Raw genomic sequence first — 57,671 nt, forward strand, 5'->3', positions numbered from 1 at the left:
TATTATTACCATGACGGTGCAGAGTGCCAACCGTGACCAGTTAGAGCTCAGCGACTATGCCGAGAACGTGATTTCGCAGCGTTTACAAACTATACCGGGCGTAAGCAGCGTGCAGATTTGGGGACAAAAGCGCTATGCCATGCGCCTCTGGCTAGACCCAATGAAACTGGCTTCTTATGGTTTAACGGTGAGCGATGTGCGTACTGCCCTGAGCCGTGAGAACGTGGAATTACCATCTGGCAAAATAAGTGGCGAGAATACCGAACTGGTTGTAAAAACCCTCGGTAACATGTCCACTGCCGAGCAGTTCAACAACCTGATCGTAAAGTCAGATGGCAACAAGATCATCCGTTTCAGCGACCTGGGTACAGCAGAGCTTGGCCCGGAAAACCTGGAGACAAAGATGAGCAATTCAGGTCAGCCGATGGTAGGTCTTGCAATCATCCCGCAACCGGGTACCAACTACCTCGATATTTCAGAAAAATTCTACGAGCAGTTCGAGAAGCTGAAAAAAGACCTGCCCGAAGACATGAAACTGGATATTGCGATGGATAACACGATATTCATCAAAAAGTCCGTAACCGAGGTGGCCGAAACTATACTTATCGCGCTGGTACTGGTTATACTTATTATTTACCTGTTCTTCCGCGACTGGAGCATTGCTTTCCGTCCGCTTATCGATATCCCAGTTTCGCTTATCGCCACTTTCTTTATCATGTACCTGTGCGGTTTCTCGGTAAACGTACTAACGCTGCTGGCTATAGTTCTGGCTACAGGTCTGGTAGTGGATGATGGTATTGTGGTAACGGAGAACATCTTTAAGAAAGTAGAAGAAGGCATGTCGCCGATCGAAGCTGCTATTAAAGGTTCTAACGAGATCTTCCTGGCAGTAATTTCGATTTCGATCACGCTGGCTGCGGTGTTTCTTCCTGTTATTTTCCTGGAAGGCTTCGTCGGGCGACTGTTCCGGGAATTTGGTGTCGTGATCGGGGCCGCTGTACTTATATCGGCTTTCGTGTCGCTGACACTTACGCCAATGCTGAACGCCTACCTGATGAAAGGCGGCCACCAGAAAAAGACCAGGTTCTACAACTTTACAGAGCCATACTTCCAGAAAATGAATGCTGGCTACGCCAGTGCGCTGAGCGGCTTTATGAAACGTAAATGGCTAAGTTTCCCGATCATTATTTTCTGTATCGGCCTGATAGGTTTATTCTATACTATACTGCAGAAGGAAACAGCTCCTTACGACGACAGAAGTATGTTACGTGTACAGGTAAGTGCCCCCGAAGGAGCTTCTTACGAATACACCGACCGCTTTATGCAGGAGCTTACCCAATTGGTAAACGACTCTATACCTGAAAAAGCAGTAAACCTTGTGATCACCTCGCCGGGTTGGGGTGGCGCAGGTTCTGTAAACAGCGGTATGATGCGTATCGCCCTGAAGCAGCCAGATGAACGCGAACGCTCCCAGAAGGAAGTAGCAGATTACCTTACCGGCCTGACCCGTAAATATTCTGAAGGCCGAATTATGGTAACGCAGCAGCCAACTATCTCGGTAAACCGCCGTGGTGGCCAACCGATCCAATACATCATTCAGGCACCAAACTTCCAGAAACTAGAGGAAAAGATACCGGAGTTTATGGAAGAGGCCAGTAAAGACCCTACTTTTTCGAACGTAGATGTTAACCTGAAATTCAATAAGCCGGAGATCAACATCTCAATCGACCGCGAAAAAGCACAGAGCTTAGGTGTATCGGTAATTGATGTGGCACAAACCTTACAGTTATCACTAAGCGGCCAGCGCTTCGGGTACTTCCTGATGAACGGACGCCAGTACCAGGTAATGGGCCAGTTTGACCGCCCGGACCGTAACGACCCGCTTGACCTGACCTCGTTGTTTGTTCGCAGCAAAGATGGCAAGTTAATTCAGCTGGATAACCTGGTAACGATGTCTGAGCGCAGCAGTCCGCCACAACTATACCACAACAACCGTTACATGTCGGCTACCGTTTCGGCTGGTCTGGCGCCGGGCAAAAGTATAGGCGATGGCATTGAGGCCATGGACCGTGTAAAGGAAAAAGTACTTGACGAAACATTTACAACTGACCTTGGCGGCGAGTCCAGAGACTTTGTAGAAAGTGGATCGAACACGATGTTTGCTTTTGGTTTGGCCTTGCTCCTGATCTACCTTATACTTGCCGCGCAGTTCGAGAGCTTTGTCGATCCGCTGATAATTATACTTACAGTGCCAATGGCGGTAGCCGGTGCCATGCTTTCGTTGTGGTTGTTTGGCCAGACCTGGAACATCTTCAGCCAGATAGGTACGATCATGCTGATAGGGCTCGTCACGAAGAACGGTATATTGATAGTAGAGTTTGCAAACCAGCTCCGGGAACAGGGCAAACCGAAACACGAAGCTATACTGGAAGCTGCTGAAGCCCGTCTTCGCCCGATCCTGATGACGAGTTTGGCCATTGCGCTAGGTGCTCTGCCAATTGCCTTAGCGTTGGGAGCTGCCGCGCAAAGCCGTATGGGTATGGGTATTGTAATTGTAGGCGGTACCATGTTCTCGCTTATACTTACGCTGTTCGTTATTCCGGCTATTTATGCCATGTGGTCGAGAGAGCGCAAGCACCATCCGGAATTTGATCAGATCGAAGCTTACGAAAAAGCAGCTGTTTAAATAATCTAAAATCATACGCAGATACTCTTTATGAAGTATAAAATTGCTGCCCTGTTTGCATTTGCCTTGTCTGTATTTTCAGTGGGCAAGGCAAATGCACAGGAAGTACTCACCCTGGAAGAAGCCATCCGGATAACACTGGAGCGGAATTACGATATTCTGCTGGTAAAAAATGACCTAGAAATAAGTAAAAACAATGTGAACCGCGCTAATGCGGGTATGTTGCCTGCCGTTGAAGGTAACCTTATTCAGAACAACACCATTCAGAACAGCTCACAGACACGCGAAAGTGGACAGGTAGTTGAACGTAATGGTGCCAAAGGTTCTACCTTGAACTATGGCGTCGGTCTGAACTGGACCGTTTTTGATGGCTTTGGGATGTTTGCCCGCTACGACCAACTGAAAGAACTACAGAAACTGGGCGAAGCCAACCTGCAGCAAACGATACTAACCCGAGTTGCCGACGTAACCAGCACCTACTATAACCTAGTGCAGCAGCAGCAGCAACTAAAAGCTTTAGATACGGCTATGGTAATCTCCAGAGAACGCGTACAGACTGCCCAGAACCGATTTGAGATCGGGAAAGCTGCACGCCTGGAGGTACTGAATGCGCAGGTAGATTTCAACACCGACACCACCAACATGCTGCGCCAGCTCGAACTATACCAGAACACCCAAACGCAACTGAACGAACTGATGGCCCGCGACGTGAACACACGCTTCAGGGTAGCAGAAAATGTAACTATTGATGATAAACTGATCTTATCGGAGTTATCAGAAAAAGCTGTACAACAAAATCCATCGTTACAGGCAGCACTTATTAACAGACGTGTGGCCGAACTGGATCTGAAGCAGGTAAAGGCAAACAGGTTACCTACTATTTCACTGAACTCCGGCTACAACCTGAGCCGCTCCGAATCGGCACTGGGCTTCACGACTTTATCTACAGGTAAAGGTTTTAACTATGGTGTAAGCGCATCTGTTCCTATTTTTAATGGCTTTTTGCAGCGCCGCCAAGAGCAGAATGCGAACATTAACGTGAATAACGCAGAGCTACAGTTCGAACAGATAAACCAAAGTATAAATGCCCAGCTTACCAGCGCTTACAATACTTACCAGACCAGCCTGTCGTTGGTGAAACTGGAAGAAAAGAACCAGCAGATCGCGAAACGTAACCTCGAAATAACGATGGATAAATTCCGTATCGGTAGCATTACCCCTATCGAGTTCCGTGAAGCGCAGCTGAATTATGTAAATGCCACTGTACGTTATAGCAATGCACAGTACCTGGCCAAGCTGGCCGAAGTATCGCTGAAAGAAATAGCGGGCACCATTACCTTCTAAGTATAACCCAGGCCTAGTATTCAAGTATAAAAGTATAGCTTCGGCTATACTTTTATACTTGAATACCTATCTTAAGCCATACTGTCCCGCATCATCTATGCCCAACCTTGAGCTTTTTCAGACACTGGCCATCTCCCTTGGGCTTGGTTTGCTTGTTGGGTTACAACGCCAGCACCAGAATGCACGCATAGCCGGCATTCGTACCTTTCCAATCATTACTGTTTTTGGTACGGTTTGCGCGTGGCTGGCGCAGGATTTTGGCGGATGGATGCTGGCTGCTGGCGCAGTAGGCACAGCGGCTATAGTTGTAGTAGCTAACCTGCTGCAGCGCACCGAAAAGCATATAGATGTTGGCCAAACAACCGAGGCTGCCCTACTGCTTATGTTTGCTGTTGGTGCCTACCTGGTAGTTGGCAACACACCGGTTGCTGTAGCCATTGGCGCCTCCATAGCCGTTTTGCTGCACCTTAAAGAGACTCTGCACAAAGCCATTGCCAAACTTGGCGAAGAAGATCTGCGTGCTATTATGCAGTTCGTGGTCATATCGCTGGTTATACTTCCCGTTTTGCCAAACCGTACTTTCGGGCCTTATAACGTACTTAACCCGTACAATATCTGGCTGATGGTGGTGCTTATAGTTGGTATTGGCCTGGCGGGTTATTTTGCTTACAAAATTTTTGGTGGCAAAGCCGGCACATTGCTAGGTGGTGTATTGGGAGGACTAATATCGAGTACAGCTACTACGGTGAGCTATGCCAAACGCTCAAAAGATACTGACCAGCAAAAGGCCAGCAACAACTTAATAGCACTCGTTATACTTATTGCTTCGGCTGTATCGGTGCTGCGCATTGTAATTGAGGTTTCGGTGGTGGCGCCTGCTACTCTCGGTAAAGTTGCTCCTCCCCTTATCTGTTTATTGCTACTGATGGCTATACTTATCGGGCTCGGATTTTTTATTAAGAAAGAGGGTGCCGGACAAATGCCTGAACAACAAAACCCGGCCCAGCTTAAAACTGCCTTGGTTTTCGGGGCAATTTACGCCATAGTTATACTTGCTACAGCTGCCGCCAAAGACCATTTTGGGGAAAGTGGCTTATACATTGTAGCTGTTATTTCTGGCCTAACAGATGTAGATGCCATTACGCTTTCTACTTCGCGGCTTATGAACAACAGAACTATAGACCTGGATACCGGCTGGCGCGTGATCTTAGTAGCAGCGCTTTCCAACATCGCTTTTAAAGGCGGAATGGTCGCTATACTTGGCAGCAGGGCTTTATTTGGCAGGGTTGCTTTGTTATTCGGAGTTAGCCTTGTAGCAGGTGCGCTTATAGTTTGGCTGTGGCCGGAGGGTTTTGTGCTGGATTGGTTTGGGAAAGGCTAAATTTAATGTGCAACATAACATACTAAATTATCTACTTTGCCCATTCATCAAATAGTCTTTACCAGCTATAATAATAAGTAGAGGTTATTAGATACTGCAAACAATATAAAAGCTCCAAATACAAAGATCCAGGATAAAAATTCAGCCTTCTTATTTCTCAAATAACCCTGCTTATATTCTTCGAAGATCGCCAAATACCTCTTGCCCTTCATAAACCAAAAGCAGTTGATAATAAATACTGTAAATCCATAAATAAAAAAGACGCTTTTATTTAAAGGAGGTTTACTTTCTTGGATGAGGTAGTAATATGAGACATAAAATGATGACAGGTAGAAAAAGCTTACCGCACCCATAATTACAGAGGCTGTTAGCCACGGAACATCATTCTTATATCTCCCATTCTTATAGTATCTTTTAAAAACGTTAAAGAAAACTATATTATACCATTCCATATTAAAAGCTATCAAAATACAGACTATACCATATACCTGAGGCGATCAATGTTGCTACCCCACCAATACTAAGAAGTATAGCAAAGGCCCTACATAAAATTCGCTGTCCACCTTTAATGTGGGCATAACTGTTAACAACGCTCTCATAGTAATCTTCTCTGCCAAAATACTGTGAATGCAAGTATCCATTCAGCACAAATATTGGAAGAAAAAACAGGACAAATAATCTTCCATCACCTGATTGAGGAATACGATTACTCAAGATTGATAAAAGGAAAGAAAGAGAAACTAAATACAGCGAAACAGTAAAACTAAGCAGGAAGCTTGCTCTATTCGGAACATTACCTCCCTCCTCATGGGTCATCGTTACAAAGCAAAAATAGATGAATCGATACATTTAATACTATTTACCAAACAGTTGCTAAAAAGTAAATACTAAAAACCCTATAAAACAAAAAAGCCTGAGCTGGGTAGCCAGGCTTTGCAGAGAGTGAGGGATTCGAACCCCCGGACCTGTTACAGTCAACGGTTTTCAAGACCGCCGCATTCGACCGCTCTGCCAACTCTCTGTAATAATAACGAGCACAAAAGTATAGCACTGCGCTCAATTTTCAAAACTATACGGCAATATTTTTTGCTTGTTTTGCCACCTAAAGTATAAACCCCTGATAAAGAACAAGAAAAATTTCAGACTTACTTACGCGGTTTTACCTGCCAAAGCAGTTTTGCGGCGCACCAGGCGCTTCGTAACCGAATCTATACTTACATTTATCTCAAAGCCTAGTATCAGAATCATCGAAATAAAGTCGAGCCAGATCATCAGACCAATTAAGGCCCCAATAGAGCCGTAGAATTTGTTGTAGGTATCAAACGCACTGATGTACATCGAAAAAATCATCGACACCAAAAAGATTAGCCCTGTTGCTACCACAGCCCCCGCAGAAAAGAAAGGCCACTTGTCTTCGATAGCCGGTACGTAGTAGTAGATAAGCGAAGTAGCCAGCAAAAACAGCAACACGATCGCCACATACTTCAGGATCACGATCAAAGTATAGGTATAGCTCTCTGTTACTACTTCATAAAACACCAGCGCATCCAGTATCCATTGCCCGAAAAAGATAGCTGCCACCGCCGTGAAAAGTATAAGCGATAAGGCCACCGTAAGCAAGGTTGCAATAAGGCGTTTCCGGATGTAAGTGCGTTTGTAAAAGGTATGGTATTTCTTGTCAAAAGCGTCCATCAGCGACATGATGCCATTGGTAGAGAGTACCAACGCAAACAAAAAACCGAATGATAGCAAGCCCCCGCGTGGTTTGTTCACGATATCTTCTATAGTTCCGTACGCCACCGTGTACATTTCGGAGGGCAGGAAATCGGCAATAAAGTTGAGGATACTCTCGCTCAGGTCCAGCGACAAAACACTCGGAATATAAGGTATGAGTGTGAAGAGGAAAATAATGCTTGGAAAAATTGCCAGCGTAAAGTTAAACGCCATGTACGATGCACGTTTGGTGATGGAGTCCAGGCGCAGTTCGCCCAGCAACACATCAGCTACTTCGTACACTGACGACTGCCCGTTGTTAAATCGCCACCTTTTCAGGAAAACGATAAACTTACGGTAAGCCCGGCGGCGCTTCAGATATTGCTGGTTATACTTCATTCGCTAAAATACGAATCCATTTTCTGGTGTATCAGTTCGGGCACTGCGGTTGGGCGGCCAGTCTGCATATCTACAAACACCATCGTGGTTTCCCCTATGTTCAGTAGCGTTTGCTCCTCGTTATACACTTCATACTCAAACTTTATACGTGTGCCATGCGGCTTATGCTTTACAAAAAGCTTTATCGTAAGCAGGTCGTCGTACTTTGCCGGGCGGATATACTTGCATTTGAGCTCCAGTACAGGCATCATGGTTCCGGTGGCTTCCATCTCTTTATAATGGATGCCCAACCTGCGGAACACTTCGGTACGTGCTACCTCATAATAAGCGCCATAGTTGCCATAGTATACATAGCCCATCTGGTCGGTTTCGGCGTAACGCACACGTATCTGTACTTCTGATTCGAACACTGCTTAAATGGTTTAATGGTTAAATTGTTAAATGGCTAAACTGTTAATTATTAATCCGGATTTATACTTTATCTGATCAACAATTTAACAATTCAGCCATTCAACAATTAAATTACTTCATGATCTTACGCTCGTTCAGGGCTTTCTGGTAACGGCGGGCGTTGGCCTGGTGGTCGGCTACGTTGGTCGCGAAACTATGGTAACCAGAGAAGTCTTCCTTGGCGCAGAAATAAATATAGTCGTGCTTTTCAGGATTAAGTACCGCATCTATACTTGAGATATTTGGCAGGTTGATTGGCCCCGGAGGCAAACCTTTATACCGGTAAGTATTGTAAGGCGAATCGTGGCGCAAGTGCACGTTCAGTACACGACGGATCGTAAAATCACCAACGGCAAAAACCACCGTCGGGTCGGCCTGCAATAACATGCCTTTTTCAAGTCTGTTCAGGTATACGCCTGCCACGCGCGGTTTTTCGTCGTTCTTTATAGTTTCGGCCTGCACGATAGATGCCAGTGTAGATACCTGCTGCTGCGTTAAATTCAGTTTTTCAGCTTTCTCCAGGCGCTCTTCGGTCCAGAACTTATCATACTCCGATTTCATTCGTTCCATCAGCTCTTTTGCCGTAATGGTCCAGAATACTTCGTAAGTGTTCGGGATAAACATGCTCACGACGTTGGTGGTATCAAAGTCCAGCGCTTCCAGGTATTGCGGGTCCGTTAACAGGGCATCTATTTCCTCAGCTGATGGCTCAATTTCGGTGGCAAGCTTTTCGGCAAGCTGGCTGCGCAAACGGATATTGGTAAAGGTTAGCTTAACCGGAGTCTGTTCGCCCAGGCGCAGTTTCCCGATCAGTTGGCGGTTGCCCATACCATCTTTCAGTTCGTAGCGTCCTGGCTTTACTAGCTGGTCATAGTCCATCAGCTTGGCCATAAAGCGTAGCGACAGCGGATCGATAATGACACCGGTTGCTTCAATGGAATCCATTGCCTGCTCGTAAGTAGCGCCGGTCGGGATATATACAAAGGTTGCCTGGTCTTTGGTATCGACATTATCGGTATACACGATCTGGTACGCGTAATACGAGAACGACACAAACAGCAGCACAAACAGCACTGACAGCGCAGGTATAACCTTACTTTTTTCTTTTTTCTTTCTTTTGGAGGTAGCCACTTTCTTAGCCATAAAATTCTGGTAGAGGCACGGGTGTAACTATAAATTCCGGCCTTTTTAATTCAACCGACAAAAATAACACTTATGTTCCTAATTGCGAATGCGTAACCCTGCGAATGCATGAATTATCTTTGCAGGAGCGCGTCGGTTTGTTTTAATCAAAGTATAGCCTGTGTTGCAATTGCCTTAGACGCCAGCAAAACGTTTGATGCCCGAAAACAGTATTCACACTTTATACTTTAAACTATAGCCTAACTATAAAACTATGAGTAACGCTACCTTTTTACAGATACACCCCGATAATCCACAAGAAAAAAAGATACGCGAGGCGGCAGAGATTCTGCGTAATGGTGGCGTGATCATTTACCCGACCGATACCATTTACGGCATGGGCTGCGACATACATAATGCCCGCGCCATTGAGCGTGTATGCCAGATAAAAGGGGTAAAGCCTGATAAGGTTAACCTGTCCTTTATTTGCTCCGACCTGACCCACATCTCAGACTATGCCAAAATAGATACGCCTACCTATAAGGTGATGAAGAAAGCGTTGCCGGGACCGTTTACGTTTATACTTAATGCAAATAGCAATGTGCCTAAGTATACCGCTGCTAAAAAGAAAACAGTTGGTATCAGGGTGCCAGACAATGAGATCGCGCTGGCCTTGGTACGCGAACTGGGTAACCCAATCCTTTCCACATCCATACGTGACGAAGATGAAGTGCTGGAGTATAGCACCGACCCCGAACTAATCTATGAGAAATATAGAAACCTGGTGGACATGGTAATTGACGGAGGCCCGGGCAACAACATCGCCTCTACAGTTGTAGACGCCTCCAACGACTTTGAAGTGCTCCGCCAGGGCGCCGGCGATATTGAAGAGTTTTTATAGTTAGAAAGTTAGAAAAGTATAAGTTAGAAAGTTGTGATAACTAAAAGCACTTTCTAACTTCTAAACTTTTTAACTTTCTAACTTGCAACCTGCGGTCGCCTGTGTTTCCAGCGTTTGTGGGTCCAGAGGTAATTGGCGGGGGCACGACGGATGGCGGCTTCCAGCTTTTGGGCAAATATTTCTGTTATCGGCACAGTATCAGATGTGCCATCCGATATCACTTCAAAAGTTAAAGTATAATGTCCGCGTTTGGTGCGTTTTATATCCAGGAACAGGACAGGGTATTTAAATTTTTTAGCCAGCTTTTCGGCTCCTTCATAAAAAGGTGTGTCCTGGTTTAGGAACGTGGTCCAGAAAGTTATTTCGCTCCATAAGGGTGTTTGATCAGATAGCATGGCAATAACGCGGGGTACGTGGCGGTTAGCAGCAAAATCACGGAGCGTATCTTTCATTTTAATAAGCCGAGCACCCAGCCTGCTTCGCGTCCTGAACATAAAATCCTCGAAAAACGGGTTATTTAGTGGCTTATAGATACCTTCAGCCGGAAAACCAAACTGCACTGCCCCGGCCGAAAGTACCCACTCCCAGTTACACGAGTGCGAACCCATCGTTATAACAGGCGTTCCACTTATTACAAAATTATCCAGCAGTTTCTGGTTAGCGAAAACAACACGGCGCTCCATTTCAGTACTCTTCATAGAGCGGAGCTTTAGTATTTCTACCACTATATCAGCAAATTGCCGGTAAAATGCGTTGGCTATACTTTGTATCTCAGCTTCCGGTTTTTCAGGAAATGAATTGCGCAGGTTAGTAAGAACTACCTTTTTGCGGTAACCAACCACATAATAAACTATAAAGTATAGCAGGTCTGACAGCAGGTATAAAACCGGCAACGGCAACAACGATAAGCCTTTGAGTACAAGCTCAAGCGGAAAGTAATAAAAAGGTATTTGCTGATCTTTGGCCATAGGTATTAACTGCGCTGTAAAGGTACGACCTAGCTACTGGATTATGAAATATCAGAATTCATGCTTATTTAGCAGCTATGAAGATATTTCATACAAGATTTTTCAACTCTTACCTCACTAACTTTTTAACTTTCTAACTTTCTATCTATAACTTGATCTTACTCACCGAACTTATGTACAACCCGTCGGTTCAGTATTTCCGGCAGGTGCTTCAGTCTGATGGTTTGCTTATTGAGCAGCATGAGAATTATGTGAAGCAGAGTTACCGCAATCGCTGCCATGTACTGACAGCGCAGGGCGTTGTGCCACTTAGTGTACCTATACTTAAAGGCAACAGCAAAGACAAAACCATAATAACTGAAATTGAAATAGACTATAGCCAGAAATGGTATAATGTGCATTGGCGCACGATACAGGCTGCCTATGGCCGCGCACCGTATTTTGAATTTTACAGCGACTATATTCAGCAAGTATATGAGCGGCAGCCAAAATATTTATTTGACCTTAACTTTGAATTACTAAAGCTTTATCTTAAATTACTTAAGCTAAATAAGCCCTTACTTTTCACAGAAGCATACCAGTCAGAAGTGCCAACAAACGTGCTGGACCTGCGAAACAGGATACATCCTAAAATCATTCCTGACAATTTGCACGTAAACCCCTATACGCAAGTATTTGGCAAACAATTTGTACCAGAGTTGAGTATAATTGACTTATTGTTTACACAAGGGCCGGCATCACTAACTTATCTTACATAAAGCTTGGCCAGAAAGCTGAACATTTAGGCTGTCTGGTGTGTTTAGAAGTAGGCTAATCCTGTCAGCCTCAACCAATTATCTTTTTAGACTTTTTTTTAGATTAATAATTATACATGGAAGCTAAATTCTCAAACCGAGTGAAAGAGGTTATCTCACTCAGCCGTGAGGAAGCTATTCGTCTCGGACACGATTACATCGGCACTGAACACCTGGTGCTGGGTATGATCCGGGAAGGAGAAGGTACTGCCATCGCCCTGCTGAAGAAGTTGGGTGTTTCGATAGATGAACTGAAGTACGCTTTAGAACAGGCTACACGAAATACTGCTTCGCAAAACAGCAACATTACCGGCAGCATCCCGCTTACAAAACAAACTGAGAAGGTACTCAAAATCACTTATTTGGAGGCAAAGATCTTCAAAAGTGATATTATAGGAACAGAGCACCTCCTACTGTCCATCCTTCGGGACGAGGACAATATTTCTTCTCAAATCTTAGCGAAATTTAACGTGAACTACGAAGCAATAAGAGACTCTCTGGATTATCATAGCAATAATCCGCTAGCGTCGTCAGATACGGATGATTCTGACGATTCAGACAAATTATTTGGAAGCTCATCTTCCTCAAGAGCAGGCAGCACCAGCAAAAAACCGGGCGAGAAATCGCGCACGCCGGTATTAGATAACTTTGGCCGCGACTTAACCAAGTTAGCCGAAGACGATAAGCTGGACCCTATAGTTGGCCGTGAGAAAGAGATCGAGCGTGTGGCCCAGGTACTGAGCCGCCGTAAAAAGAATAACCCTATACTTATAGGTGAGCCGGGTGTTGGTAAAACTGCCATTGCCGAAGGTTTAGCCCTGCGCATTATCCAGAAAAAAGTTAGCCGCGTGCTTTTCAATAAGCGTGTGGTAACCTTGGATCTTGCTTCTTTAGTAGCTGGTACCAAGTACCGTGGCCAGTTTGAAGAGCGTATGAAAGCTGTGATGAATGAACTGGAAAAATCTCCGGATGTGATCCTGTTCATTGATGAGCTGCATACTATAGTTGGTGCCGGTGGCGCCTCCGGCTCCCTGGATGCCTCTAACATGTTTAAGCCTGCACTTGCCCGTGGCGAGATTCAATGCATCGGTGCTACTACACTGGATGAGTACCGCCAGTACATCGAGAAAGATGGTGCGTTGGCCCGTCGTTTCCAGGTGGTAATGGTTGACCCAACTACACCGGAAGAAACGGTAGAAATATTGAATAATATCAAAGACAAGTATCAGGATCACCACCACGTAAACTATACCGACAAAGCAATTGAAGCCTGCGTTAAGTTATCAGACCGCTACATGAGCGACCGTTTCTTACCAGACAAAGCAATTGACGTGTTGGATGAAGCTGGTGCGCGCGTGCACATCAACAACATCATCGTACCGGAAGATATCCTGAAGCTGGAAGAGCAGATAGAGAATATCAAAGGCGAGAAAAACCGTGTGGTGAAGAGCCAGAAATACGAAGAGGCTGCACAGCTACGCGACAAGGAGAAAAAACTTATTGACCAGCTCGAATCAGCGAAAAAGAACTGGGAAGAAGAGACCAAGAAAAAGCGCTACACAGTAAAAGAGGAAAATGTGGCAGAAGTTATTGCCATGATGACAGGTATTCCTGTGAAGCGTATCGCCCAGAACGAAGGCCAGAAACTATTGAACATGGCTGATGAACTGAGCGGTAAAGTAATTGGTCAGGAAAAAGCTATCAAGCAATTGGTGAAAGCCATCCAGCGTACACGCGTTGGTCTGAAAGACCCTAAAAAGCCGATTGGTTCGTTCGTATTCCTTGGCCCGACTGGTGTTGGTAAAACCGAGCTTGCCAAAGTGCTGGCTACCTACCTGTTCGATAAAGAAGATTCGCTGGTTAGAATTGACATGAGTGAGTACATGGAGAAATTCAGTGTGTCTCGCTTGGTGGGAGCGCCTCCGGGCTACGTTGGTTACGAAGAAGGTGGCCAGCTTACCGAGAAGATCCGTCGTAAGCCATACTCAGTAGTACTGCTCGACGAGATCGAGAAAGCGCATCCGGATGTGTATAACCTGTTACTGCAGGTGCTGGACGATGGTATATTGACAGATGGATTAGGCCGCAAGGTTGACTTCCGTAACACGATCATCATTATGACATCTAACATTGGTGCCCGCGACTTACAAGACTTCGGAGCCGGTATCGGTTTCATGTCTAAGTCTAAGCAGGACAACGTAGATGATATTATGAAAGGAACTATTGCCAGTGCACTGAAGAAAACCTTCTCGCCTGAGTTCCTGAACCGTCTGGATGACGTGATCGTGTTCAACTCGCTTAACCGTGAGGATATGCACAAGATCATCGATATCTCGCTTAGCAAACTGTTCAAACGCATCGAAACGCTTGGTTACAAGATCGAGCTTACCGATAAAGCGAAAGACTATGTTGCTGAAAAAGGATATGATCCGAAGTATGGTGCCCGTCCGTTGAACCGAGCTATTCAGAAATATATCGAAGATCCGATTGCGGAGGAGATACTGAAAGCCGAAGTAAACCAGGGCGATGTTATCCAGGTTGATCACGAAGAAGGCAAAGAACAGCTTACGTTTACATCTAAAAAAAGCGGCAAAAAAGCGAAAAGCAATTTAGCTTCTGATGAGATAGATGAAAACAAAGAGCCAACTAAGTCTACTGACGGCGACAAGTCGACGAAAGAATAGTTTTCTTAAACTATAGAGAAAGGCCACCCGGTTTGGGTGGCCTTTTTTATTATTGACAACTTCAGTTTTAGTGCTCAGTTTAATCAGAACGTAAAAGGTGAACTGTCCCCTTGAGGGGACTACAGGGGTGTTTAATATTATTGGGTTAATCTTTGAGATGAATAGAAACAGAATTATACCCTATAGAGAAGATCTAAAAGCAAAGGCCAGAGAGCTCAGAAAAAATAGTACGCTCTCTGAAATATTGCTTTGGCAGGAAATCAAAGAAAGAAAATTACTTGGCATCCATTTTCATAGGCAAGTCCCGATGCTGGATTTTATAGTTGACTTTTATTGCCATGAAATTAAGCTTGCCATTGAAATTGATGGAAGCAGTCACGATTACAATATTAACTATGATATTTTCAAACAAGCTAAAATTGAAAAGTACGGTATCACATTTATAAGATTTGATGATTTGGAAGTAAAAAAGAACATGCCAAATGTGTTGAGATCTTTAGAGCAGGAAGTTGAAAGACTTCATAGACAACTCTGCAAAAGTTAACACCCCTATAATCCCCTCAAGGGGATAGTCACAATTACGTATCTCAAATTCTCACCTCATCTAAAAACATATACTCAACCTATATATCCAAAAAAGTATAGAACTATACCTTAATTCGGAGTATAGTTTTTAAATTTGGGGAATATATAGACTGTACATTATAAATTAGTTATACAACAATTTACATGGCTGGAGAAATCAGAGAAGCCCAACTGGCAACACTGGACCGCAAAAACGCGGAAGCATTGCTGGGTGGCGGACAAGACCGAATAGATGCACAACACAAAAAAGGCAAACTAACTGCGCGCGAGCGTATCCATTTACTAATGGACGAAGGCTCTTTTGAAGAGATCGGCAAGTTTGTAATGCACCGCTCGAAGGATTTTGGCCTGGATAAACAGTATTACTTAGGCGATGGTGTGGTAACCGGTTATGGTACTGTGCACGGTCGTTTGGTGTATGTTTTCTCTCAGGATTTTACGGTACTAGGTGGCTCGCTTTCTGAAACACATGCAGAGAAGATCGTGAAGATAATGGAGCTGGCCATGAAAAATGGTGCTCCGGTTATCGGCCTGAACGACTCTGGTGGTGCGCGTATCCAGGAAGGTGTGGTATCACTGGGTGGTTATGCGGATATCTTCTACCGTAATACACTGGCTTCCGGCGTTATCCCTCAGATTTCGGCTATTATGGGGCCATGCGCGGGTGGCGCGGTTTACTCGCCTGCCATCACCGACTTTATCATGATGGTGGAAGACACGTCCTACATGTTCGTGACTGGTCCAAACGTGGTGAAAACAGTAACACATGAAAATGTAACTTCGGAAGAACTGGGCGGCGCGAGCACGCACAGCACCAAGAGCGGCGTTACACATTTCTCTTGTGCCAACGAAGTAGAATGTATCAACCACATCAAAAAATTACTGAGCTATATTCCTCAGAACTGCGAAGAGCTGCCTCCTGCCTTGCCTTACGAAGCCGGACAAGACGAAACCCGTTCTGTGCTTGATACTATAGTTCCGGAAAACCCGAACCAACCTTATGACATCCGTGAAGTAATTGAAGGCATTATTGATGCCGACTCTTTCTTTGAAGTACACAAGAATTTTGGCGATAACATTGTAGTTGGTTTTGCCCGTTTGGGTGGCCGCAGCATTGGTATAGTTGGTAACCAGCCTGCTGTGCTTGCCGGCGTACTGGATATTAACGCCAGCACCAAAGCTGCCCGTTTCGTACGTTTCTGCGATTGCTTTAATGTGCCTCTTTTAGTTCTGGAAGATGTTCCGGGCTTTTTACCAGGCACAGACCAGGAATGGCGTGGCATCATCACCAACGGTGCTAAACTACTTTATGCGTTCTGCGAGGCAACTGTTCCGCGTATCACGGTTATCACCCGCAAGGCCTATGGTGGCGCTTACGACGTTATGAACTCCAAGCACATTGGTGCCGACATGAACTATGCCTGGCCAACTGCCGAGATCGCCGTAATGGGTGCACAGGGAGCCGCTGAGATCATCTTTAAGCGCGAAATTGCCGAAGCTGAAGACCCTGCGGCTAAACTTGCTGAGAAAGTACAGGAGTATAAAGACAAATTTGCAACACCGTACCGTGCCGCGCATCGTGGTTTTATTGATGAGGTTATACTTCCGTCTGAAACCCGTGCTAAATTAATAAAAGCATTTAAGATGCTGGAAAACAAGGCGGTAACGCTACCACGCAAGAAACACGGCAACATTCCGCTTTAATTTAATTAGAAATTAAAAAAACAGAAATTAGAATTGGTGTGTAAAAATCGCTGCAAAACATGGTTTTCTGATTTTTAATTTCTAATTTTTAAACCCTAAAGACCCAAGCATGAGACAAGAATCTTTCGACTTCCTGCAGAAATACCTGAACAACTCCTCTCCTACCGGCTTTGAGTCGGAAGGGCAGAAATTGTGGCTGGACTATATAAAACCATACATTGACGATTACTTTGTAGATACTTACGGCACCGTGGTAGGTGTAATTAACCCCGAGGCAGAGTATAAAGTAGTGATAGAAGCACACGCCGATGAAATCAGCTGGTTTGTGAACTACATTACCCCGGAAGGCTATATTTACCTGAAGCGCAACGGTGGCTCCGATGCCCTGATCGCACCTTCGAAACGCGTAAATATCTACACAGCTAAAGGCATAGTGAAAGCTGTTTTCGGATGGCCGGCCATACACGTGCGCAAAGTAGAGCAGGACAAAGCACCAACTATAGAAACGGTATTTTTAGACTGTGGTGCTGCTAACCGCGAGGAAGTGGAGAAGATGGGCATACACGTTGGCTGCGTAGCTACTTTCGAAGATGAGTTTACCGTGATGAACGATAAATTCTATGTTGGTCGTGCACTGGATAACCGTGTAGGTGGCTTTATGATAGCTGAAGTAGCCCGCCTGATACATGAGCGCAAGCACAACCTGCCATTTGGTTTATACATTGTAAATGCAGTGCAGGAAGAAATTGGTTTACGTGGTGCAGAGATGATCGCACACCGCATTAAGCCGGATGTAGCTATAGTTACTGACGTTACACACGACACGCAGTCACCGATGTATGAGAAGAAAACCAGCGGCGATATCCATTGCGGTAAAGGACCGGTTATAGCTTACGGACCTGCTGTACAAAACAATGTGCGCGACCTGATCATCAATACAGCCCAGGAAAAAGAAATTCCGTTCCAGCGTTCGGCTGTTTCACGTGCAACCGGCACCGACACCGATGCATTTGCTTATTCTAATGCTGGTGTGGCTTCGGCGCTTATTTCGCTTCCGCTGAAGTATATGCACACTACTGTAGAGACCGTGCATAAGGATGATGTGGAGAATGTGATCAAACTGATCTACGAAACGATACTGAAAATTGAAGACAAGCAGGATTTCCGATACCTGAAATAAGACCTTATACTTTTAGCCAAGTATAAAACCCCAAGGCCTCGCGAGAGCTTTGGGGTTTTGTTTTTAGGGATAATACTGTAACTTACTGTTATAAAACCCGCTCCCCATGAAACGTTATCAATTCTGGCTCCTGATCTGGCTCCCGTGGCTGGCGCTTATAGTTACTGTTTTGCTTCGTGATGGTGCTCCCTTTCCGTGGGTATTTGCCATCAACACACTCATCCTAAACCTGATAGCCACCAATGTTCGTCGCCGGCAGCTTGGCATGAACCTGGCATCAACTATAAAAGCGATGGTGCCAGGCGTAGGTTATCATGAATGGAAACGCTTGTATTTTGCTAAACCATAAAGACTACAATTATGAACCGCTACTTTTTCTGGATTTTAATGGTGCTGCCATGGACGGCTTTGACTATCTATATTACTACACGCGAAGATGCTGAGATAACCACGTTTATCTTTCTGTCGCTGTTGATCTACATTGTAACTATAATTGAATTGCGAAGAAGAAAAATAGGAATGACAGGTGTGGATGTTCTGAAATCACTGGTTCCGTTTGTTGGCCTGAAGCAGCGCCAGAAACTATATTTTGCCAAACCGTAAACACTCACAGGTCTGAAAGACACTGTGAGTGTTTCCTGACTATTCATTCATCATTATTCATCAATCATTGCTTTCTTTTACCGACCAAATGGGCCGAAAAGTTATGTTGCTGCAACTTCCGCAGCGTATCATTTCTTTGGTGCCATCACAAACCGAACTGCTTTTTGATTTAGGCTTGGCCGACCGTATAGTTGGTGTTACTAAATTCTGCATTCACCCAACCACCCAGGTAAAAAGCAAAACTATAGTTGGTGGCACCAAGAATTTTAAATTTGATATAATAGCCGAGCTACAACCCGACCTGATCATCGGCAATAAAGAGGAAAACTATAAAGAAGGTATTGAAGCTTTACAGCAGAAGTATAATGTTTGGATGAGCGATATCTATACTTTGGAAGATGCGCTGGAAATGATGCGACAGGTTGGCAAACTTACAGGCACACAAACTATAGCGCAGCAGCTAACCCAAATTATAGTAACCAGATTTGCACAACTACAGCCAGCGCAGCCACCTATAAAAGCAGCTTATTTTATCTGGCGAAAGCCTTATATGGCTGTTGGCGGCAACAATTTTATAGACAATATGCTGCAATTATGCGGTTTCGAAAATATCTTTTCCGACCTGGATCGTTATCCTCAGATTTCACCCGAGCAATTGCAGCAAGCTGATCCTCAACTCATTTTACTATCCTCTGAGCCTTACCCTTTCCAGGAAAAACACATTGCCGAGTTTCAGGAGCTATGCCCAAAAGCAACTATAAAAGTGGTAGATGGCGAGATGTTCAGTTGGTATGGTAGCAGGCTTACTAAAGCTCCGGCGTACCTACAGAGTGTAATTGCTGAAGTATAATTGCAAGTAACCTGCTTAATTACTAGCTCATAACCACCTTAAAACCCGCTTTTTCCAGATCATCCCAGAAACCCGGGTAGGATTTGCGTACTACACTTGGTTCCTGGATTTGTACGGGCTCGAGCAAGGCAATTGGTGCAAAAGCCATGGCCATACGGTGGTCCTGGTATGTTCTGAAAGCAAGTTCGCGTTTGGTAATAATCGCGGGCTCCATCCGGAAAACGCCGGGCGTGATCTCATTTAGTGACGCCCCCATAGTTAGCACTTCTATTTGTAATGCCTGTATTCGGTCGGTTTCTTTAATGCGCAGGCTTTCTACCCCGGTCATTTCTAAGGTAACTCCTAAGGCAGCGCACAGGGCAACTATAGTTTGGGCAAGATCCGGACAATTGGTAAAGTCATAGGCTAAGCGTTTTTGGCAATGCTTTTTAGAAAGCTCAACACCGTTTTCTGTAAATCCGGTATAAACGCCCAGCCGGTTCATGATGTCAACTATAGCGCTGTCGCCTTGGTATGAATTTCGTTTTAAGCCCGGTAAGGTAATTTCAGCTTCCTTTGCCAATGCCACCATACTATACCAGTAGCTCGCCGCCGACCAGTCGGGCTCTACAGTAAAAGTGGCTGGCTTATAGTTTTGGTGTGCTACCGTGATCGTATTTTCTTCAAACGTTGCTGATACGCCAAAGTGCTGCATCAGTGCCAGTGTCATGTCGATGTAAGGACGACTTCCGATCTTGCCTTCCAACTCCAGCACCAATCCGTCGGGTAGCAAAGGTGCTATCATAAGCAACGCAGAAATATACTGGCTGCTGATGTCGCTGCGTACTTTCAGGTGCTTTTTACCATTACCCTTAAAATCGTTGATCTTTAAAGGCGGAAACCCTTCTTCTTTCAGGTAATCTATCGTTGCGCCTAACTCACGCAGGGCATCCACTAAAACTTTAATAGGCCGCTGGCACATGCGCTCGGTTCCAGTCAGGGTTTTCTGCTGGCCTGTAACGGCATAATACGCTGTCAGGAAACGCATCACAGTTCCGGCATCCTCAGCATCTACCGTTTCGGTATCGGTTTGCAGTAAACGGTTTAGCAGTTGGGTATCGTTGGCTTCGGAAAGGTTTTCTATAGTTGCGTTTCCGCCTGCCAAAGCTGCTATAATTAAGGCGCGGTTTGCTTCACTCTTGGATGCAGGCAGGTCTATAGTTGCTTTAAGTATACCCGTAGGATGTGTGAGCGTAGCAGTTTTTATCATATCAAAGAGTAATAGCGTAAAGCCTCCTGAATTTCGGGTAAGGTAACGGGCTGGTCGTACACGGCTTTACCTATACGTTCCAACAAAGTACAGTTTATAGTTGCGCCCGTGTTCTTTTTATCCTGTAGCGCAAAGCGGCTTATAGTTTGGATGTCATCTTCCGAAAGAGGCACTTTCTCATATACGGATACCAGAAAAGTCTCAATCTTATCTAAGGATTTTTTATCAAGCAACCCTTTTTTAACTGACAGGTACGTTTCTGCGATCATGCCGATGGCGATGGCTTCGCCGTGCAGTAGTTCTCGACCGGGTTTTTCAAGCAGGTAACTTTCTACGGCATGGCCAATCGTATGGCCAAAATTCAGCACTTTCCTGTAGCCGCCTTCCAGTGGGTCAGCCTCCACAACCGCAGCTTTTATCCTTACCGAGTGACGTATCAGTTCTTCCCAGTTCTCTGTAAAAAGCCCTACATGCCGTTGTTCCTCAAACATTTCAGCATCCGCAATAAGCCAATGTTTTATAATTTCAGCGTACCCGGATTTTATCTCGCGCTGCGGTAAGGTCTGTAGAAAATCAGGATAGATAAAAACACCCACTGGCTCCTTAAACACACCTAAATGGTTTTTAAGTCCACGGAAATCTACACCTGTTTTGCCGCCTACGCTGGCATCGACCTGCGATAAGAGTGTAGTTGGCACTTGTACAAAGTATAAACCGCGCTTGTAAACAGCTGCACAAAAACCGCCCATATCGCCAATCACGCCGCCACCCAAATTTACCAGCACCGACCATCGGTCCAGGTGCAGGTCCGTCATTTGTTGCCAGATGTTTTCGCAGGTCTGCAAAGATTTATGGACTTCGCCGCTTTGTATTTGAATGAGTTGATGCTCTGGCAAGTATGGCTTTACCAGCGGGTAACAATGGTGCAGTGTATTTTCATCAAAAAGTACAGCCACTTTACTGAACGCACGGTTCTGCAACAATTCTTGTAATTGCTTTAATGCATCAGCGCCTATAGTTATAGTTTCAAACACTTTGAAGTTAGAAAGTTTGGAAGTTAAAAAGTTAGAAAATGAATTTATAGTTAAAGATTTAGGGAGTTAGAGAGGTTCGAAGTATAAAATCAGGAATGAGACATCGGGGAGCAAATCTTTCATCCTAACTTCTCTAACTCATCCTTTTTCAACTCCTAAACTCCCAAACTCTTTAACTATCACCGTTTAAAATTCTGGTTTGTATACGGATAGATTCTGTGTGGATTAAGCGGTAGAGTTCGGCTACAAAGTCGGGGTTCATGCTCAGTTCTGTTGCCCACTCCGGCCTGCTACGGAAGATCTCTTTCCAGCGACTTATTTGCAAAACCTGTACGTTGTTCTGCTTTTTATAGTGCCCGATCTGCTCCACCAGTTCCATACGTCTCGCCAAAGCACGTAAAATCTGCTGGTCGGCTTCGTCAATTTGTAAACGTAACTTCTCGGCACGGTTTATCAGCTCCTGGTCGTCGTAAGTGGTTTTGCGAACCTGTAGTTTGTCAAGTATAGCTGCCAGGCCAGCTGGCGTTACCTGTTGGTCAGGGTCGCTTAGGGCATTGGCCGGATCAGGGTGCGATTCCAACATGATGCCATCATAGCCCAGGTCAAGCGCTTTCTGGGCTACAGGCAAAAGTAGCTCGCGGTTACCGGCAATGTGGCTTGGGTCAACTATAAGCGGCAAGCTTCTGAACTTCGATTTCAGCTCAATAGGTATTTGCCAGAAAGGCACGTTTCTATACTTCGATTTTTCGTAACTCGAGAAGCCACGGTGTATAGCTGCCACATCGGTTATACCTGCATTATACACGCGTTCCAGTGCTCCTATCCATAAAGCCAGGTCTGGGTTTACCGGGTTTTTAACCATTACAGGCACCTTAGCACCTTGCAAAGCATCGGCAATTTCCTGTACAGCAAAGGGATTAACGGTAGTTCTGGCCCCAATCCATAACACATCAATTTCCTGCTTCAGGGCTTCTTCTACGTGGCGGGCAGTGGCAACTTCGGTACTTACGCGCATACCTAGCTCGCGCTTTACACGACCCAGCCATTGCAGGCCCTGCAAACCAATTCCCTCAAAGGTGTTCGGCCTAGAGCGAGGCTTCCAGATGCCAGCCCGGAATATATCCACTTGCTGCTCGCGCAAAGCCAGCGCAGTCTGCATTACCTGCTCTTCACTTTCGGCGCTGCACGGGCCGGCTATCATTATCGGCCTATAGTTTGCTCCGGTCAGTTGCCTGAAAAAATTATCTTCTTCCTTAAACTCCATTTATAAAAACGCTTATCGCAAAGGTAGTGCAATTTAAAAAGCAAAGTATAATTACAAGTTTAAAAGCCGCGTGCTAAGTGGGTTGCAACTATAAATCTTACACAAAAACAAATGGATAACTGTTACTGATACACTATCTTTGCGCTGCAATACAATCCAATTTATGAACCCTGTTACCAACGTATCATTCGACGACACCGCCGTTGCTTTTTCATCTAAATCTGATGCCGAGCTGTACAAAATGTACCTGCTTTTCAAGACGATGAACAACAATACCCTTGTAAAGGTTGGCGGAAAGCTTTTAAATACGGCCATTAACCTGCACCTGCCGGTTAAATTCATTATAAAACCTACCGTGTTCAGCCATTTTTGCGGCGGCGAAACCATCGAAGAATCGGAGCGCGCCATTAAAGAACTGAGTGCCTACAACATAGGAACGATACTGGATTACTCGGTAGAAGGCGAAGGCAACGAGCAGAGTTTTGATGCCACCATGAACGAGCTTTTAAGAACTGTTGAGAAAGCACGCGGCAACAAGGCAATCCCGTTCTCGGTTTTTAAAGTTACCGGCCTGATCGATATTAAACTGCTGGAGAAAGTACAAAGCGGCGCTACCCTAACAGATGCCGAAAAAACTGCTTTTGCCCGTGGCCGCGAGCGTGTAAACACTATCTGTAAACGTTGTTATGATGCCGATGTGCGCGTGTTTGTAGATGCCGAAGAAAGCTGGATTCAGGATACGATTGACAACCTGACCTATGAGATGATGGAGCTTTACAATAAAGAGAAAGCCATTGTTTACAACACCTACCAACTATACCGCCACGACCGCCTGGATGCCATAAAGCGTGACTACGAGAATGCGGTGGCCAAAAATTATTACCTGGGTGGCAAACTGGTGCGCGGTGCCTACATGGAAAAAGAGCGCAAACGTGCCTCAGAAGAAGGTTACCAAAGCCCGATAAACCCAACCAAAAATGCATCAGATGAGTTGTTCGATAACTCTGTAAAGTTTTGTGTGGAGCATATTGATAGAATTTCTATCTGCGCCGGTACACATAACGAACAAAGCTGTTACCTGCTGATGGAACTGATGGACAAATATAACATTGCCCGCAACGACGAGCGCGTATACTTTGCACAGCTGTTTGGCATGAGCGATAACCTGTCGTATAACCTGGCAAATGCGGGTTATAACGTAGCCAAGTATGTACCTTACGGCCCTGTAAGAGAAGTAATGCCTTACCTGTTGCGCCGTGCTAACGAGAACACAGCCATTGCCGGCCAGAGCAGCCGCGAGTTTACGCTCATCAACAAAGAGATGCAGCGCCGCAAAAAAGCCAGATAGTAACTATAACCTAAAAAGCCTGCTATAACCAGCAGGCTTTTATAGTTGCCATAAAAATAAGAAGTCCCCCGCGCCGTGGCACAGGGGACTTCTTACGTGTTTTTAGAACTATAAATGTAAACCTAAAGTTCTGGTGTTAATTACTGAACTACAGTAGCAGAATCAGTAGTAGTAGTTGTAGTTGAAGTAGTGTCTACTGTAGTAGCAGCTGTATCAACTGTAGTTTCTTCGATTGTAGTTTCAGTCTCAGTAGTTTCAGTTTCAGTAGTTGCTTCTTTGTTTTCGCAAGCAGTGAAAGAAACTAGAGCGAAAGCTACAACGGCGAATTTGAATAAATTTTTCATTTTGTGTTTGTAATTAAGTGTTTTGGTTTCGATTTTGAAGTTCATACCAGAAAAGCACAGAGGTAACCCACTTCCGAAAAAAAATTTTAAATTATTTTTTTCATGGGTTACTATAACCCCGAAAGCGTATTAAAACTCAGAGCAGAATGAAGAAAGGTTTGTATGAGACGGACGAGGCGATAATAGCAGGCATCCGATCCGGAGACGATCGGGCACTGGCCTACCTGTACAAACTCCACTTCCCGATGATCTCTCATTTTATACTTAGCAACAGCGGTACCGACGACGAAGCAAAAGATATATACCAGGAAGGTGTTATCGTGTTTTATGAAAAGGTGAAAGCTGATGCCCTGGAACTAACCTGCCAGATAAAGACATACCTGTATTCGGTTTGTCGTAGGCTTTGGCTTAAAAGGTTAGCAGAAAAAGGCCGTTTCGCCAATAAAGTGGATGATGCGGAAAACTACCTGACACTGGAAGATGATATTCCGCAGCAGGAAGAAAATGAGCGACGGTTCGGGATGATGGACGAAGCCCTAAACCAATTGGGAGAACCCTGCAAAACATTGCTCGAGGATTATTACATCCGGATGCATAACATGCAGGACATAACCGACCGGTTTGGTTATACGAACACCGATACTGCCAAAAACCAGAAGTATAAATGCCTGCAGCGCCTGAAGAAATTATTCTTCGCCGCTTACCAGCCGCAAGTATAACCTGGCCAGAATTGAATTAGTACGCCTGTGACAGGCATATAAGTATAGCGCAGAGATGGAATACCTGATGTACGAACAAATAGAGCGGTACCTTGCCGGTAAAATGGTTGCTGATGAAAAAGCAGCTTTTGAGGCCTTGCTGCAAACCGACAGCCGGTTAGCTGAGCGACTGAAAGAACACCGCACCCTGTTAAATGCCATGCAGCAACATGGCCAGCGCCAGGCACTTCGCACCAAACTAAAAGCCATTCACACACAGATGGAAACAGAGCAGGAAACAAAGGTTATACCTATGTGGAATGTTTTCTGGAAGCGCCATGCCCAAACTATGGCCGTAGCCGCCAGTGTTTCTTTATTATCAGTTTTTGGTACACTCTGGAGTGTGCAGCAGATGAAAGCACCGGTACAACAGCAAACTGCCCATTACGTGGAACTGCGCCGCGAGGTAGATAAGCTAAAGAAAGCCCAGACTGCCATTATTAACGATATTAACAGCACTACTAAACCGGTGCCCCGCCCGGCACGTTTTAGCGGTACTGGCTTTGCCCTTAGCACAAACGGGTATGTTGTAACCAGCTCGCACGTAGTGGAGGGGGCCGATTCCATCATGATCGAAAATAAATCCGGGGCAAAGTATAAAGTAAGCGAAGTATACCGCGACCAGACACACGACCTGTCTATCCTTAAAATAGAAGACCCGGCTTTTGCAGGCTTTGGCAAATTGCCTTATACTTTTAAAACTACAGAATCTGACCTGGGCGAGATGGTTTATACCTTAGGTTACCCGCGCGAAGATGTTGTTTTTGGAGAAGGCTCGCTAAGTTCTAAATCCGGTTTCGAAGGCGATACAACTGCTTACCAGGTTTCTATTCCGCTTAACCCGGGCAACAGCGGTGGCCCGTTACTGGATGACAAAGGAAACCTGATCGGGGTTATCAGTGGGAAGCAGGCTGGACAGGAAGGTGCAGCATTCGCTATAAAATCGGCCTACCTGTTGCAGATTATTAACGAGCTGCCAACAGCTACTACGTTATCGCCGCTGGCATTGCCAAAGAAAAACACCCTGGCCGGCATTAGCAGACCACAGCAGCTTAAAAAGTTAAATGATTTTGTTTTTGTAGTGAAGGTGTATAATTAATTAGCCGGACAACAATAATCTTTAGCGAAGGGCCTTTGCAGTTGATACTGCAAAGGCCCTTCGCTTTTTTATTCCTAACAATTTGAGATAAGAGCAGTTAAATATAGAAGAAAGAAATTCATTATCTGGTATAAACCAATATAATATAAGGAGCTATGAAAAACAGAGGATTACTTCAGATGTCAGCCATAGCGATTGTAGCATTTTTTATACATGGCTGTGCAGGTTCGGATAGAGTAAATGGCAACGATACTACCATAAGCCAAACCCAGACGATGGGAGGCGATGCAAAAGAGGAGCCAGCGGAAATAAACTATGACGAAATGTTTGAAAGCATTGGCAACACCAAGCAATTCGATATAGTAGCCCTCGCCAATTCAAACCAGAACCTGACCACCTTTGTAAACCTCATAGAGAAAGCTGATATAACCGATGTCCTGAAATCCAAAGGCCCTTTCACGGTTTTCATTCCAACAAATAAGGCATTCGATCATCTATCCAAAACAGAGTTAGAGCAACTGCTGCAACCGGAAAATAAGGTGCGGCTGATAAAAGTATTGCAGGCACATATACTGCCAAACAAAGTATATGCAACAGATTTTAAAGATGCACAGCGTATTAAAACAGCAGATAATAAACGGATAAACGTACAGGTAAGCCCCGACAAAACCGTGACAATAGGCGGCGCGCGCATCGTAAAACCAAATGTAGAGGTCTCAAATGGCATAGTACATATTGTAGACGATGTAATTATGGCTACCGAGGCCACTCAAAACTAATGGATTCGCTTTCAGATTTCAGATAAAGAACAAATCTTGTACATCCATTCGGTCAGCAGAGCATTCTGAGCTCGACTTTCACCCTTCCAGATATTCTTATGCAGTTTGCCTACTGGGCGATCTGCTAATAACCCCGTCGGCCCTCACTGGCTGGCAATAAATTATTGTTCAATTAAATACAGATTACTATGAAAATGACGAAAGTAAATGGTTTTGCAGCAATGTTATTGGCTTCGGCAACATTCTTTGGTTGTGCCAGTTCCAACGATAGTATGGATGACACAACAGCGAGCGATGTAACAATGAGTGAAACACAAACAATGGGAGGTAATGCAGATGATGCAGAAGCTGTTGTAGTTACAAAAGAAGTTGTTGCTCCTATTGCCGTAATTCCTGTCGCAGCGCTGTCCTTAGAGAACACCGAACCTATAGGCGACATGTTCGATAATGTAAAAGAAACTGAGAACTATAGTGTATTAGATTTGGCCAGACAGAGTCCTAACCTGTCGTCTTTTGTACAGCTTGTTGAAGCAGCTGGTCTTGCCGACGACTTTAAAGCAGGTCAGAAATACACGCTGTTTGCTCCTACAAACGAAGCCTTCTCTAATTTAAAGAAAGCAGACCTTGAAATGCTGCTAATGCCGGAGAACAAAAACAAACTGGCCGAAATCCTGATGGTGCATATACTTCCCAACGAAGTAGCATCATCTTCTTTTAACGAATCGCAGCGCATAACACTGGATAATAACAGGTACATACCAATAAGCACACTAACCGGAAACAAGTTTGCTGTTGGTGGTGCAAACGTTATAGTTCCTGATGTAGAAGCATCAAATGGTGTGATACATGTGGTTGATAATGTTATCATACCGAGCAACGATGCAAGAAAGGAGTAACTCTTTACGTCGTAATCATTCACATTAATAAAAGAACTCTCTTAACCGGGAGTTTTTTTATTTAAACAAACCTTGACCTATAAGACTATGGATACAAATAAATCATACTTCCTCTTAATGTTAATGTTCTGTTCGTTCTCAGTGTTAAGCTGTGCCAGCTCCGATAATCCTACATCAGAGACCACGACCAGCACCTCCGCTGCAGATTCAGCCACCCATAATGCCAACCCAACTTTGCAGGCATCAACAGAAGATGCACACAGAGACTCGACAGACAATAACGTTAGCAGCGCAATGAACCTCTTTGCCCTGATTCGTAAAAATCCAAACCTATCGACATTAACAGAGCTTATAGTTGCTGCTGATATGATTGTAGTACTGGAAAGTCCTGCCAATTATACATTCTTTGCTCCGACCAACGAAGCATTTGCAGCTTTACCCGCCGGCACGCTTGAAGGACTCAAGCAACGCGGTAATAAGTTTGAATTAACCAACCTGCTACAATCCCATATTATACCGAAAAGGGTAGCTTCTTCAGAAATGAAAAATAACATGAAGCTGCAGACAGCACACAACGGCGAAGTTACAGTTGAACGTAATGGTAACGCATTGAAAGTCGGGGGAGCCAATGTAATAACGATGGATGTAGGGGCATCGAACGGAATAGTGCATGTAATTGACAAAGTGCTTCTTCCGCCTAACAAGTAAACATTTTGTTTCGGTTTTATAGCCTGTTCTACTGTATAAATCACCTGGACTATAAGTGCTATAAATGCTATTGGCGTAACTAAAAAGGGATCAACCCGTTATTATAAACCAGCAACATAATGCAAATAGAGCAATTTGTTGATTTTAAAAACTCGAATAAAAACAATAAAAGCTATGATGAACAAAACAGATAAAGCGGGCATGATGACAGCCATGTTCCGTGACAGAGAGAGTGCAGAACGTGCCTTTAACGAACTACGTGCACGTGGTTATGATAAAGATGATATAAACGTAGTAATGTCTGACGAAGCCAGAAAAAGACACTTCAGAGGCGAAGATGCTGACGATACTACAGAATTAGGAAATAAATCGTTGGAAGGTGCCGGTGCTGGTTCTGCCATTGGTGGTACACTGGGTGCTATAGTAGGTGCAATCGCAGCTATCGGTACTTCAGTTGCTATCCCTGGCCTTGGCTTAATTGTAGCTGGTCCGTTGGCGGCTGGTCTGGCTGGTGCCGGAGCAGGTGGCTTAACAGGTGGTTTGATTGGTGCCCTGGTTGGTGCAGGTATACCGGAAGAACGCGCTAAAGTATATGAGACCGGCATTAAAGAAGGTAACATTGTACTTGGCTTCAAACCGCATAGTGTAGAAGATGCCCGTTATTTTGAAGAGCACTTCCAGAAGCATCGCGGAGAGCATATCTATTATTAGTAGTTTGTGTAACTGCAAATACTACAGAAAACGCCCGGTTAACAGCCGGGCGTTTTTTATTTTATGCCTTTAATGTACTAAACCACAGAACGCTATAGTTATACTGCTAACTATAAGATCATATTAAATACTATTTAGCTACACTTTCTGTGGCCCCAGTCTGAAAACTTAACTTGGTAGTCATAATTTTCTGCTTTAAATTGCAATTCCGGAACAGTTTTATCGCTTTACTTCCGGGTTAGTAACCACGCCATGCATAAACTCCAGCACATCCTGATTGTAGATGATGACCAGATCAATAATCTGTTTTCGCAGATCATACTGGAAGATGCAAACGTATGCGACATGGTTTCGGTGTGCCAGAGCACGGTAGAAGCACTGGAACTGCTCCGCAGTATGAGCACCAATACAGAAGCTTCTTTCCCCGACCTTATCCTGCTGGATATAAACATGCCTGAGCTGGACGGCTTTGATTTTCTGGATCGTTACCACCACCTGGGCTATAACGAGCAGTATAGTACGGCCATTTCCATGTTTAGTACCTCCGATGATCCGCAACATGTAGAACGGGTAAAGAACTATAGTTCCGTGATCGGCTTTATTCAGAAACCACTGTCTATGGCCACGCTGCACAACATCCTGGCCATACCTAACTAAACCACAGGTAAACAATTTGTTATAGTTTCGTATGCTAATAGGTAAATCGTATACTTACCTAAAGCACAAACTATGAAACGCATTGCAACTATAGCTACATTGGTAGCCTGTACCATTATCGCATCCTGCACGCCAGATAAAAAGACCGAAGACACTGAAATTGCAGAAGCTGCCGAAACCGCTGAAGAAGAAGCTAACGCTGAAACCGTAGCCGATACCACCTTAACGGACGACAAGAAGGAGTTTATCAAGGAACTGGCGCAGCACAACCTGCTACAGATTGCTATTGGCAGGCTGGCCTCCACAAAGAGCACCAATACCGAGGTTAAGCAAAACGGCCAGCAAATGGTGCAACTCTATACAAACAGTCAAACCAAACTACAGGACCTGGCGCAAGGGTATGGGATGCAACTCGATACCGTGCTACAGGAAGACTACCGTGAACATATTGAAGACCTCACAAAGTTAAATGCGGCAGATTTTGACAAGAAGTACCTGGAGAAAGTTACAGATGTGCAAAAAGATGCTTTAGATACATTTAACGACCTACTGAAAGACGATACTGAAGCAGATGCCAGTGCATTTGGTATTTGGGCCAGAACATCGGAGAAAGAACTGCAGGCACAGTATGAGCAGGCGCTTGCCCTTCAGCAACAAGTAAAGAACAGGTAACTATAGTTGGGGAGGCGCTTTTTGCAACAGCTCTTTTAACACGGCCCAGGTATGTTTTGCCAGCAGCTTCTGCCCTTCCGCATTGGGGTGCACGCCATCTGGCAGGTTTAAATGCCGCATACCGGCCACTCCTTCCAGCAAAAAAGGCACGAAAGCTATGTTGTTTTTAATCGCTAGTACCCGGAATAGTGCCCGGAACTCGGCGGCATAGCGGCCAGGCACAATAGCGGGTATCTCCATCCCCGACAGTATAATTTTGGCGTCGGGCCAGGTTCGCTTCGCTTTGTCCAGCATTTCCTGCAGGTTTATAGTTGTTTCACGGGTGGGTATGCCGCGTAGGCCATCGTTGGCGCCCAGGGCAAGTATAAATACAGCCACTTGCTGGGGCAGCCATTTATCCAGGCGGTGCACACCACTTGCTGTCGTATCGCCACTGAGGCCGGCATTAATTACGTGGTAATCGGGGTAGTCTTCGTCAGTAAGTTTCTGTTGTAGTAAGGCCGGGTATGCCTGCGAGGCGGGTAAACCGTAGCCTGCCGTTAAGCTGTCCCCAAAAATCAGGATATTCTTCATGCTATAGTTATAACAACTGCTTATAAAAAAACGGAGGGTTACCGCAATGGCAACCCTCCGTTCTATAGTTTAAATATGGTTAGCGCGCAGTTTGTTTCATCTGGCGCAGGTGCTCGCATGTTGCCAGCGATGCCTGTTTCTGTTTCTCAACCATCTGCACTACTTCCTGTGGCAATTCGGTTTTGTGCTCCAGTGCATCGTTATATGCTTTCTGTGCCCACTCCTCGCCATACAGGTTCGAATCGATGATCGCTTTTTCGTCTTTACCGGTAATGCCGGCTTTTACGTCCATCCAACCTCTGTAAATCTTACCTTTTATAGTTGTATCGCGCTGAGTTTCGCCACCAACGCGGCTTAACGTGCTGTTCAGTTCGTTCGAGAACTGCTGGCTTTGGTTTACCAGTTCGTTATAATATGCTTTGTGCGATGGATCTCTTGTCTCGCTGGCTGCAGTTTTATAACCTTCAATTCTGTCGTTAACAAACTGCGCTAATTCATTTATTACATCAGCGGTTTTATTATTCATGTTTTGCATAGCTTTATTAAGATTGTTTCTCTACATCAAAACGAAAAAAATGCGTTACGGTTATAAGAAACATTAGCAACTTACGTATGTTACCTATCATGCAGGTGCAAGTTTAAACCCAAACCGGAACTGTTTTGTGAAAAGACGCCTTTTTATAGTACATTACAATCTTTAACCACAAACCTGACAACTATAGGTTACGGCACTACTTTTGTATTGAATTTGAAGTACAACTAACTAAACTAAATGCTATCCTTGACAACCAGACTAAAAATAATGTTATCTGTACTAGCAGTTATACTGCTGACAGCATCATTTATTTTTTATCGCTCTACAACTACACCGGAGGGTAAAAACGAAATTTTGTTGAAAGTACTGATGCAGGGCCTGAATACCGGCCATTTCCAGCCCGAAAAGCTGGATGACAACTTCTCTAAAAAAGCGTTTAAGCTATACTTGGAGCGCCTGGACTATAACAAAAAGTTCTTGCTTAGCTCTGATGTAGCAAAATTACGCAAATACGAAACTGCTATAGACGACCAGCTGCGCCAGGGTAGCTACGAGCTTTTTGACCTTTCTGCTGACCTGATGGAGCAGCGCCTAAAAGAATCGGAGGCCTATTACCAGGAAATACTGGCTAAACCGTTTGATTTTACAAAAGAAGAATCGATAGAACTTGACGGCGAAAAGCTGGCGTTTGCAAAAGACAAAAATGAGCTGAAAGAAGCATGGCGCAAGCAACTGAAGTACCAGACGCTGGTACGCCTTGCCGATATGCAGAAAGAGCAGGACCAGGCACAAGCCAAAGGTGAGAAAAAAGAGGTAAAAACTACGGAGCAGATGGAAGCAGAAGCCCGCAAGAAAATACTTGACCTTTATAAAGACCTATATACACGCCTGAACCGCACCACCCGCGACGACCGCCGTGCTACCTATATTAATGCCATAACCAATGTTTACGACCCGCACAGTGGCTACTTCCCGCCAAAGGCCAAGTCTGATTTTGACATTGAATTTACCGGCCGTTTAGAAGGTATCGGTGCTTCGCTGCAGGAAAAAGACGGACAGATAAAGGTAGCTGAGATTGTTCCGGGTAGCCCGTCTTATCTGCAAGGCGATCTTAAACCTGGCGATGCCATACAAAAAGTAGCACAGGGCAGCAAAGAGCCTGTTATAGTTGAAGGCATGCGCCTGGATGATGCTATTCAATTGATCAGAGGTAAAAAAGGTACAGAAGTACGCCTTACAGTTAAAAAACCAAACGGCTCTATCAAAGTTATTCCTATCATCCGAGACGTAATTGTGTTTGAAGAAACCTATGCACAGTCGGCGATGATTGATGGCAAAGACAAGATCGGTTACATTAAACTACCTGGCTTTTATGCTGATTTTGATGGCAACGGTGGCCCTAACAGTGGCGAAGATGTAAAACGCGAAGTTGAAAAACTGAAAGCTGCCGGCATGCAGGGCCTTGTACTGGACCTGCGTAACAATGGTGGTGGTTCGTTGAGCGATGCTGTTGAAATGGCTGGTTTGTTTATACCGCAAGGCCCTATTGTGCAGGTGAAAGATGCCCGCGGCAAAGCACTTGTGCTGGATGACCGCGACCCACAGGTGCAGTATGGTGGACCGCTGGTTATACTTGTAAATGCCAACAGTGCTTCGGCTTCCGAGATTCTGGCAGCTGCCATGCAGGACTATAAGCGTGCCGTAATTGTAGGTAGCCCAACGTATGGTAAAGGCACCGTGCAGCAGTTCTTTGAACTGGACCAGGCCTTACCTTCGCAGTTTGATGCTTATAAACCATTTGGGGCGCTTAAACTTACAACCCAGAAATTCTACCGTGTAAATGGTGGCACTACGCAGCTGCGTGGCGTAACCCCTGATGTAATTTTGCCAGACGTGTATACTTACCTGGAGTTTGGAGAAAAAGAGCAGGATTACCCGTTACCGTTTGATGAAATAAAGCCAGCCAACTATAAAACCTGGACAAACGGCAAAATAAACCTGAACGAGGTACAAAGCCATAGCCGTGAGCGCATTAGCAACAACAAGAGCTTCGCACTGATAAAAGAAAGTGCAGAACGCCTTAAAAAACAGTCTGACAACACCGTTCGTTCGCTGTCGCTGAAGAAGTATATGGAAGAGGAAAAACAGGCTGAAGCAGAAGCAAAACGTTACGAAGCAGCGCAGAAAGAAGTACCTGTATTAACTGTAAACAGGCTGGCAGAAGACCTCAAAGCACTAGGTACAGATACTGCTAAGGTTGCCCGTAATAAAGAATTCTTAAAGAGCCTTAAGCAGGATATTTACCTGGAAGAAGCAGTAGAGATCATTACGAAAGACCTGAAGTAATTACTTGATTTAAGAACAGTTTAAACGAGCCGGCTATAGTTAGCCGGCTCGTTTTGTTTTATAGTATTCGATGGTCTAACCACTTTAAGTCTCCATAATTTATATAGTAAGTAATCCCTGTAAGCGCCTTTATTATGGTTTTGCCATTCCGAGTGTTGGTCGAGGGATCTTATGTGTCCTATAGTTTAAATTGTCATTTCGAACAGTGTGAGAAATCTATCTCGAACTATAGTTGGTTATAGTTGCTAACTTGAAGAAAGCTATTCTTTCAAACTTCCTTTAATCCTGGGAGCTTTACTTACCTATCGTTTTATTGTTCACTTGGCTCGCTCCAAGCCCGCGAGGGCTCGTCTTTGGGCATCGCGCTGCTGCCTTCTTGCTATCCTCCTGCGTCGGATTGCCTGCGGCACCGCAACAAGTCAAAGGCGCTCAACCCAAAGACTGATATCTTTCTGCTATTGACCTGTATCAATAGTTTGAACTTTTAGGCTTCGATATTGATCGTGGCTATAGTTTCGTAGGGACAGGTCGTGACCTGTCCGTGCTATTTCTGTAACTATAGGCCGATGTAGCAAACTATAGCACAAGCCGAAAAGTCCCCCTTTGAAGGGGGCAGGGGGATGACCAACAATAAAACTTATGACTCTAACTATAACATAAACAGAAACTCCCTCTCTTGTTTTAGGAGAGGGCTGGGGTGAGGTAAAATGAGCTTTGCAAAATCAGACTACCAAACTATAAAACATCATTCCCAATATTATTTCACTTCACAACTAAACCAACAGCTCATAAAACAAAACAGCCTGCCGGAAGAACCGGCAGGCTGTTTAAGTATAAGGTTAAACTATAGTTAGTTCTTCACCATTTTCGTCTGGAAATACTCTTTACCAGTTTCGATCAGGATCATGTAAATACCGGAAGGCAGATTAGCAATACGGCTGTTTAGTTTGTCTTGTACTGCGTCTTGTGTACCTGTAATGTTCATTACTTTTTTACCTTCAGCAGAGTAAACTACCATATTAACTTTAGCAGTAGCAGCTACACGCTCAGGTAATAACAATCTCACGTTCCCACCATTTACCAACGTAGGGTAAACACTGAACTGCCCTTTTGTACCATCTGCAATACCAGTTGGCGCATCATTGGCTTCAATAGTTAACGTGAAAGTTTTGGCAGTTCCTAGTACAAGTCCGCTGCTTGGGTTGCTTATTTCGAATACAACCTGCTCTGCAGCTTCAGTTTCAGTATCATCTGTGATATTGATCTCGAATGTAGCAGTGGTTGCATTTGCCGGTATAGTAACGGTAAGCGCATTGTTGGTAGCACCTGTCAGGGTATAATCAGCAGCTGAAGCTGTGGCGCCTGCAACTGGAGCTATAGTTACAGTTTGTGCCGTAGCTACTGCTTTCGACAAGGTTAACGAAACATTAAATGCGCCTGCATTTTCGGCTTTGCTGATGCTTGCCGTAGTGAAAGTTATAGTTGCAGGAGTTGGTGTGTCATTTGCCTCTATCGTTAACGTAAAGGTTTTGGCACTGCCAATTACTATTCCGCTGCTTGGGTTGCTGATCTCGAAAACAACCTGTTCTGCGCCTTCTATCTCAGTATCATCTGTTATGCCTACTTCAAAAGTTGCAGTAGTAGCATTGGCAGGTATAGTAACTACAACCGCACCATCTGTAGCACCGGTTATGGTATAGTCTGTGGCGGTTGCCGTAGAAGCAGCTGTTGGTGTTATAGTTACAGTTTGTGCTGTAGCTACGGCTTCAGATAACGTTAAAGAAACATTGAACTTACCTGCATCTTCGGTTTTGCTTACACTTGCAGTCGTAAACGATACAGTTGCCGGAACTACAGGATCAGCAGTAAGCATAAATCTTGCTGAAACCGGTAAGTGGTCAGATGTAGTGGTTCTGAAGTTGGCAATGGTGTTAAGTAAGTTCTCTTCTATAGCCGTAGAGTTTGCAACATATTCATCAGCAAGTTCGCTGCTGATAAAGATATGATCCAGGAAGCTCTTTAAAGAACCAGACTCGTATGTGTTTTTACCAGCCAGGCTCAGGTCCATGGTAAGAGTTTTATAGTTTGTCTCGTCAGCTACAAACACATCAAAAGACGATTTCTGTGAATTAACTACAGACACATCCACATCGTCGTTAAAATCACCTAACAGAATCAGGTTTACGTTGGCATACTGTGCATCCAGGGAGTCTTTAAGCACTTTTGCATCGTACTGGCGTCTGCTATAGTCAATGGTGTTGGTCTCGCCGTTTGCTTTAGCGTGCAGGTTTACCACATGCAGCGTTTGTTTTACACCATTTATAGTTGCTTCAAACTGCACCATGTATGGCAGTCGGCCACTAGACCACAGGAAGTCAGATCTGTTCTCAGGGTAGTTATCCAGTGTTTTACCATTGTTCTTGATATCGCTGTATAGTTTAGAAAGCAATACTTTTTCTTTCTTCACCTTAACGTTAGCTGTTTTGTACAGGAAACCAACTTTTTGTTCGTTAGATGCCTGCCAAGGCATTGTTTCAGAAGTATAGGTATAACCTGTTTCAGCGGCAAGCTGCTGTATCTTAGCTTCGTCTACCACTTCCTGCACACCAATAATATCGGCATTCAGTTCGGTAATTACTTTTTTAGCATTCGCATACTGCAGTTCTTCATCAGACGGGCCAGTACCGGTAGCACCAAACCACTCCATGTTCCAGGTTACAACCTCCAGGGTGTTCGCCTTCAGCATAGATGAGCCAGACAGCATACCGCGGGTAATAACTGTTTCGCCGCTTGTAAACGTTACCGGTCCAGAGCTGATAAATGACGTAGATGCAGGTGCAAAACGCACATATACTTTGTTTGATGCCGCAGCTTCTGCAGGAGTATAGGTTAGGGTTGAAGCATAGGTTGTACCATCTTTAGACAGTTCGAAGTTTGCCGGTGCCGACAATACTACATCTGCTTTATAACCAACTGCACTGAAAACAAACTCCTCCGCTGATGTTGTGCTGCCAGAAGCAGTTTCAGGGAAGTTAAAAGTCATATGTGTAGTGCTCAGATAATTTTCAACGTTGCGTAGTGCAAAGTTATCCAGCGTCCAGCGTGCTGCGCTCTTATCTGTTGAAGTATAAACAAATGCCAAATAAGTAGTAGCAGATTTATGATTCTGAAGACCAAGGTTCTCCAGCAATCTCCAAACATCTGCTTCATCAGCAGGCAAAGAAGTTAACTCAGTCCAGGTAGCGGCTAAAGGGTCTCCGGAACCGGTATAGTTTGTAGAAACCATAATTTTAAGGGCATCGCCTGCAAACTTGGTTCTGTAGCTTATACCTACCAGCGGAATATCGTGACCAGTAAGGTCCATCTTTGGTGAGATCAGCCAGTCTTGGTTAGGGTTGTTAGTGTTGTTGCCGTAACCGCTCATCTGCACGCCATTTCCCTGCTGACCAAACGTAGTACAAGCCCAGGTCAGATCACCAGTTACGCTATACTGCATCCAGCCGCCAGGTAAGCCATCTATACAACGGTTAAAATCCTGTGCAAAAGGGCTGGCACCAAAAACTACTAAGCCAACTTTGGCATCTGTTGCCCCAGTAGTTGAGTGTATTATCTCGCCAGTTATTTCGCCGGCAGTTGCAGGAGTAGTCTTAACATAGATAGTTTTAGCGCTGGTAAGGTCAGCTGCAGTAAGTGTTAAAGTGCTTGCAAAAGTACCTGCCTCGGAGGTAGCAATTGTAAATGGCCCAGATGCTGTTAACACTACATTACCACCAGCAGGAATGTTAGCAGATGATAGACTATACGAAGCTATAACTTCTGTACCAATAGCTTTTTCTCCTAAATTTAGCGAACCAGTGCTTGGCGTTAGTGTTGGAGTTGAAGTTGGAGTACCTGATGGGGTTACAGAAGCCCATGTTGTACCTACTCTTACCTCGTCTATCTCTAAGTTACCTGTACCCAGGTTCGTACTATTTGATTGACGTATACCTACACCTGTTATTTGTGTAGGAGCAGCATTTGTTCCAAATGTATTTGCAACAACAGGATTAGTTTCTGTACCACCTGTTAAAGGGTTAACCCAAACACTGGATGTGTTAGTCGCAAAATCATATTTAAAAACAACAAAATAAGTTTGACCTATAGCATGATCTACTGGATTAGTCCCATAAACTACATCATTTGCAGGAGTGCCTCCACTATTATTTATTATGCCTATGTTAAACGTATTAGGAGTACTACCAAGACGAATTGAAACTCGCGAAATTAAAGTCGTATTATTTTGACCTAAAAAATGGAAAAAATAATTTCCTGCTGTATTATTTGCTAGAAAACCTGACTCTGGTTTAAATAAAAAAGATGAATATATACTCCCTGAAGAGATTATCTGTGGATATGGCAATTTAACATCTTCACTATCTGCTGCTTTTATAGCAACTTTGTTACCTGTTGAGGTTGGGAGTGTACTGTGATTTAAATTTCCACTTATTATTTGGATTTGGTTAGGTGTATTTCCACTAAATGTCACCCAACTACCGGTGCCATTTAGTGCACCTGTCGTTGCAAACGGCTCGTACTGAACCTGCCCCCAAGCCGTACTGCTGCCTAAAAGGCCACAGCAAACCAGCACAAGAGCACAAAGCTTTTGTAAATGTTTACTCATAATAAAGGTTTTGTAGGTTGATTGATTACTTGGTGAGAAACATGCAGCCTGCACCCACTAGATGAGCAAATATAAAAGCCTTTATCTGTGTGACGCTGACGCATAACACAAATCTAATAATTAAGCGGTTACTCTATGTTATGGAATTGTAAGTTTATTATAGCAATATTTAAATTCATTAATAAAGTATATATAACATTAAAAAAAGACAATATCGCCTTTCTAAAAACATTCTATATGCTGAGCTATAGTTATACTTTTGCCAATGCCTGTTCCAGGTCTTTTATCAGGTAATCAGCATCTTCCAGGCCAATGTAGAAGCGGATTAAGTTAAATGGCAGGCTCGATTTATAGTTGGCAGAATTGTAAGCTGCCGCCATCGGGTAAATAAGCGACTCGTGCCCACCCCAGGAAGCCGCCATTAAAAAGTGTTTTAAACTATCGCAGAACAGGTCTACTTTTTCGATCTCGTTGGTACGGAGTAAAATGGTAAACTGGCCGGTATTGTTGCGCATCTGCTGCTTTGCCAGTTCGTATTGCGGATTGGTTTCCAGGAAAGGGTAATAGACCTGCTCTACTTTTGGGTGCTGATGCAGGTAGGCAACTACTTTCTGGGTGGTAGCTGCGATGCGTTCCATACGTACAGGCAAGGTGCGCAGGCCGCGCAGCAATAGCCAGGCATCGTGTGGCGAAAGTATAGCGCCTAAGGTCATAAATTCGCCTTCAAAAATGCGGTTTATCGTTTCGCGCTTGCCACAGATCACGCCTCCCATTGCATCGGAGTGGCCGCCAATATACTTGGTACAGGAGTGCACAACCAGGTCTACGCCCAAGGCCAGTGGGTTCTGAAAAAGCGGTGTAGCAAAGCTGTTATCGATAATAGTACTGCAGTTATGGGCCTTTGCAATATTTACTACAGCGGCTATATCCTGCAGTTCAAAGGTCATAGAGTTGGGGCTTTCCAGGTATAACAGGGTTGTATTCGGCTTTAGCGCCTGTTTATAGTTGTTAGCATCGGTGCCATCCACCATCGTTACTTCCACACCAAATCGTGGCAAAAACTTTTGCATCAGGGCGTTGGTCCAGGAGTATGGTTTTTTAATACACACTACATGGTCGCCGGCTTTTACCTGCGAGAGCACCGCAGCCGACACAGCCGCAATACCACTACCAAACGCGATAGCGTGCTCTGCACCTTCCAGGGCTGCCAGCTTTTTTTCGAGTATGGTTACGGTTGGGTTATTGCCGCGCGTGTAAAAGTATACTTCGGGCTCGTTCTTCAACATTTCCCGCATCTTGGCCACCGATTTACAGGCAAAATTACTGGTTTGCACTATGGGCGGTGATACTGCATTAAAGTATAGTTCGCGGTCTTCGCCAAGCTCGTTCAGGATGTAGGAAAGGTCCATAATTTCTTATCAGTTTCTATAGTTACTTCATACTCTAAGGCCGATTTTATAGTTGCTTCAGGGCTCATTTTAAGGCAGTTTAACATCCGTTAAAATTTTATTTCGAACGAATTATAATAAGTTGATAATCAATTACTTAAAATACATTTTAAACTATAAAAACCTTCGTTTTTTGCAACTGATATTGGCTCCCGGATGTTTACTTAACATGAAAGAGAAAGAAGAAGAAAACGTTGTAGCATTATACGCTGAAGAGCAGCAACCTGAGACCCAGGAGTGGCAAAAGTCTATACCTGCGCAGGTGTTTCTGAATTACTTTTTTGCGGTAAACTATCATATTAAAAATACGAGTGGTAACGGCCTGGAGCAGCTGGCATTTTTCAGGGAAGCCAAACCGGAACTAACCGAAAAAGACACTGAAGCAGTAAAGCGCCTGTTACTAAATAGCTGGAGTACCGAATACGCTTTGCGTGCCACTGCTGAGCTAGGCGACGAAGCTTATATGCGCAATGCGTTGCACTGGACTTTCCCGCAGGCTTATTATACTGTGTTTGCTGGTTTGCAGGCTTTTTTGCGTACGCGTGGCATTAATACTAACAGCGATGCATTGGTACTGCGCGAAGCCGGACGCTTAGTAGTAAAAAACGCATACCCGCATGCCATCAGCTTTTATGCATCCGGGCATTACGACGATTTTAATGTGCACCGCTTGCCATTGGCACACTATAAGCCGGGCTTGCAGATAGCAGGTAAAGAGCTGGAGGCTCAGGCACAGATCGGGCAGTTTCTTAGGACCACGCGCCGCATGAAAGCCAAGGCCGTTCGCCAGTTTGTGCAGGGCAATGCCAACACTGCTATCAGAAGCAACAAAACCGGCGAAATTTTACAGAAGTTTGGTCCGCAGCATTGGCAGCAACTTACCTGGCGCATTGGCTATACTTCGCTATTTGATCTGATGGCTAGGTTGCGTATTTCCAGTTCGCACCGCGAGATTGAGCGTTTTGTACAGGCTGATATAGATTTTAAACTGTTCCATGAGTCGTTGCTGGAGATTGTGAGTTACCTGAACGGGGTACACGAAGCATATGTAGCGCAGGCGCTTGGTATAGAGCAGTACGAGACCTTTGTAAAAGAACTGCCGAAACACCTGCAAAACTCATTTGTAGCGGCCAGGTTGCAGCAAACTATTAATCCATTGCTTCGCCCCGACGAAGATTACCAGCTCGGCGCAGCAGCATAAGTTTTTCCATTTTTACTTTATACCCAACTCAAACTCCTGCAGGTTTTTACTTGCAGGAGTTTTTTTGTCTGAACCAGGATTTTCAGGATTAATGGATTTACAGGATTAAGACCTAGCAGTGTGCGTAGCTCCTGCTAGTGTCTGGGTTACAATTTCATATTGTCCGTCTTCACACCCCTGTAGTCCCCTCAAGGGGAAAGTTTCTACTACTGCTATAGTAGAAACTATAGTTCTATAGTTGTTTAACTATAATTCTGCCAATCCTTTAATCCTGAAAATCCTGGTTCAGACAATTAACAATCAACAATTAACTTTTTAAAGCTGACGATTATTTAGCAATTTTGCATCTTGATTTTTAGACATCACTTATAGTACAGAATCGCATGCAACTAAGCGAACAGGAACTGCGCCGCCGCCATGAGCGCGAAGAGCTGGAGAAAATGGGCATTAATCCCTATCCATCTGAAACATTTGACGTTACGGCAACAGCCAAAGAGATAAAGGAAAACTTTGATAAGGATAAGAACAACTACCAGGAAGTAACGCTGGCTGGCCGACTGATGAGCCGCCGCATTATGGGTAAAGCATCTTTTGCCGAGCTGATGGACAGCACAGGCCGTATCCAGATCTATGTATCCAGAGATGATATTGCGCCAGGCGAAGACAAAGAAATGTATAACACCGTGTTCAAGAAAATGCTGGACATTGGTGACTTTATCGGTATAAAAGGTAACGCGTTCGTAACGCAGGTAGGCGAGATATCGGTGCACGTTACAGAGCTTACAGTGCTTACCAAGTCGCTGAAGCCGCTTCCGATTGTAAAACGTGAGGTAGACGAAAATGGTGTAGAGCATGTGTACGATGCCTTCAGCGATCCGGAGTTGCGTTACCGCCAGCGTTATGTTGACCTGATCGTGAACCCACATGTGCGCGATACTTTCAAAAAGCGTTCGCAGCTGGTAAGCACCATGCGTAATTTTTTAGGAGACAAAGGTTACCTGGAAGTAGAGACTCCAATTTTGCAGCCTATACATGGTGGCGCGGCGGCTCGTCCGTTTAAAACGCACCACAACACCCTGGACATGACGCTGTACCTGCGCATTGCCAACGAACTATACTTAAAGCGCCTTATAGTAGGTGGTTTTGATGGCGTGTTCGAGTTTGCCAAAGACTTCCGTAACGAAGGCATGAGCCGTTTCCACAACCCGGAATTTACGGTAATGGAGCTTTACGTTACTTACAAAGACTATAACTGGATGATGGACCTTGTGGAGGAAATGGTAGAGAAAGTTGCCCTTGCCCTGCACGGTAAAACTGAAGTTCAGGTTGGTGAGAACGTGATCAACTTTGCCCGTCCTTGGAAGCGCTATACCATGTACGAAGCAATCGAGCACTTTACAAAGATCGATATCTCGAACATGGAAGAGCCGGAACTGCGCCAGGCGGCACAGCAACTTGGCATCCACGTAGATCCAACGATGGGTAAAGCCAAAATCATAGATGAGATATTTGGCGAGACTGCTGAGCCTAACTTAATACAGCCAACCTTTATCACGGATTACCCTGTAGAGATGAGCCCACTGGCTAAGAAGCACCGCAGCAAGCCAGGTTTAGTAGAGCGTTTCGAGGCAATCTGTAATGGTAAAGAGATCTGTAACGCCTTCTCAGAGCTGAATGACCCGGTTGATCAGCGTGCCCGCTTTGAGGAGCAGCTGGAGCTGGCTAAGCGTGGCGACGTAGAAGCAATGGCTTTGGATGAAGACTTCTTAAGAGCACTTGAGTACGGTATGCCGCCAACTGCTGGTTTGGGTGTAGGTATAGATCGTTTAACCATGATCATGACCAACTCCAATTCTATCCAGGATGTGCTGTTCTTCCCGCAGATGAAACCTGAGAAAAAAGACGAGTAACTATAGTTTGACTATAAAGTAAAAGCCCCTGCTATAGTTTAGCAGGGGCTTTTTTATAATGTGCTGGTTACTACAAGCAACGTTGCATGTTTGTACCGCCGGTTGGCCCTAAGGTTGGGTCGTTGTACATGGTGTTAACCTCTGAGCTGCTTTGGCTGGTTAAGTTATTATAGTTGCTGCCTGTAGTTTTGTTATTCTTATCTGTCCAGGAAGTTACTTTATCTTTAGTGCTGTTAAAGCTTTTAGATACTTTATACCCGATACGCGAAGCCGAATTTGCTACCTGCTTGCGTAAATCTTTGCCTTTTTCGGGGGCCAGCAAAATGCCAGCCAGCACGCCAACACTAGCACCGGCTATAACGCCGGCCGCAATTTTACCTCCACTTATGCCTTTTTGCTCTTTAGTTGAGCGGGTCTGGTAGGTAGGTTTTTGTTGGGTGGTACTGCCATAAGCGGTAGCAGGTGTATCGGTTTGGCGCATTTGCCTTACATTGGCATTGGTATAGTTTGTTTTGCTTTCTCCAAGTGATCTGCACTCCATAGTAGTTTTCATAGGTTTGGGTTTATAGTTATGTTTAAAATAGATAAACGCGGTCGTTTACAGTATTAGTATTAACGTGCCCTTTTAGCCTAAAGTTAACAGCCATAAAAAGATAAAGCGCTTGCCCGAAACCGGAACAAGCGCCTTATACATGTAGAAAAGCAAGTGGCAGCCTCCTCAGCGGGCATCAAAACCCTGGCAACAACTATACTTTATGTACCCTTTTTAAATATGATTAAGCGTTGCCGCCACCAGTTGAGCCAGTGCTATTACCAGTAGTAGCAGAACCAGATTTCTGAGAACCTGAAGCCGTTGAGCCAGATCCTGACATACCAGCTTTCATTTCGCCAAACTTATCCATGGCACCAGCGCTCATGTTCTTGATCTCCTCTAAGCCAGTCTGCAGATTTTTCTCCAGGTCTTTGCTCATTTTATTTGCCCATTTTTTTACACTAGTTCTGGTAGCTTCACCAGTGTCCGGGGCCATCATTAATCCAGCAATAACACCAGCACTGGCACCAGCCAGAAGCGCTAATATTATTTTACCGCTATTGTCCTTCATAGTCGTATTTTATTTTAAGATTGATATAGTTTTAACTATTAATTGTTCGTGCCTTGATAACGTCTAAATATAGCATTTAGTTATATCTTTAGTATAGAATATACTTATAAATCGAATAAAGGCACAAAAATCTTACGTAGTTACACTTAAACAACTATTTAAGGCTGTTACGGATATTATCGATCAGCTCAACGATGTCTTCTTTTGTCTTGCCTAGTTTTACCTGTAACCTGCCAAACAGCTCATCTTCTTTGCCCTCGGCATAGGTCAGGTCGTCTTCCGTAAGCTCAGCATAGTTTTGTTTTAACTGGCCTTTCACATCGTCCCAGGAGCCGTGCATTACCAGGGTGCTGCCTGCACCGGTTGTGCCTGATTTCTCCAGTTTGCTCATCCAGTTTTTCATGGTTCTTTCCATGTCTTCGCCAGCTTTTGTAAGGCTGCGTTTTACGCTGTCGCGTGTAGTTTGTCCGTTGTCCGGGGCCAGCAAAATACCTGCTACAATGCCCGCACCAATACCAGATAGCGTCGCTAAAAGGATCTTTCCGTTCTTATCCATTTTTAATTTTTGTGAGGTTTTATGTATATGCGAAGGTGCCAGGCAAGCCGACAATCTCCTACTTAAATATAATGGCGTATACTTTTACAATTAGTTGTAATTTCGCGCTTCAGTTTACATACGGTTACCTTACCGGTTAGTTAACTTAACTGTAAACAGCTGTAAACCTGAGCCCGTTTTATACTTATTCTTAAACCTTATACTATGAAAAAATCAGTAGCAACACTCGCTATACTTTGCCTGAGCAGCTTTTATGCCTGCAAAACCACCGAAGAACAAACGCCCTGCATCGACCCTGCAAAAATTAACCCCGACGGTATATGCACCATGCAATACGACCCTGTTTGCGGCTGCGATAATAAAACCTATGGCAATGCCTGTGTCGCCAACAATGCCGGTGTCACCTCTTTTGTTAAAGGCGAATGCCCAACCCAGAACTAGGTTTCTACTATAGCAAAAAGAAAAATGAGCGAGAAAAAATATATTAAGCAGACGAAGCCGTTCAGGGTGCCAACCACCGATGGTAAGTTAATAGAAGAGCATTTTGGGCATGCCTCTACCCGTACCGGCGAGTTTAGCGTGGCCCACATGGTAGCACCGCCCCACTGGAGCGAACCGCACCAAACCCCTGACTTTGATGAAATAACTATAGTTACCCGCGGCCGCAAACTAATTGAAATTGATGGCGAAGAAGTGGAAGTAAAAGCTGGCGAAACCATATTGATTAAAGCAGGCACCCGCATCCGCTACGCCAACCCCTACAACGAAGAAACCGAGTACTGGTCTGTCTGCATCCCTGCATTTGACATTAATTCTGTAAACCGCGAGGAAGAGTAGGAAACTTGAAAATTTGGAGATTTGAAAATGCTCCAACTATAAATCTGAACGCCGTTGCTATAGTTTAGCAACGGCGTTTCTTTTGTAAATATAAGTGAGCTCTCGCTCGAGTCGCGCGAGTGTGAGTTAATAATAGCGTCTCGCCACATATGCCACCGCTGTTCCAGATTTACCGTTGTTTCGGATTTTCACAGTTTGCTTAAAAATTCAGACAACTATAAACTATAGTTTGAAGCGGCCAGAGGACGTGGGTAACTCACACTCGCGGGACGCGAGCGAGAGCACAAACTATAGACATAAAACAAAAATGCCCTGCTAAACTATAGCGGGGCATTTTTAATAATTCAGAATTTGGAGATCATTTTCAGATCTTCAAATCTTAAATTTACTTAGAGATCATTTCCACGATATCCTCAGAGATACCCATAGAAGAGAAGCCACCGTCGTGCATCAGGTTCTGCATAGTTACGTAACGGGTCAGGTCTGAGAACAGGCTAATGCAGTAGTCTGCGCAGGCTTCGGCTGGCGCGTTGCCAAGCGGCGACATCTTATCAGCATAATCGAAGAACGCATCAAAACCACCTACACCAGTACCGGCAGTAGTTTTAGTTGGCGACTGCGAAACCGTATTTACACGTACTTTTTTGCTGCGGCCTAAACGGTAGCCATAGTTACGGGCAATTGACTCCAGCACTGCCTTAGCATGCGACATGTCGGTATAATCAGGGAACACACGCTGCGCTGCGATGTACGAAAGCGCTACGATAGAACCCCACTCGCTCATAGCATCCTGCTTTTCAGCTACGTGCATTACCTTATGGAAAGAGATAGCTGAAATGTCCAGCGTCTTCAGGAACCACTCGTAGTTCAGGTCGCCGTAAGATTTGCCTTTACGGATGTTTGGGCTTGAACCAATAGAGTGCAGCACAAAGTCGATCTTACCACCTAGTATCTCCTGCGCTTTTGTGAAAAGGTTTTCCAGGTCTTCAACCGATGTAGCATCAGCCGGGATGATCTGCGCATTGCAAGTTTCAGCTAATTTGTTGATCTCGCCCATTCGCATTGCAATTGGTGCGTTTGTCAGTACAAACTCTGCTCCTTCTTCATGCGCACGCATTGCTACTTTCCAGGCGATAGACTTTTCGTCTAGTGCACCGAATATGATTCCTCTTTTTCCTTTTAAAAGATTGTAAGACATGTCTTTATCAAGTTATTTTTTGTTCCTTTTCAATATTCCCGCCCGCTAACCTATAGTTTGCTGAAATAAGGCGGCAATATAGCAATATCTTATTACAGTGAAAGCAACTCTTTGGCACTTTGATACGCATTGGCGCTTGGATTGGCACCCGCAATCATGTGGGCGATCTCGTTCACGCGCTCTTCGTCGTTCAGCTGCTTAATCCGGCTTATCGTTCGGTCTTCACGGTCTTCCTTGTACACAAAGTAATGGTAATCGCCTTGCGCTGCAATTTGAGGTAAGTGCGAAATAGCAATGATCTGGTGTTTCTGAGCCATCTGTTGCATCATACGACCAACCTTTACAGCCACTTCACCAGATATACCCGTGTCAATTTCATCAAAAACTATAGTTGGCAGCGCGGTTTTGTCGGCCAGCATATACTTTACACTCAGCATTAAACGGGAGAATTCACCACCTGAAGCGGCTTTAACCAGTGTCTGTGGCTGCGCGCCTTTGTTGGCACTGAACAGGATGCTTATCTCGTCGGTACCGGTGGCAGTTGGCTGTGCTTCTTTGTGTTGAATTACAATGCGTGCATTTGGCATACCAAGGTCAGCCACCAGGTCGTGTAGTTCCTGCTCAAACTTCTGGAATGATGCTCGTCTACGGTCTGATAACTCTTTTGCTTTTTTCAGTACTTCCTGGTAAGCCGCGTCCATTTCCTTCTTGGTTTTGGCAATAGCGTTATCCAGGTTAAGTACGTTGCCTACTTTTGTCGACAGCTCTTCCTGTATAGTTAAAAGCTCAGCTATAGTTTGTACCTGGTGCTTGCGCTGCAGGGTATAAATCATGTTCAGGCGCTCCTGTACTTCCAGGGTGCGTTGTGGGTCTGCTTCGGTTCTGCGCTCGGCATCCTCCAGTTCGCTGGCAATGTCGTTCAGCTCTATCAGGGCACTTTCGGCACGAGTGCGCAGCTCATCATATTTAGAAGAAAACTGCGAAAGCTGGCCAATTAAGTAAGCCGTATCTTTTAAAGCAGAAGTAATGTTGAAATCTGATTCTGTGAGACTTTGCACGGCCTGGGTCAGTTTCAGTTTAATATCTTCAGCGTTCTCGAGTTGCTTCAGTTCTTCTTCCAGGCTTTCCTGCTCGTCAGCTTCCAGTTTTGCTTCTTCAAACTCGTTCAGCAAAAACGTATTATAGTCCAGCTCCTTCTGCGATTGCGCCAACTGGTCTTCCAGTTTCTTATAGTCCGACTCCAGTTTTTTATAAGTACGGTAGGTTTCGCTGTAAGCTTTCAGGTACGACAGGTTTCCGGCATAGATATCCAGCGACGTGTTGCCTGCATAAATATCCAGGATGTTCAGTTGATAGCTGGTGTCGCCCAACTGCAGGGTATCGTGCTGCGAGTGCACATCCATCAGGTTCTCCCCTATCTTGCGTATCACATCCAGGGTAACCGGTGTGTCGTTTACAAAAGCTCTCGACTTACCACTTGGGCTTATCTCGCGGCGCAGGATGCAGGTATTGTCAAAATCCAGGTCTTCGGCAGCGAATACTTCCTGCAGGTTATACTGCGAGATGTCGAAAACGCCTTCTATCACGCATTTCTGTTCCTGGTTAAAAAGTAGTTTGGTATCGGCACGGTTACCCAATAGTAAGCCAATAGCTCCCAGCATGATAGATTTACCAGCACCGGTCTCACCGGTAATAATGTTCAGCACCGGCGACGGGTGCATTTCCAACTGCTCAATTAAGGCGTAATTCTTTATTTTAAGGTCTATCAGCATACACTAAAAGGCCGCTTCTAAGTCGTAAATAATTTCTTGAATTTGATCGGTGGGCAACACGTGTTTGCTTCTGCGCATGTCCAGCACGGTTATAGTTTCAGGTGAAACGTGTAACAGCTTGCCGGCCAGCACTACCCTGTTGCGCAACACTACCTGCACCACTGGTCGTTCCAGCAGCTCAAAAGTATGTTCTTGCAGCTTGGTTCCGGAAATACGAATCTGGCGTTTGCCCATGTATTAAAGTTGGCGAAACTATAGTTTATCGCCTCCGTGAAGATACGCGCTTTATCCGAGATTTGGAAAAGTTAGCGCTTGAGTAATTGGTCGTATTTGGAGCGGTTGGTCGGGTCAGTTTCAGACAGCAACGTATAAGCGGCCTGTTTATCAGCGGGAGCGGCTGTTTTAAACATATTCAGCAGCTCATCAGATTTGGCTTCGAAGAAGGAGCGAACTATAGCTGCACCTGGTTTCTGCTTATTCAGTTTATTTACATCCTGCAGCACTTCCAATACCGTTTTTCTTGCCTTCTCCGGATTTTCAGCCATCATATCCAATCCCTGGCGGTGCATTTTATAGATACCTTCGCGGAACTGCGTAAACTGCGGATCCTGTAAATTATCGATGAGCCAATACCGGTTGCGGTTACTATCGAACGCTTTCCAACCGGGATAGTTGGTGCCTTGTGAGGCTGCCAGGTTTACTACACTTCGTGCTTTATCAAATGCCTGTCCGCCGCCCATTCTACCAAAGCTGTCGTTATCCATCCCGATGATCAGGTAAGCATAAAAAGCCAGCATCGAGGTCAGGTTAGAGCTATAGTTGTTATCGGCGTATTGCAGTAACTGGGCATTGTTATACTCAAACATCCAGTCCTTATCTATAAAAGTAAACAACGTAGATTCATACCCGGTACCATAGGCCGGCCTCACCGATACTACCTGCACATTGGCCTTAAACATACCGATCTGTGGCATTTCGGTCAGGTTAATTAACAGACGGCATTTGATGCGTTCTTCTGCCCCGTAGGCTTGGTTACTCCAGCGTTGGGTATTCATCAGTTCCTCAATGCGGCTTTGCATTTCGGTAAACAGCTGCTTGTCCGTAGACTGTATCTGGTCGCTGTTCACGACCACATCACACAGCAGTTCCTGGGCCTTCGCACCAAGCGCAGCTATACTTAGTATTACCAGCAAAAGAAGTTTCTTAGCCATGTAGTCGGTCCCAAACAAGGTTTACAATATCCTGCGCCACTTCGGTTTTCTGTTTCAGTTCAAAAGCAGTGGTTTTGCCAGGCTCTATAATGGTAATTTTATTGGTATCGTGTTTAAAGCCTGCGCCCTCATCCCGCAACGAGTTCAGCACGATCATATCCAGATTTTTCTTAGTAAGCTTTTCGGCAGCGTTGGCACTTTCGTTATCTGTTTCCAGGGCAAAGCCAACCGAGAACTGACCCGGCTTTTTCTGTTTTCCTAAGGCTGCTGCTATATCAACGTTCTTAACCAGTTCTATAGTCAGTTCGTTGCCTGCTTTCTTTATTTTTTTATCTGCAACTACTTTGGGTTTATAGTCGGCTACGGCAGCAGCGTAAACTATAATATCTGCTGTATCAGCGTGTTCCAGCACGGCAGCATACATTTCGTCGGCGGTTGTAACAGGTATAACGCTTATACTTTTGTCCTCGGCTTTCTGGTTGGTTGGGCCCGATACAAGTATAACTTTTGCACCACGGGCAGCAAAGCATGCAGCAAGCGCAAAGCCCATTTTACCTGTCGAATGGTTTCCGATAAAACGTACCGGATCTATAGCTTCGTAGGTGGGGCCTGCGGTCAGCAGTACGGTTTTGCCTTTAAACGATCTTTCCTTCACGGGCAAAAAATTTCTGAAGTACCTCTACTATTTCTTCCGGCTCCGCCAGTCTCCCCTGCCCTATTAAGCCACTTGCCAATTCGCCGTAGCCAGCTTCTATTATGTAGTTACCGTAACTGCGCAGCTTTGCAAAATTTGTTTGTACAGATGGGTGCTGGTACATATCCAGGTCCATAGCAGGAGCAACAAAAACAGGGCAGCGTGCTGATAAGTAAGTAGCCGTAAGCAGGTTATCGCAAAAGCCATTAGCTATTTTAGCGACCGTGTTGGCGCTGGCCGGAGCTACAACTATTGCATCAGCCCAAAGGCCAAGTTCCACGTGGTTGTTCCAGAGGCCGCCTTCGTCGCGTACAAAGTGGGTAAGCACGGGCCGTTTGGAGAGGGTAGCCAGTGTGAGCGGGGTTATAAACTCAGAAGCAGAAGTGGTCAGGATAACCTGTACTTCTGCTTCTGCTTTTACGAGTTGGCGTACCAGCAGAGCAGCTTTGTAGGCCGCTATACTTCCGCAAACTCCCAGTATTATTTTCTTATGCCGGAGCATGTGCTGTTATTACAGCGTTTCTTCTGTTGCTTCTTCCTCTTCCGGGTTGCGCAGGTATACTTTACCTTCCAGGAACTCCTCTACAGCAAGGTTGGTAGGTTTTGGCATACGCTCATAGTATTTAGAGATCTCGATCTGCTCACGGTTCTCGAACACTTCTTCCAGGTTATCTACAGTTGTAGCAAACTCGGCCAGTTTAGAGTTCAACTCCTCTTTCAGCTTCACAGATATCTGGTTAGCTCTTTTAGAGATAACCGACACAGACATGTATACGTTACCGGTCTGCTTTGCAAAGTCGGCCATGTTGCGTGTTACGATTGATGATGGAACTGATGCCATAGGTATATATACTTAAGAATTTGCTTGGTTTTGTTTTTCTTTTTTGATTCGCTCCAGCTCTGCCAGGGTGTTGTCGTAGATCTGACCGGCAGTACGTGTAAACTCACTTTCCGGATACTGATCTACAAAGTTCTGGTAATAATCTACCACTTCGTAGTAGCGTTCTTCCTGCTTAGACGGTACACTTTGCTTGGCATACTCATACTGCGACTCAACTTTTAAGTAAGCTGCTTCTTCCGCAAACGGTGAAGACGGGAATTCTCTCTGGAAATTTGTTAACGCTACTACTGCAGCTTTATAGTACTTTATTTTATAGTATAGCTTCGCGCTGTCAAATGCTTTCTGGTCTAACTTACGGCCCAGGTTTTCCAGTATCTCATTGGCTTCTGCCACATGCTCGCTTTCCGGGTAACGCTGGATAAATTCCTGCACCGACTCCATAGCGGTAAGCGTGCTGGCCTGGTCCTGTTCAAAATCCGGCGACTGGTTATAAGCCGATTTCACATACATAAACATCGCCTTTTCAGCTTTAGGGCTGCGTGGGTATGTAGTATAGAAATTGCGGAAATAGGTCTCGCTCAGCAGGTAATTGCCCAGCTCATAGTTGGCATTCGCCTGGTAGAAAAGGGCATCTTCCGCTTGCTCGGTACCTGTAAGCAATGGTGTAACAGCATCCAGAAGTTCGCTGGCACGGTAGTAATCACCTTTCTCGTAATACTTTACAGCGGCAGCATACTTTTGCTGTACATCGTTGCTTTTCAGCAGCTTCTGATAATTACTACAACTTGCAGCTGTAACTAACAGAGCTATAAGCACAACAATATGGGAGAGTCTTTTCTTCATGAACGGGCAAAATTATACAATATCCATATGATTTACAACTATGAATCGGGCCATCTTGAATAAACGCGATACTGTTTTTACCTTGCGCGCTTCAGCAGCCCGCGTTTCGGCTTTGTACTCTTTTTTGATGGGGCCGTACTTTTTTTCGGCGTTTGCTTTTTAGGTGCAACAGCAGCCCGTTTGGCAAATACCTGCGGTTTAGTAGGCCGTAAGTCTGCCAGCCAGGTAAATCCTTGCAATTGCTTGTCGTCCGGCTTTAATTCGTGCGGAGGTATAAAGCTGGCATCCGGATTTACAAGGAACGATATTTTATTCAGTTTATTTTCTGCGAACTGCATCACCATGTTACTGCAGATGGCTTTGTTCATGCCGGTAACCGTTGTATCGCCTTCCAGGGCAAAGTAGATGCTCTCCCCGTTGCCATTTACATTAACCCGTTTAAGGTCGCCGTTGCTAAAAAAAGCGATCATGTTGCGGCCCTTAACCTGGTTATAATTTTTCAAGGTATCCTCTGAGGCCATAAACGCATTGCTATACATATACATGCGGTCTATGTTCTTATTGCGTAGTTGCATGTGTATCGTATCGGCCACCAACTGGTTATTTTCGCTCCAAAGCACTGGCTTCACATTCATGTGCATCACCGAATCGGTACGGTTAAAGCTCAGCGAGTCGCATTTGCCCTGCAGGTCGGCCTTAAAGATCTTTACATTGTTAAAAGCGAACAGCATACTTTTAGTGCCAGCCCCCTGTGCCTCCCTGGATACCAACGAATCAGCAGACAAGTATAGCGTATCTTTTTCCATGATGCTTTCCATTACCGGGCTGCCCGAAACTTTAGCCACGCCTTTGTCGCGCCAGTAACGACCTAATTGCCCGCGTACGGTTATGTCATCTTTCAGCGATTTCAGCGACACGTTCTTTTCGGCCACACCATAGCCTGTGTTTTGGTTATAGTATAGTTTGTCGCCGCCCAACCTGTATTCCGGGGTTAAGATGTAAGCATTTTTACCGAAGTTCGAGACCTTGGTTAGCGTATTATATGTCCCCTGTTCTGCATACAGATCCCCCTTCTGCCCTTTAATAAAAGTTGGACCGGCAAAGTATACTATTTTGCTATGCGTGTTGTAGCGCATGTTCTGGGCAGTAATGTTATAGTCGGCAGTGGCAACTTTTACATTTTGCTGAAAGGTAAATTCTTTGGTGTTGGTATTGTAAGAACCCTTGCGGCTCTCCAGCCTGTTCTCGGGATCAATTAAAACACCGCCTTCTGTATAAGTAGCTATTTTGGTGTTCAGGTCATAATCCATGCTGGGCGTGGTCAGGTTCATGCGTGGGTCCTGCATGGTTACGTTCCCGGTCATGCGGGCTGTTCGCTTTTTACCGTCATAAGATGCCCTATCGCCGGTTATAGTTATAGAGTCGCCTTGTGTGATGCGTACATTCCCGAATGCTTCCAGCATATCCGCATTATCGCTGTACTGGTACACGGAATCGGCATACAGGTATGTTTCTTTTTGCTTAAATTTTACATTGCCCAGCAGTTTATCTATTCGTCGGCCGTTAAAAGTGCCGCCTTTTAAACTATCGGCTCCTATCAGCTCTACCTTGCTGGTTTGTGTTTGTTTCGGCTGTTGCTGCTTTTGCAACACGGGCGTAACTACAGGCTTTCGTAGCTGCGGTACTTGCTGCGTTTTGGCAGGCTGTTGCCTTCTGAGCTGGTTCTGCCCGAAAACTGCCACCGAAAGCAGGGTAAAAACAATAGAAAACAGTAATTTTGTATACTTCATTTAGATTCTTGACAAAGGACAAAGGACGCTGCGACGAAGGACTTATTTCTTATGTCTTTGATCTGACAGTCTTTTGTCCAAACTATACTTCAAAATTAGAAAAAATTTACCAGCACCGCTTATGCTACAGAAAGTTTCAGGTTTTATACTAGCTCATACGCTTTTCCAGCCCGATAGTAAATTGCTGGTAGCTGTAAGCGGCGGCATCGACTCGGTAGTGCTTTGCGAAGTGTTGCATAAACTAAAGTATACATTTGCTATAGCGCACTGCAATTTCGGATTACGCGCCGAAGATGCCGAAGCCGACCAATTGTTCGTCAAAAAACTGGCCAAGAAGTATGACGTACCTTTCTTTACCGAAAACTTTAATACCAAGGCTTTCGCTGAGCAGGAAAAACTCTCGATACAGATGGCTGCCCGAACGTTACGCTATACCTGGTTTGAGCAGATAAGGCAGCAGGAAGGCTACGATTACATTGCCACGGCCCATCATAGCAACGACACCACCGAAACCATATTGCTGCACCTCACAAAAGGCACCGGCATTGCAGGGCTACACGGCATTCCGCCTAAAAACGGCTACATCGTTCGCCCTATGCTATCGGTTACTAAGGATGATATTTTTGAGTTTGTAACCGAACGCAAACTGATCTGGCGTGAGGATGTGTCGAACGAAACAACCAAGTACCAGCGCAATAAGATCAGGCACGAAGTTATACCTGTACTGAAGGAAATAAACCCGAACCTGGAAGAAACCATGCAGCATACCGCCGAGCGTGTAAGCCACGCCGAAGCTATAGTTGCTGCTTATATCGAAGACCTTGGCCGGCAAAGTGTAAAAGAAGCTGAGAATGCCTGGTATATTTCGCTGGTGCCACTGCAAAACGCTACAGGCTTACCCGTTGTGCTGCACGAACTGCTTCGCCCGTTCAACTATAGTTATAGTGTGGTTTTGGAGTTGGTGGATGCACTGGACGGCATATCGGGTAAGCAGTTTGATTCGCCTACCCATACCTTGATAAAAGACCGCGACCAACTGGTGATAACGCCACGTAACCTGGGCAGTTTCGGAAGCATACTTATAAACGAAGGCGACACGCAGGTTGAAGCCGGCAATCTAAGCTTCATTATAAAGTATATAGATGCTGATAAGTATAAACTGAACACCAAACTGTTTGTAGCTGCTCTGGATGCCGAGCAACTCAGGTTTCCGTTAAAGTTGCGAAACTGGCAGGAAGGTGACTGGTTTGTACCGCTGGGCATGAACGGCAAGAAAAAGATCAGCGATTTCCTGATCGACAAGAAAGTACCGGCCAACCTTAAATCGCAAACGCTTGTATTAGTATCTGACCAGTCGATAGCTTGGATCGTGAACCAACGCCTCGATAACCGGTTTAAAGTAACTGACAAGACGCAAAAAGTGGTAGAGATAAGCCTGCAGGCAAAACCTTAGGCTGCGCGACAAAGGACTTTGTGACAATAGATATAAGACCGAATTATACATCAAAAATCTTTTGTCCTTTGTCACATAGTCTTTTGTCTTAAAGTCACGCTTTTAATAATAGATTTTTCTAATTTTACGGGAGTTAACCGAATTCTCAAACTAACATAAAGTATATCCGATAATGAAAGTAACTGTAGTTGGAGCTGGTAACGTTGGCGCAACCTGCGCTGATGTGTTGGCTTACCGCGAAATCGCGAACGAAGTAGTTTTAGTGGATATTAAAGAAGGTTTTGCTGAGGGCAAAGCGCTTGATATCTGGCAGAAAGCCCCTATCAACCTTTACGACACACGCACTGTTGGCGTAACAAACGATTACAGCAAAACTGCTGGTTCTGATGTAGTAGTTATCACATCTGGTTTGCCACGTAAGCCAGGTATGACCCGCGACGACCTGATCTCAACAAATGCAGGCATCGTGCAGTCAGTAACTGAAAATATTGTAAAGTATTCTCCTGACGCGATCATCATCGTGGTTTCTAACCCACTTGATGTGATGACTTACGCTGCACACATTACTTCTAAGCTGCCTCGCACAAGAGTAATGGGTATGGCTGGTATCCTGGATACTGCGCGTTACAGAGCGTTCCTTGCTGAGGCTTTAAACGTATCTCCAAAAGACATCCAGGCGGTATTGATGGGTGGTCACGGCGACACCATGGTTCCGCTTCCTCGTTACACTACAGTTGGTGGTATCCCGGTAACGGAGCTTATCGACGAAGAAACACTAAATGCTATAGTTGAGCGCACTAAAAATGGTGGCGGCGAGCTTGTGAAACTGATGGGTACTTCTGCCTGGTATGCACCGGGTTCAGCAGCTGCCCAGATGGTAGAAGCTATCGTTCGTGACCAGCGTCGTGTGTTCCCGGTTTGCGTGAAGCTGGAAGGTGAGTACGGTATTGATGGCGTTTACTTAGGCGTACCAGTTATACTTGGCAAGAACGGTATCGAGAAGATCATCGAGCTGCAACTGAACGAAGACGAGAAGCAACTGCTTGAAACGTCTCGCGGACACGTAAAAGAAGTAATGGAAGCACTGGACAACATCAACGCTGCCAAAGCTTAACTATAAAAGTACTTATTGATAACAAAAGCGCCGCTTCTGAAAAGGAGCGGCGCTTTTGGTTTTGTCTGAATCAGGATTTGCAGGATTAATGGATGAGCAGGATTCAGAAAAGACATTATATTTGAATACGTTCCAAGTTTTACCAACCGCTGCGAGTTCTTCTCATTAACCGCTATAGTTTGTAGTTATTTCTTATTGTTCTTTTTAAGGTTTTCAAGGAATAGATTAGCTGCCTCCACATCCTTTTTTAACGTGATGATCACGACTCCATCTCTCCCGGCATCTCCGAATTTTTCAGTTGCTTTAGCATCTTTCAAAACTTCCACAGCATCAATCCAGTCAGGAGTAATATCTTTAATAGCAGTGCGTTCTAGTTTATAGTTTTCTGTACCATCTGCCAGTATAATCAAGGGCCTTTTCTCTGTAACCTGGTTAGTAGTTTGCTTCTGCAGCGCACTATCCTGTGCAACAGCATTTCCTGAAACTAAAGCCAGCACTATAGTTAAGCTTGTAAGGATATTTTTCATTGAGTAGGTTGTTTATGTGTACTAAAAGGTAACCATAAATGACTTTAAAACCTAGGCTTTGAATTTCAGCTATAGTTTTATAGTTGCTGTTTTCACCTCACCCTAGCCCTCTCCTAACAGGAGAGGGAATTTCTACCTTTGTTATAGTTGAAGTTACAGTTCTATAGTTGGCGGCA

General features: G+C 44.9%; 53 protein-coding genes and 1 tRNA gene (1 of these 54 only partly in view). 28 read left to right on the plus strand and 26 right to left on the minus strand.

The annotated features are described in order from the left end of the window. From GWO68_RS03900 to GWO68_RS03910, 3 genes are all read left to right on the plus strand, one after another. On the plus strand, positions 1–2,686 hold the 3' portion of the coding sequence (locus GWO68_RS03900; RefSeq protein WP_162345114.1) for an efflux RND transporter permease subunit. 413 nt of this gene lie to the left of the window's left edge; 2,686 of the gene's 3,099 nt are visible here — the last part of the coding sequence; the start codon falls outside the window, past its left edge; the stop codon is at positions 2,684–2,686. Between the two features lie 30 nt (positions 2,687–2,716). Then, positions 2,717–4,030, plus strand: a complete 1,314-nt coding sequence (locus tag GWO68_RS03905; RefSeq protein ID WP_162345115.1) for a TolC family protein — start codon at positions 2,717–2,719, stop codon at positions 4,028–4,030. Between the two features lie 97 nt (positions 4,031–4,127). After that, positions 4,128–5,411, plus strand: coding sequence for an MgtC/SapB family protein (locus tag GWO68_RS03910; RefSeq protein WP_162345116.1), 1,284 nt, complete (start codon positions 4,128–4,130; stop codon positions 5,409–5,411). A gap of 936 nt (positions 5,412–6,347) precedes the next feature. Here the strand turns inward: GWO68_RS03910 and GWO68_RS03920 are convergent. The 4 genes from GWO68_RS03920 to mltG form a co-directional block, all read right to left on the minus strand. Further along, a tRNA-Ser gene (locus GWO68_RS03920) sits at positions 6,348–6,432 on the minus strand. Between the two features lie 128 nt (positions 6,433–6,560). Beyond that, positions 6,561–7,523 (minus strand): YihY/virulence factor BrkB family protein, encoded by a 963-nt coding sequence (locus GWO68_RS03925; protein ID WP_162345118.1) that lies wholly within the window; start codon positions 7,521–7,523, stop codon positions 6,561–6,563. Further along, the gene (locus tag GWO68_RS03930; RefSeq protein WP_162345119.1) at positions 7,520–7,933 is read right to left on the minus strand and encodes an acyl-CoA thioesterase; all 414 of its coding nucleotides are present in this window, start codon (positions 7,931–7,933) and stop codon (positions 7,520–7,522) included. The genes GWO68_RS03925 and GWO68_RS03930 overlap by 4 nt, the downstream gene beginning before the upstream one ends. Positions 7,934–8,045: 112 nt before the next feature. Then, positions 8,046–9,116, minus strand: a complete 1,071-nt coding sequence (gene mltG, locus GWO68_RS03935; protein ID WP_162345120.1) for an endolytic transglycosylase MltG — start codon at positions 9,114–9,116, stop codon at positions 8,046–8,048. A gap of 253 nt (positions 9,117–9,369) precedes the next feature. Here mltG and GWO68_RS03940 point away from each other — a divergent pair, with 253 nt between their 5' ends. Next, positions 9,370–9,996, plus strand: coding sequence for an L-threonylcarbamoyladenylate synthase (locus tag GWO68_RS03940; RefSeq protein WP_162345121.1), 627 nt, complete (start codon positions 9,370–9,372; stop codon positions 9,994–9,996). A gap of 77 nt (positions 9,997–10,073) precedes the next feature. Here GWO68_RS03940 and GWO68_RS03945 read toward each other — a convergent pair whose 3' ends face one another. Continuing rightward, positions 10,074–10,964 (minus strand): lysophospholipid acyltransferase family protein, encoded by an 891-nt coding sequence (locus GWO68_RS03945; RefSeq protein WP_162345122.1) that lies wholly within the window; start codon positions 10,962–10,964, stop codon positions 10,074–10,076. A 152-nt stretch (positions 10,965–11,116) separates the two neighbouring features. On the opposite strand from GWO68_RS03945, the gene GWO68_RS03950 reads away from it, so the two are divergent. The 8 genes from GWO68_RS03950 to GWO68_RS03985 all read left to right on the plus strand — a co-directional run bounded on the left by GWO68_RS03950 (position 11,117) and on the right by GWO68_RS03985 (position 19,364). Further along, positions 11,117–11,722: a WbqC family protein gene (locus tag GWO68_RS03950; protein WP_235941922.1), complete on the plus strand. Its 606-nt coding sequence runs from the start codon at positions 11,117–11,119 to the stop codon at positions 11,720–11,722. Positions 11,723–11,835: 113 nt separating this feature from the next. Beyond that, on the plus strand, positions 11,836–14,442 hold the full coding sequence (locus tag GWO68_RS03955; protein ID WP_162345123.1) for an ATP-dependent Clp protease ATP-binding subunit: 2,607 nt from the start codon (positions 11,836–11,838) through the stop codon (positions 14,440–14,442). A gap of 157 nt (positions 14,443–14,599) precedes the next feature. Next, the gene (locus GWO68_RS03960; protein WP_162345287.1) at positions 14,600–14,986 is read left to right on the plus strand and encodes an endonuclease domain-containing protein; all 387 of its coding nucleotides are present in this window, start codon (positions 14,600–14,602) and stop codon (positions 14,984–14,986) included. Between the two features lie 185 nt (positions 14,987–15,171). After that, positions 15,172–16,731, plus strand: coding sequence for an acyl-CoA carboxylase subunit beta (locus GWO68_RS03965; protein ID WP_162345124.1), 1,560 nt, complete (start codon positions 15,172–15,174; stop codon positions 16,729–16,731). Between the two features lie 109 nt (positions 16,732–16,840). Continuing rightward, entirely contained in the window at positions 16,841–17,911 is a 1,071-nt protein-coding gene (locus GWO68_RS03970) for a M42 family metallopeptidase (protein ID WP_162345125.1), read from the plus strand. 106 nt (positions 17,912–18,017) lie between these two features. Beyond that, the gene (locus GWO68_RS03975; RefSeq protein ID WP_162345126.1) at positions 18,018–18,260 is read left to right on the plus strand and encodes a hypothetical protein; all 243 of its coding nucleotides are present in this window, start codon (positions 18,018–18,020) and stop codon (positions 18,258–18,260) included. 11 nt (positions 18,261–18,271) lie between these two features. Then, positions 18,272–18,514, plus strand: coding sequence for a hypothetical protein (locus GWO68_RS03980; protein ID WP_162345127.1), 243 nt, complete (start codon positions 18,272–18,274; stop codon positions 18,512–18,514). 88 nt (positions 18,515–18,602) lie between these two features. Further along, positions 18,603–19,364, plus strand: coding sequence for an ABC transporter substrate-binding protein (locus GWO68_RS03985; protein ID WP_162345128.1), 762 nt, complete (start codon positions 18,603–18,605; stop codon positions 19,362–19,364). A gap of 22 nt (positions 19,365–19,386) precedes the next feature. Here GWO68_RS03985 and GWO68_RS03990 read toward each other — a convergent pair whose 3' ends face one another. The 3 genes from GWO68_RS03990 to GWO68_RS04000 all read right to left on the minus strand — a co-directional run bounded on the left by GWO68_RS03990 (position 19,387) and on the right by GWO68_RS04000 (position 22,911). Then, the gene (locus GWO68_RS03990; protein ID WP_162345129.1) at positions 19,387–20,613 is read right to left on the minus strand and encodes a 3-phosphoshikimate 1-carboxyvinyltransferase; all 1,227 of its coding nucleotides are present in this window, start codon (positions 20,611–20,613) and stop codon (positions 19,387–19,389) included. Further along, the gene (gene aroB / locus GWO68_RS03995) at positions 20,610–21,647 is read right to left on the minus strand and encodes a 3-dehydroquinate synthase (protein WP_162345130.1); all 1,038 of its coding nucleotides are present in this window, start codon (positions 21,645–21,647) and stop codon (positions 20,610–20,612) included. Before aroB ends, GWO68_RS03990 begins: the two co-directional genes overlap by 4 nt. A gap of 172 nt (positions 21,648–21,819) precedes the next feature. Continuing rightward, complete coding sequence (locus tag GWO68_RS04000; protein WP_162345131.1) at positions 21,820–22,911, minus strand: bifunctional 3-deoxy-7-phosphoheptulonate synthase/chorismate mutase type II; 1,092 nt, start codon at positions 22,909–22,911, stop codon at positions 21,820–21,822. Between the two features lie 163 nt (positions 22,912–23,074). Between GWO68_RS04000 and GWO68_RS04005 the strand changes: the two genes are divergently transcribed. Then, complete coding sequence (locus GWO68_RS04005; RefSeq protein ID WP_162345132.1) at positions 23,075–24,259, plus strand: proline dehydrogenase family protein; 1,185 nt, start codon at positions 23,075–23,077, stop codon at positions 24,257–24,259. Between the two features lie 140 nt (positions 24,260–24,399). Here GWO68_RS04005 and GWO68_RS04010 read toward each other — a convergent pair whose 3' ends face one another. Further along, positions 24,400–24,648 carry a hypothetical protein gene (locus tag GWO68_RS04010; protein ID WP_235941923.1) on the minus strand — a complete coding sequence of 83 codons (249 nt, stop codon included), beginning with the start codon at positions 24,646–24,648 and terminating at the stop codon, positions 24,400–24,402. A 101-nt stretch (positions 24,649–24,749) separates the two neighbouring features. Between GWO68_RS04010 and GWO68_RS04015 the strand changes: the two genes are divergently transcribed. The 8 genes from GWO68_RS04015 (at position 24,750) to GWO68_RS04050 (ending at position 30,883) form a co-directional block, all read left to right on the plus strand. Continuing rightward, the gene (locus GWO68_RS04015; protein ID WP_162345134.1) at positions 24,750–25,322 is read left to right on the plus strand and encodes an RNA polymerase sigma factor; all 573 of its coding nucleotides are present in this window, start codon (positions 24,750–24,752) and stop codon (positions 25,320–25,322) included. 67 nt (positions 25,323–25,389) lie between these two features. Beyond that, complete coding sequence (locus GWO68_RS04020; protein WP_235941924.1) at positions 25,390–26,460, plus strand: S1 family peptidase; 1,071 nt, start codon at positions 25,390–25,392, stop codon at positions 26,458–26,460. Between the two features lie 155 nt (positions 26,461–26,615). Continuing rightward, complete coding sequence (locus tag GWO68_RS04025) at positions 26,616–27,239, plus strand: fasciclin domain-containing protein (RefSeq protein WP_162345136.1); 624 nt, start codon at positions 26,616–26,618, stop codon at positions 27,237–27,239. 188 nt (positions 27,240–27,427) lie between these two features. Continuing rightward, a complete protein-coding gene (locus GWO68_RS04030) occupies positions 27,428–28,135 on the plus strand; it encodes a fasciclin domain-containing protein (protein ID WP_162345137.1) in 708 nt (235 codons plus the stop codon). Positions 28,136–28,252: 117 nt separating this feature from the next. After that, on the plus strand, positions 28,253–28,843 hold the full coding sequence (locus GWO68_RS04035) for a fasciclin domain-containing protein (protein ID WP_162345138.1): 591 nt from the start codon (positions 28,253–28,255) through the stop codon (positions 28,841–28,843). A 177-nt stretch (positions 28,844–29,020) separates the two neighbouring features. Further along, on the plus strand, positions 29,021–29,554 hold the full coding sequence (locus tag GWO68_RS04040; RefSeq protein ID WP_162345288.1) for a general stress protein: 534 nt from the start codon (positions 29,021–29,023) through the stop codon (positions 29,552–29,554). A gap of 252 nt (positions 29,555–29,806) precedes the next feature. Further along, positions 29,807–30,211 (plus strand): response regulator, encoded by a 405-nt coding sequence (locus GWO68_RS04045; RefSeq protein WP_162345139.1) that lies wholly within the window; start codon positions 29,807–29,809, stop codon positions 30,209–30,211. Between the two features lie 72 nt (positions 30,212–30,283). Next, a complete protein-coding gene (locus GWO68_RS04050; RefSeq protein WP_162345140.1) occupies positions 30,284–30,883 on the plus strand; it encodes a DUF4142 domain-containing protein in 600 nt (199 codons plus the stop codon). Here the strand turns inward: GWO68_RS04050 and GWO68_RS04055 are convergent, their stop codons facing one another. Both GWO68_RS04055 and GWO68_RS04060 read right to left on the minus strand, forming a co-directional pair. Then, entirely contained in the window at positions 30,884–31,456 is a 573-nt protein-coding gene (locus GWO68_RS04055) for an arylesterase (protein WP_162345141.1), read from the minus strand. It lies immediately after the preceding gene. Positions 31,457–31,535: 79 nt separating this feature from the next. Continuing rightward, complete coding sequence (locus GWO68_RS04060) at positions 31,536–31,982, minus strand: ferritin-like domain-containing protein (RefSeq protein WP_162345142.1); 447 nt, start codon at positions 31,980–31,982, stop codon at positions 31,536–31,538. Between the two features lie 276 nt (positions 31,983–32,258). Between GWO68_RS04060 and GWO68_RS04065 the strand changes: the two genes are divergently transcribed. Then, positions 32,259–34,337 (plus strand): carboxy terminal-processing peptidase, encoded by a 2,079-nt coding sequence (locus tag GWO68_RS04065; RefSeq protein WP_235941925.1) that lies wholly within the window; start codon positions 32,259–32,261, stop codon positions 34,335–34,337. Positions 34,338–35,187: 850 nt separating this feature from the next. On the opposite strand, the gene GWO68_RS04070 is transcribed toward GWO68_RS04065, so the two are convergent. Further along, entirely contained in the window at positions 35,188–38,097 is a 2,910-nt protein-coding gene (locus GWO68_RS04070; protein WP_162345144.1) for a T9SS-dependent choice-of-anchor J family protein, read from the minus strand. Between the two features lie 1,151 nt (positions 38,098–39,248). Next, positions 39,249–40,406 carry a trans-sulfuration enzyme family protein gene (locus GWO68_RS04075; protein WP_162345145.1) on the minus strand — a complete coding sequence of 386 codons (1,158 nt, stop codon included), beginning with the start codon at positions 40,404–40,406 and terminating at the stop codon, positions 39,249–39,251. 208 nt (positions 40,407–40,614) lie between these two features. On the opposite strand from GWO68_RS04075, the gene GWO68_RS04080 reads away from it, so the two are divergent. Both GWO68_RS04080 and lysS read left to right on the plus strand, forming a co-directional pair. Further along, entirely contained in the window at positions 40,615–41,646 is a 1,032-nt protein-coding gene (locus GWO68_RS04080) for a hypothetical protein (RefSeq protein WP_162345146.1), read from the plus strand. A gap of 383 nt (positions 41,647–42,029) precedes the next feature. Further along, complete coding sequence (lysS, locus tag GWO68_RS04085) at positions 42,030–43,556, plus strand: lysine--tRNA ligase (RefSeq protein ID WP_162345147.1); 1,527 nt, start codon at positions 42,030–42,032, stop codon at positions 43,554–43,556. Between the two features lie 70 nt (positions 43,557–43,626). Here lysS and GWO68_RS04090 read toward each other — a convergent pair whose 3' ends face one another. The 3 genes from GWO68_RS04090 to GWO68_RS18005 all read right to left on the minus strand — a co-directional run bounded on the left by GWO68_RS04090 (position 43,627) and on the right by GWO68_RS18005 (position 45,215). Continuing rightward, a complete protein-coding gene (locus GWO68_RS04090; protein WP_162345148.1) occupies positions 43,627–44,109 on the minus strand; it encodes a YtxH domain-containing protein in 483 nt (160 codons plus the stop codon). Between the two features lie 223 nt (positions 44,110–44,332). Next, positions 44,333–44,659, minus strand: coding sequence for a YtxH domain-containing protein (locus GWO68_RS04095; RefSeq protein WP_162345149.1), 327 nt, complete (start codon positions 44,657–44,659; stop codon positions 44,333–44,335). Between the two features lie 154 nt (positions 44,660–44,813). Next, entirely contained in the window at positions 44,814–45,215 is a 402-nt protein-coding gene (locus GWO68_RS18005; RefSeq protein ID WP_162345150.1) for a CsbD family protein, read from the minus strand. Between the two features lie 204 nt (positions 45,216–45,419). Here GWO68_RS18005 and GWO68_RS04105 point away from each other — a divergent pair, with 204 nt between their 5' ends. Continuing rightward, positions 45,420–45,656: a Kazal-type serine protease inhibitor family protein gene (locus GWO68_RS04105; RefSeq protein WP_162345151.1), complete on the plus strand. Its 237-nt coding sequence runs from the start codon at positions 45,420–45,422 to the stop codon at positions 45,654–45,656. A gap of 24 nt (positions 45,657–45,680) precedes the next feature. Further along, positions 45,681–46,052, plus strand: a complete 372-nt coding sequence (locus GWO68_RS04110; RefSeq protein WP_162345152.1) for a cupin domain-containing protein — start codon at positions 45,681–45,683, stop codon at positions 46,050–46,052. A gap of 385 nt (positions 46,053–46,437) precedes the next feature. Here GWO68_RS04110 and GWO68_RS04115 read toward each other — a convergent pair whose 3' ends face one another. The 9 genes from GWO68_RS04115 to GWO68_RS04150 form a co-directional block, all read right to left on the minus strand. Continuing rightward, positions 46,438–47,250 carry an enoyl-ACP reductase FabI gene (locus tag GWO68_RS04115; protein WP_162345153.1) on the minus strand — a complete coding sequence of 271 codons (813 nt, stop codon included), beginning with the start codon at positions 47,248–47,250 and terminating at the stop codon, positions 46,438–46,440. A 92-nt stretch (positions 47,251–47,342) separates the two neighbouring features. Continuing rightward, positions 47,343–49,022 carry a DNA repair protein RecN gene (gene recN / locus GWO68_RS04120; RefSeq protein WP_162345154.1) on the minus strand — a complete coding sequence of 560 codons (1,680 nt, stop codon included), beginning with the start codon at positions 49,020–49,022 and terminating at the stop codon, positions 47,343–47,345. Between the two features lie 3 nt (positions 49,023–49,025). Then, on the minus strand, positions 49,026–49,256 hold the full coding sequence (locus tag GWO68_RS04125) for a hypothetical protein (protein WP_162345155.1): 231 nt from the start codon (positions 49,254–49,256) through the stop codon (positions 49,026–49,028). A gap of 71 nt (positions 49,257–49,327) precedes the next feature. Beyond that, complete coding sequence (gene porD, locus GWO68_RS04130; RefSeq protein ID WP_162345156.1) at positions 49,328–50,233, minus strand: type IX secretion system protein PorD; 906 nt, start codon at positions 50,231–50,233, stop codon at positions 49,328–49,330. Beyond that, positions 50,226–50,888 (minus strand): bifunctional phosphopantothenoylcysteine decarboxylase/phosphopantothenate--cysteine ligase CoaBC, encoded by a 663-nt coding sequence (gene coaBC / locus GWO68_RS18010; RefSeq protein ID WP_317164485.1) that lies wholly within the window; start codon positions 50,886–50,888, stop codon positions 50,226–50,228. The genes porD and coaBC overlap by 8 nt, the downstream gene beginning before the upstream one ends. Next, a complete protein-coding gene (locus GWO68_RS18015; RefSeq protein ID WP_317164486.1) occupies positions 50,869–51,429 on the minus strand; it encodes a flavoprotein in 561 nt (186 codons plus the stop codon). The genes coaBC and GWO68_RS18015 overlap by 20 nt, the downstream gene beginning before the upstream one ends. 9 nt (positions 51,430–51,438) lie before the next feature. After that, entirely contained in the window at positions 51,439–51,768 is a 330-nt protein-coding gene (locus tag GWO68_RS04140) for a DNA-directed RNA polymerase subunit omega (protein WP_162345157.1), read from the minus strand. Between the two features lie 12 nt (positions 51,769–51,780). Then, on the minus strand, positions 51,781–52,611 hold the full coding sequence (locus GWO68_RS04145; protein ID WP_162345158.1) for an outer membrane protein assembly factor BamD: 831 nt from the start codon (positions 52,609–52,611) through the stop codon (positions 51,781–51,783). 77 nt (positions 52,612–52,688) lie between these two features. Beyond that, complete coding sequence (locus tag GWO68_RS04150; protein ID WP_162345159.1) at positions 52,689–54,401, minus strand: OstA-like protein; 1,713 nt, start codon at positions 54,399–54,401, stop codon at positions 52,689–52,691. Between the two features lie 121 nt (positions 54,402–54,522). Between GWO68_RS04150 and tilS the strand changes: the two genes are divergently transcribed. Further along, positions 54,523–55,854 carry a tRNA lysidine(34) synthetase TilS gene (gene tilS, locus GWO68_RS04155; RefSeq protein ID WP_162345160.1) on the plus strand — a complete coding sequence of 444 codons (1,332 nt, stop codon included), beginning with the start codon at positions 54,523–54,525 and terminating at the stop codon, positions 55,852–55,854. Positions 55,855–56,026: 172 nt separating this feature from the next. Then, entirely contained in the window at positions 56,027–56,968 is a 942-nt protein-coding gene (gene mdh, locus GWO68_RS04160) for a malate dehydrogenase (RefSeq protein ID WP_162345161.1), read from the plus strand. A 185-nt stretch (positions 56,969–57,153) separates the two neighbouring features. Here the strand turns inward: mdh and GWO68_RS04165 are convergent, their stop codons facing one another. Further along, positions 57,154–57,495 carry a hypothetical protein gene (locus tag GWO68_RS04165; protein ID WP_162345162.1) on the minus strand — a complete coding sequence of 114 codons (342 nt, stop codon included), beginning with the start codon at positions 57,493–57,495 and terminating at the stop codon, positions 57,154–57,156. Between the last annotated feature and the right edge of the window lie 176 nt (positions 57,496–57,671).

It is taken from the genome of Pontibacter fetidus, assembly GCF_010119545.1.
Lineage (GTDB): Bacteria > Bacteroidota > Bacteroidia > Cytophagales > Hymenobacteraceae > Pontibacter > Pontibacter fetidus.

What these genes read in the sequence shown, in the direction of transcription:
- GWO68_RS03975 (WP_162345126.1), top strand. Translation starts at nt 18,018, where the DNA reads ATGAAACGTTATCAATTCTGGCTCCTGATCTGGCTCCCGTGGCTGGCG.
- GWO68_RS03980 (WP_162345127.1), top strand. Translation starts at nt 18,272, where the DNA reads ATGAACCGCTACTTTTTCTGGATTTTAATGGTGCTGCCATGGACGGCT.
- GWO68_RS04075 (WP_162345145.1), bottom strand. Translation starts at nt 40,406, where the DNA reads ATGGACCTTTCCTACATCCTGAACGAGCTTGGCGAAGACCGCGAACTA.
- recN (WP_162345154.1), bottom strand. Translation starts at nt 49,022, where the DNA reads ATGCTGATAGACCTTAAAATAAAGAATTACGCCTTAATTGAGCAGTTG.
- mdh (WP_162345161.1), top strand. Translation starts at nt 56,027, where the DNA reads ATGAAAGTAACTGTAGTTGGAGCTGGTAACGTTGGCGCAACCTGCGCT.
- GWO68_RS03960 (WP_162345287.1), top strand. Translation starts at nt 14,600, where the DNA reads ATGAATAGAAACAGAATTATACCCTATAGAGAAGATCTAAAAGCAAAG.
- GWO68_RS04000 (WP_162345131.1), bottom strand. Translation starts at nt 22,911, where the DNA reads ATGGAGTTTAAGGAAGAAGATAATTTTTTCAGGCAACTGACCGGAGCA.
- GWO68_RS04060 (WP_162345142.1), bottom strand. Translation starts at nt 31,982, where the DNA reads ATGAATAATAAAACCGCTGATGTAATAAATGAATTAGCGCAGTTTGTT.
- GWO68_RS04030 (WP_162345137.1), top strand. Translation starts at nt 27,428, where the DNA reads ATGAAAATGACGAAAGTAAATGGTTTTGCAGCAATGTTATTGGCTTCG.
- GWO68_RS03910 (WP_162345116.1), top strand. Translation starts at nt 4,128, where the DNA reads ATGCCCAACCTTGAGCTTTTTCAGACACTGGCCATCTCCCTTGGGCTT.
- lysS (WP_162345147.1), top strand. Translation starts at nt 42,030, where the DNA reads ATGCAACTAAGCGAACAGGAACTGCGCCGCCGCCATGAGCGCGAAGAG.
- GWO68_RS04165 (WP_162345162.1), bottom strand. Translation starts at nt 57,495, where the DNA reads ATGAAAAATATCCTTACAAGCTTAACTATAGTGCTGGCTTTAGTTTCA.
- GWO68_RS03905 (WP_162345115.1), top strand. Translation starts at nt 2,717, where the DNA reads ATGAAGTATAAAATTGCTGCCCTGTTTGCATTTGCCTTGTCTGTATTT.
- GWO68_RS04050 (WP_162345140.1), top strand. Translation starts at nt 30,284, where the DNA reads ATGAAACGCATTGCAACTATAGCTACATTGGTAGCCTGTACCATTATC.
- GWO68_RS04140 (WP_162345157.1), bottom strand. Translation starts at nt 51,768, where the DNA reads ATGGCATCAGTTCCATCATCAATCGTAACACGCAACATGGCCGACTTT.
- GWO68_RS03925 (WP_162345118.1), bottom strand. Translation starts at nt 7,523, where the DNA reads ATGAAGTATAACCAGCAATATCTGAAGCGCCGCCGGGCTTACCGTAAG.
- GWO68_RS04150 (WP_162345159.1), bottom strand. Translation starts at nt 54,401, where the DNA reads ATGAAGTATACAAAATTACTGTTTTCTATTGTTTTTACCCTGCTTTCG.
- GWO68_RS04020 (WP_235941924.1), top strand. Translation starts at nt 25,390, where the DNA reads ATGTACGAACAAATAGAGCGGTACCTTGCCGGTAAAATGGTTGCTGAT.
- tilS (WP_162345160.1), top strand. Translation starts at nt 54,523, where the DNA reads ATGCTACAGAAAGTTTCAGGTTTTATACTAGCTCATACGCTTTTCCAG.
- GWO68_RS03965 (WP_162345124.1), top strand. Translation starts at nt 15,172, where the DNA reads ATGGCTGGAGAAATCAGAGAAGCCCAACTGGCAACACTGGACCGCAAA.
- GWO68_RS18015 (WP_317164486.1), bottom strand. Translation starts at nt 51,429, where the DNA reads ATGCTCCGGCATAAGAAAATAATACTGGGAGTTTGCGGAAGTATAGCG.
- porD (WP_162345156.1), bottom strand. Translation starts at nt 50,233, where the DNA reads ATGGCTAAGAAACTTCTTTTGCTGGTAATACTAAGTATAGCTGCGCTT.
- mltG (WP_162345120.1), bottom strand. Translation starts at nt 9,116, where the DNA reads ATGGCTAAGAAAGTGGCTACCTCCAAAAGAAAGAAAAAAGAAAAAAGT.
- GWO68_RS04010 (WP_235941923.1), bottom strand. Translation starts at nt 24,648, where the DNA reads ATGAACTTCAAAATCGAAACCAAAACACTTAATTACAAACACAAAATG.
- GWO68_RS18005 (WP_162345150.1), bottom strand. Translation starts at nt 45,215, where the DNA reads ATGGATAAGAACGGAAAGATCCTTTTAGCGACGCTATCTGGTATTGGT.
- GWO68_RS04125 (WP_162345155.1), bottom strand. Translation starts at nt 49,256, where the DNA reads ATGGGCAAACGCCAGATTCGTATTTCCGGAACCAAGCTGCAAGAACAT.
- GWO68_RS04055 (WP_162345141.1), bottom strand. Translation starts at nt 31,456, where the DNA reads ATGAAGAATATCCTGATTTTTGGGGACAGCTTAACGGCAGGCTACGGT.
- GWO68_RS04090 (WP_162345148.1), bottom strand. Translation starts at nt 44,109, where the DNA reads ATGAAAACTACTATGGAGTGCAGATCACTTGGAGAAAGCAAAACAAAC.
- GWO68_RS03955 (WP_162345123.1), top strand. Translation starts at nt 11,836, where the DNA reads ATGGAAGCTAAATTCTCAAACCGAGTGAAAGAGGTTATCTCACTCAGC.
- GWO68_RS04105 (WP_162345151.1), top strand. Translation starts at nt 45,420, where the DNA reads ATGAAAAAATCAGTAGCAACACTCGCTATACTTTGCCTGAGCAGCTTT.
- GWO68_RS04145 (WP_162345158.1), bottom strand. Translation starts at nt 52,611, where the DNA reads ATGAAGAAAAGACTCTCCCATATTGTTGTGCTTATAGCTCTGTTAGTT.
- GWO68_RS04035 (WP_162345138.1), top strand. Translation starts at nt 28,253, where the DNA reads ATGTTAATGTTCTGTTCGTTCTCAGTGTTAAGCTGTGCCAGCTCCGAT.
- GWO68_RS04025 (WP_162345136.1), top strand. Translation starts at nt 26,616, where the DNA reads ATGAAAAACAGAGGATTACTTCAGATGTCAGCCATAGCGATTGTAGCA.
- GWO68_RS03940 (WP_162345121.1), top strand. Translation starts at nt 9,370, where the DNA reads ATGAGTAACGCTACCTTTTTACAGATACACCCCGATAATCCACAAGAA.
- GWO68_RS04005 (WP_162345132.1), top strand. Translation starts at nt 23,075, where the DNA reads ATGAACCCTGTTACCAACGTATCATTCGACGACACCGCCGTTGCTTTT.
- GWO68_RS03945 (WP_162345122.1), bottom strand. Translation starts at nt 10,964, where the DNA reads ATGGCCAAAGATCAGCAAATACCTTTTTATTACTTTCCGCTTGAGCTT.
- GWO68_RS04095 (WP_162345149.1), bottom strand. Translation starts at nt 44,659, where the DNA reads ATGAAGGACAATAGCGGTAAAATAATATTAGCGCTTCTGGCTGGTGCC.
- GWO68_RS04080 (WP_162345146.1), top strand. Translation starts at nt 40,615, where the DNA reads ATGAAAGAGAAAGAAGAAGAAAACGTTGTAGCATTATACGCTGAAGAG.
- GWO68_RS04045 (WP_162345139.1), top strand. Translation starts at nt 29,807, where the DNA reads ATGCATAAACTCCAGCACATCCTGATTGTAGATGATGACCAGATCAAT.
- GWO68_RS03985 (WP_162345128.1), top strand. Translation starts at nt 18,603, where the DNA reads ATGGGCCGAAAAGTTATGTTGCTGCAACTTCCGCAGCGTATCATTTCT.
- GWO68_RS04110 (WP_162345152.1), top strand. Translation starts at nt 45,681, where the DNA reads ATGAGCGAGAAAAAATATATTAAGCAGACGAAGCCGTTCAGGGTGCCA.
- GWO68_RS03970 (WP_162345125.1), top strand. Translation starts at nt 16,841, where the DNA reads ATGAGACAAGAATCTTTCGACTTCCTGCAGAAATACCTGAACAACTCC.
- GWO68_RS04040 (WP_162345288.1), top strand. Translation starts at nt 29,021, where the DNA reads ATGAACAAAACAGATAAAGCGGGCATGATGACAGCCATGTTCCGTGAC.
- GWO68_RS04015 (WP_162345134.1), top strand. Translation starts at nt 24,750, where the DNA reads ATGAAGAAAGGTTTGTATGAGACGGACGAGGCGATAATAGCAGGCATC.
- GWO68_RS04115 (WP_162345153.1), bottom strand. Translation starts at nt 47,250, where the DNA reads ATGTCTTACAATCTTTTAAAAGGAAAAAGAGGAATCATATTCGGTGCA.
- GWO68_RS03990 (WP_162345129.1), bottom strand. Translation starts at nt 20,613, where the DNA reads ATGATAAAAACTGCTACGCTCACACATCCTACGGGTATACTTAAAGCA.
- GWO68_RS04065 (WP_235941925.1), top strand. Translation starts at nt 32,259, where the DNA reads ATGTTATCTGTACTAGCAGTTATACTGCTGACAGCATCATTTATTTTT.